The organism is bacterium (assembly GCA_008933615.1).
Taxonomy (GTDB): Bacteria; CLD3; CLD3; order SB21; family SB21; genus SB21.
Genome location: WBUR01000026.1, coordinates 1 through 57,671 on the forward strand (window position 1 = coordinate 1; position 57,671 = coordinate 57,671).

Annotated in this window: 47 protein-coding genes (1 of these 47 running past the window's edge); 14 read left to right on the forward strand and 33 right to left on the reverse strand. The window is 42.9% G+C overall.

Translation table 11 applies throughout. From position 1 onward, the window contains the following. A partial coding sequence (locus F9K33_10640; protein KAB2879030.1) for a ribosome biogenesis GTPase Der occupies positions 1-619 on the forward strand: 619 nt, incomplete at its 5' end. Beyond that, a complete protein-coding gene (locus F9K33_10645; protein ID KAB2879031.1) occupies positions 619-2,373 on the forward strand; it encodes a hypothetical protein in 1,755 nt (584 codons plus the stop codon). The genes F9K33_10640 and F9K33_10645, both read left to right, overlap by 1 nt. 3 nt (positions 2,374-2,376) lie before the next feature. Here F9K33_10645 and pyk read toward each other — a convergent pair whose 3' ends face one another. The 6 genes from pyk to F9K33_10675 all read right to left on the reverse strand — a co-directional run bounded on the left by pyk (position 2,377) and on the right by F9K33_10675 (position 8,094). Continuing rightward, a complete protein-coding gene (gene pyk, locus F9K33_10650) occupies positions 2,377-3,816 on the reverse strand; it encodes a pyruvate kinase (protein ID KAB2879032.1) in 1,440 nt (479 codons plus the stop codon). 30 nt (positions 3,817-3,846) lie between these two features. Further along, positions 3,847-4,362, reverse strand: coding sequence for a tetratricopeptide repeat protein (locus F9K33_10655; GenBank protein ID KAB2879033.1), 516 nt, complete (start codon positions 4,360-4,362; stop codon positions 3,847-3,849). A gap of 156 nt (positions 4,363-4,518) precedes the next feature. Further along, the gene (locus F9K33_10660) at positions 4,519-5,259 is read right to left on the reverse strand and encodes a hypothetical protein (protein KAB2879034.1); all 741 of its coding nucleotides are present in this window, start codon (positions 5,257-5,259) and stop codon (positions 4,519-4,521) included. Between the two features lie 28 nt (positions 5,260-5,287). Next, the gene (locus tag F9K33_10665) at positions 5,288-6,511 is read right to left on the reverse strand and encodes a hypothetical protein (GenBank protein KAB2879035.1); all 1,224 of its coding nucleotides are present in this window, start codon (positions 6,509-6,511) and stop codon (positions 5,288-5,290) included. A gap of 31 nt (positions 6,512-6,542) precedes the next feature. Continuing rightward, the gene (locus tag F9K33_10670) at positions 6,543-7,322 is read right to left on the reverse strand and encodes a c-type cytochrome (protein ID KAB2879036.1); all 780 of its coding nucleotides are present in this window, start codon (positions 7,320-7,322) and stop codon (positions 6,543-6,545) included. Positions 7,323-7,335: 13 nt separating this feature from the next. After that, complete coding sequence (locus F9K33_10675; protein KAB2879037.1) at positions 7,336-8,094, reverse strand: c-type cytochrome; 759 nt, start codon at positions 8,092-8,094, stop codon at positions 7,336-7,338. Positions 8,095-8,341: 247 nt separating this feature from the next. Here F9K33_10675 and F9K33_10680 point away from each other — a divergent pair, with 247 nt between their 5' ends. Next, complete coding sequence (locus F9K33_10680; GenBank protein ID KAB2879038.1) at positions 8,342-8,854, forward strand: rhodanese-like domain-containing protein; 513 nt, start codon at positions 8,342-8,344, stop codon at positions 8,852-8,854. A gap of 52 nt (positions 8,855-8,906) precedes the next feature. Here F9K33_10680 and F9K33_10685 read toward each other — a convergent pair whose 3' ends face one another. The 3 genes from F9K33_10685 to F9K33_10695 all read right to left on the reverse strand — a co-directional run bounded on the left by F9K33_10685 (position 8,907) and on the right by F9K33_10695 (position 10,864). After that, positions 8,907-9,356, reverse strand: coding sequence for a hypothetical protein (locus F9K33_10685; protein KAB2879039.1), 450 nt, complete (start codon positions 9,354-9,356; stop codon positions 8,907-8,909). 142 nt (positions 9,357-9,498) lie between these two features. After that, complete coding sequence (locus F9K33_10690) at positions 9,499-10,356, reverse strand: 3-hydroxybutyryl-CoA dehydrogenase (GenBank protein ID KAB2879040.1); 858 nt, start codon at positions 10,354-10,356, stop codon at positions 9,499-9,501. A gap of 136 nt (positions 10,357-10,492) precedes the next feature. After that, positions 10,493-10,864, reverse strand: a complete 372-nt coding sequence (locus F9K33_10695) for a response regulator (GenBank protein ID KAB2879041.1) — start codon at positions 10,862-10,864, stop codon at positions 10,493-10,495. Positions 10,865-11,352: 488 nt separating this feature from the next. Between F9K33_10695 and F9K33_10700 the strand changes: the two genes are divergently transcribed. From F9K33_10700 to F9K33_10710, 3 genes are read left to right on the forward strand one after another with little or no spacing between them, the layout of a single operon-like run. After that, complete coding sequence (locus F9K33_10700) at positions 11,353-12,636, forward strand: nodulation protein NfeD (GenBank protein ID KAB2879042.1); 1,284 nt, start codon at positions 11,353-11,355, stop codon at positions 12,634-12,636. Between the two features lie 51 nt (positions 12,637-12,687). After that, entirely contained in the window at positions 12,688-13,440 is a 753-nt protein-coding gene (locus F9K33_10705; protein KAB2879043.1) for a slipin family protein, read from the forward strand. Between the two features lie 12 nt (positions 13,441-13,452). After that, complete coding sequence (locus F9K33_10710; GenBank protein ID KAB2879044.1) at positions 13,453-14,088, forward strand: class I SAM-dependent methyltransferase; 636 nt, start codon at positions 13,453-13,455, stop codon at positions 14,086-14,088. A gap of 7 nt (positions 14,089-14,095) precedes the next feature. Here the strand turns inward: F9K33_10710 and F9K33_10715 are convergent, their stop codons facing one another. Genes F9K33_10715 through F9K33_10725 form a run of 3 tightly spaced genes read right to left on the reverse strand, consistent with a single transcriptional unit; the run spans position 14,096 to position 21,389 of the window. After that, on the reverse strand, positions 14,096-14,473 hold the full coding sequence (locus F9K33_10715; GenBank protein ID KAB2879045.1) for a response regulator: 378 nt from the start codon (positions 14,471-14,473) through the stop codon (positions 14,096-14,098). 12 nt (positions 14,474-14,485) lie between these two features. Beyond that, positions 14,486-18,574: a response regulator gene (locus tag F9K33_10720; GenBank protein KAB2879046.1), complete on the reverse strand. Its 4,089-nt coding sequence runs from the start codon at positions 18,572-18,574 to the stop codon at positions 14,486-14,488. A 1-nt stretch (position 18,575) separates the two neighbouring features. After that, a complete protein-coding gene (locus F9K33_10725; GenBank protein KAB2879047.1) occupies positions 18,576-21,389 on the reverse strand; it encodes a response regulator in 2,814 nt (937 codons plus the stop codon). 300 nt (positions 21,390-21,689) lie between these two features. Here F9K33_10725 and F9K33_10730 point away from each other — a divergent pair, with 300 nt between their 5' ends. The 7 genes from F9K33_10730 (at position 21,690) to F9K33_10760 (ending at position 29,640) form a co-directional block, all read left to right on the forward strand. Further along, complete coding sequence (locus F9K33_10730) at positions 21,690-23,420, forward strand: HAMP domain-containing protein (GenBank protein KAB2879048.1); 1,731 nt, start codon at positions 21,690-21,692, stop codon at positions 23,418-23,420. 114 nt (positions 23,421-23,534) lie between these two features. Continuing rightward, complete coding sequence (locus tag F9K33_10735) at positions 23,535-25,571, forward strand: heme lyase CcmF/NrfE family subunit (GenBank protein KAB2879049.1); 2,037 nt, start codon at positions 23,535-23,537, stop codon at positions 25,569-25,571. Continuing rightward, positions 25,459-26,094: a hypothetical protein gene (locus F9K33_10740; protein KAB2879050.1), complete on the forward strand. Its 636-nt coding sequence runs from the start codon at positions 25,459-25,461 to the stop codon at positions 26,092-26,094. Before F9K33_10735 ends, F9K33_10740 begins: the two co-directional genes overlap by 113 nt. Before the next feature lie 20 nt (positions 26,095-26,114). Beyond that, complete coding sequence (locus F9K33_10745) at positions 26,115-26,594, forward strand: zinc ribbon domain-containing protein (GenBank protein ID KAB2879051.1); 480 nt, start codon at positions 26,115-26,117, stop codon at positions 26,592-26,594. Between the two features lie 21 nt (positions 26,595-26,615). Continuing rightward, positions 26,616-27,827 carry a hypothetical protein gene (locus F9K33_10750; GenBank protein KAB2879052.1) on the forward strand — a complete coding sequence of 404 codons (1,212 nt, stop codon included), beginning with the start codon at positions 26,616-26,618 and terminating at the stop codon, positions 27,825-27,827. Positions 27,828-27,885: 58 nt separating this feature from the next. Beyond that, the gene (gene ccmA / locus F9K33_10755; protein ID KAB2879053.1) at positions 27,886-28,581 is read left to right on the forward strand and encodes a heme ABC exporter ATP-binding protein CcmA; all 696 of its coding nucleotides are present in this window, start codon (positions 27,886-27,888) and stop codon (positions 28,579-28,581) included. Between the two features lie 12 nt (positions 28,582-28,593). Beyond that, positions 28,594-29,640 (forward strand): bifunctional phosphoglucose/phosphomannose isomerase, encoded by a 1,047-nt coding sequence (locus tag F9K33_10760; protein ID KAB2879054.1) that lies wholly within the window; start codon positions 28,594-28,596, stop codon positions 29,638-29,640. A gap of 104 nt (positions 29,641-29,744) precedes the next feature. Here the strand turns inward: F9K33_10760 and F9K33_10765 are convergent, their stop codons facing one another. Together F9K33_10765 and F9K33_10770 are read right to left on the reverse strand one after the other, a co-directional pair. Next, the gene (locus tag F9K33_10765; protein ID KAB2879055.1) at positions 29,745-33,323 is read right to left on the reverse strand and encodes a hypothetical protein; all 3,579 of its coding nucleotides are present in this window, start codon (positions 33,321-33,323) and stop codon (positions 29,745-29,747) included. Next, positions 33,324-34,289: a hypothetical protein gene (locus tag F9K33_10770; protein ID KAB2879056.1), complete on the reverse strand. Its 966-nt coding sequence runs from the start codon at positions 34,287-34,289 to the stop codon at positions 33,324-33,326. Between the two features lie 262 nt (positions 34,290-34,551). Between F9K33_10770 and F9K33_10775 the strand changes: the two genes are divergently transcribed. Beyond that, positions 34,552-35,256 carry a peptidylprolyl isomerase gene (locus tag F9K33_10775; protein ID KAB2879079.1) on the forward strand — a complete coding sequence of 235 codons (705 nt, stop codon included), beginning with the start codon at positions 34,552-34,554 and terminating at the stop codon, positions 35,254-35,256. Positions 35,257-35,346: 90 nt separating this feature from the next. Here F9K33_10775 and F9K33_10780 read toward each other — a convergent pair whose 3' ends face one another. From F9K33_10780 to F9K33_10870, 19 genes are all read right to left on the reverse strand, one after another. Next, positions 35,347-35,610: a hypothetical protein gene (locus F9K33_10780; GenBank protein ID KAB2879057.1), complete on the reverse strand. Its 264-nt coding sequence runs from the start codon at positions 35,608-35,610 to the stop codon at positions 35,347-35,349. A gap of 224 nt (positions 35,611-35,834) precedes the next feature. Continuing rightward, entirely contained in the window at positions 35,835-36,263 is a 429-nt protein-coding gene (locus F9K33_10785) for a DUF3052 family protein (protein KAB2879058.1), read from the reverse strand. Positions 36,264-37,469: 1,206 nt separating this feature from the next. Continuing rightward, a complete protein-coding gene (locus F9K33_10790) occupies positions 37,470-38,282 on the reverse strand; it encodes a hypothetical protein (protein KAB2879059.1) in 813 nt (270 codons plus the stop codon). 69 nt (positions 38,283-38,351) lie between these two features. Then, complete coding sequence (locus tag F9K33_10795; protein KAB2879060.1) at positions 38,352-39,077, reverse strand: hypothetical protein; 726 nt, start codon at positions 39,075-39,077, stop codon at positions 38,352-38,354. Between the two features lie 97 nt (positions 39,078-39,174). Further along, positions 39,175-39,885: a class I SAM-dependent methyltransferase gene (locus tag F9K33_10800; GenBank protein ID KAB2879061.1), complete on the reverse strand. Its 711-nt coding sequence runs from the start codon at positions 39,883-39,885 to the stop codon at positions 39,175-39,177. 270 nt (positions 39,886-40,155) lie between these two features. Next, on the reverse strand, positions 40,156-41,736 hold the full coding sequence (locus F9K33_10805) for a serine dehydratase (GenBank protein ID KAB2879062.1): 1,581 nt from the start codon (positions 41,734-41,736) through the stop codon (positions 40,156-40,158). 138 nt (positions 41,737-41,874) lie between these two features. Further along, positions 41,875-42,822: a tRNA (adenosine(37)-N6)-dimethylallyltransferase MiaA gene (gene miaA, locus F9K33_10810; protein KAB2879063.1), complete on the reverse strand. Its 948-nt coding sequence runs from the start codon at positions 42,820-42,822 to the stop codon at positions 41,875-41,877. 105 nt (positions 42,823-42,927) lie between these two features. Next, the gene (gene mutL, locus F9K33_10815; protein KAB2879064.1) at positions 42,928-44,751 is read right to left on the reverse strand and encodes a DNA mismatch repair endonuclease MutL; all 1,824 of its coding nucleotides are present in this window, start codon (positions 44,749-44,751) and stop codon (positions 42,928-42,930) included. Next, positions 44,729-45,679 carry a class I SAM-dependent methyltransferase gene (locus tag F9K33_10820; GenBank protein ID KAB2879065.1) on the reverse strand — a complete coding sequence of 317 codons (951 nt, stop codon included), beginning with the start codon at positions 45,677-45,679 and terminating at the stop codon, positions 44,729-44,731. Before F9K33_10820 ends, mutL begins: the two co-directional genes overlap by 23 nt. Positions 45,680-45,686: 7 nt before the next feature. Beyond that, positions 45,687-46,058, reverse strand: coding sequence for a hypothetical protein (locus F9K33_10825; protein KAB2879066.1), 372 nt, complete (start codon positions 46,056-46,058; stop codon positions 45,687-45,689). A gap of 20 nt (positions 46,059-46,078) precedes the next feature. Beyond that, positions 46,079-46,354, reverse strand: coding sequence for a hypothetical protein (locus tag F9K33_10830; protein ID KAB2879067.1), 276 nt, complete (start codon positions 46,352-46,354; stop codon positions 46,079-46,081). Between the two features lie 36 nt (positions 46,355-46,390). Further along, positions 46,391-47,233, reverse strand: coding sequence for a sulfite exporter TauE/SafE family protein (locus F9K33_10835; protein ID KAB2879068.1), 843 nt, complete (start codon positions 47,231-47,233; stop codon positions 46,391-46,393). A gap of 6 nt (positions 47,234-47,239) precedes the next feature. Further along, the gene (locus F9K33_10840; GenBank protein KAB2879069.1) at positions 47,240-48,991 is read right to left on the reverse strand and encodes a S41 family peptidase; all 1,752 of its coding nucleotides are present in this window, start codon (positions 48,989-48,991) and stop codon (positions 47,240-47,242) included. Between the two features lie 23 nt (positions 48,992-49,014). Continuing rightward, complete coding sequence (locus tag F9K33_10845) at positions 49,015-51,648, reverse strand: peptidoglycan DD-metalloendopeptidase family protein (GenBank protein KAB2879070.1); 2,634 nt, start codon at positions 51,646-51,648, stop codon at positions 49,015-49,017. Between the two features lie 15 nt (positions 51,649-51,663). After that, the gene (locus F9K33_10850) at positions 51,664-53,931 is read right to left on the reverse strand and encodes a hypothetical protein (GenBank protein KAB2879071.1); all 2,268 of its coding nucleotides are present in this window, start codon (positions 53,929-53,931) and stop codon (positions 51,664-51,666) included. Continuing rightward, positions 53,909-54,790 carry a hypothetical protein gene (locus tag F9K33_10855; protein ID KAB2879072.1) on the reverse strand — a complete coding sequence of 294 codons (882 nt, stop codon included), beginning with the start codon at positions 54,788-54,790 and terminating at the stop codon, positions 53,909-53,911. Before F9K33_10855 ends, F9K33_10850 begins: the two co-directional genes overlap by 23 nt. After that, a complete protein-coding gene (locus F9K33_10860) occupies positions 54,791-55,126 on the reverse strand; it encodes a carboxymuconolactone decarboxylase family protein (protein KAB2879073.1) in 336 nt (111 codons plus the stop codon). Between the two features lie 8 nt (positions 55,127-55,134). Beyond that, positions 55,135-57,285: a protein kinase gene (locus tag F9K33_10865; GenBank protein KAB2879074.1), complete on the reverse strand. Its 2,151-nt coding sequence runs from the start codon at positions 57,283-57,285 to the stop codon at positions 55,135-55,137. Positions 57,286-57,290: 5 nt separating this feature from the next. Further along, positions 57,291-57,671: the 3' portion of a (d)CMP kinase gene (locus F9K33_10870; protein ID KAB2879075.1), read on the reverse strand. Its footprint extends 288 nt past the window's final position; the window shows 381 of its 669 coding nt (coding positions 289-669); its start codon lies off the right edge, out of view — the gene reads right to left on this strand; the stop codon is at positions 57,291-57,293.

Consider the following 57,671-nt stretch of genomic DNA (forward strand, 5'->3'; position numbering starts at 1 on the left):
AAAAGCAAAAGTCAAAGAGAATCTCGAATTTTATAGTACACTACGCACCATCAAGTCGATACAGGAATGCGACGTTGCCGTACTATTGATCGATTCTATTGAAGGTTTAGCCATGCAGGATATCCATGTGCTCGAAGAAGCGCGGCAATTAAAGAAGGGACTTGTGATCGCGATCAATAAATGGGACCTCGTGGACAAGTCAAGCACGACATACCTTGATTTTGAAAAATATCTCACCCGCTCGCTTGGATCGACCGGTTACGTGCCTTACATTTTTATTTCGGCTACCGGTAAACAGCGTGTCGTCAAGGTTTTGGAGTTGGCCCACAAGGTGTTTGAAGAGCGAAACCGGACCATTTCCACGTCGGCTTTGAATGCTTTCCTGGAAAAAGCAATTGAGAAGAATCATCCGCCTGCTGTGCAGGGAAAAGATCTCAGAATCAATTATGTCACTCAGGTTAAATCCCGACCGCCTGTATTCGCTTTCTTTTCAAATGCGCCGGAACTCATACCGGCTAATTATCGGCAGTATCTGGAAAAACAAATGCGGGAACAATTCGGATTTGAAGGCGTTCCCCTCTCACTCACTTTTCGCAAAAAAAGTAAGGATCGACATTAATGAGATTTTTGATTGCAATCGTAGTTCTATTTCTGCTATTGGCCAACCCGGTTTTTGCGCAGAAAGATGAAGCCCGAAACTCGTTACACATGATTAACGAAGCGCTCGAAACCGGATCAATTAGTGCAGACGAGGCGATGGATCTGAAAATAAAAATATTGAGGGGTGAGGCGCTTCCGGAGACCTTTCGTTCCGTTATTCCTATTAAATGCGCTTTCGGTATATCAGCTGAAGTGCAGGGTTACTTAAAGACCCGCCCGGAAAAGAGAATCCGCTTAGAAAAACAAGCGATGCAAGCAGTTTATGAGCACGATTTCACAAACAAAAATGCTCAGACGAAAACTTTTCGTATAAATTATGACGTTACAGGTCCTGACGCTGTTCCCCCGGAAAATCTTAATGCGAATAGCCTGCCGGATTGGATCGAGGAAACGGCCATCGCGCTGGAACATTCCTATCGACTGGAAGTTGACACCATGGGTTACCGAGAACCTCTTTCTTTTTCGTCCTTCGGATATTACGAAGTATTTATTCTGGATTTAAACGACACCTATGGATACACGGAAACCGTTACTCAAATTTCTACAACTCCCGACACGTACACTTCAGCTATTTATCTGGAAAATGATTACGTCGAAGGATTTGCCACGCACGGCTATGATGCTTTACGAGTAACGGTCGGCCATGAATTTTTTCATGCTATTCAATTCAGTTATAATTTCCGATTCTCCGACGCCTGGTATTACGAACTTTCATCGACATGGATGGAAGACGTGACCTATGACTATGTAAATGATTATTATGCTTACCTTCCCGGATATTTCAACAGTCCCCATATTTCACTTGACGCAACGGACGGATATTCGGCAGCGCACTGGAATCACATGATCGAAAAAAAATACGGACGAGGTGTCATTAAGAAATCATGGGAATTTATGCCTACGCGAAATGCCATTACGTCCATCGACGATGCGATCAAAGACAACTCCAGTTCAAACTTAACCAAAAACTTCTCTGAATTTACCGTTTGGAATTATTACACCGCCGGACGAGCAGACAGTATCAATTATTTTCCTGAAGCCGTAAACTATCCCAAGATAAAACTTTTAGCCAATCGCCTGATACTAGATACACTAATCCAACGCAGTGTGCCGACGCTGGCCGCAAACTATTACAGCTTCTATGTTTTGGATACAACCCATTGCGAAATTAAGTTTAACGGCGCTCAGTCAAACAATTATTTCGATGTTTATACGATTGAATATAACAAAGCTTCGGGAAAGAACTTTTTCATTAACCACAGCAGTTCATCCGTAATTGCTATTAATAATATTCTGCCGGGAGATACGCTGTTATGCCTGGTAATAAATAAAGTAATCGACAAAAATCTTAACAATAATTACAATTACAATTTGAGCTTGTCCATTAAGCAAACTGCAATCACTCCTGATCCGCTTACTAATTTCCATTTTTATCCGAGTCCATTCGTTCTTAAATCCGGTAGCGATAAAATGAATTTTAAGTTCGTATTGGGCAAAACCTCAAAGATCGAATTCAAGGTATATACGATCTCGGGCAAACTCTTACGAAAGATCAATTATGGAGAATTCGTGGAAGGCCCGTATGACGGAAACAGCGGATTATATTGGGACGGCAGAGATACAGACGGGCATTTGGTTCCAAGCGGTGTATATATTTACCAATTTACGGGAAACGGTTTCAAGAAAACCGGTAAGATCGCGGTTGTAAGGTAAACCTTAAGCCATTTCCTCTACACGCATGCTGTTGGTAGGGCCGCGAGACCCAAATGGAAGGCCGGCGGTAATGACGAATCTATTTCCTTTTTTTAGAAATCCGGATTCGAGAAGAGCTTTCTTAACTTCATTGACGCTGTCATCAATATTGTTTTTCAGATCGGGAAGAATCAACCCCTGAACGCCCCACACCAGATTCAACTGCCTCAAAACTCTTTCACTGTGCGTGACCGCAATAATGGGTATTTTCGGACGATATTTGGCGATGAGCCGTGACATCGCTCCTGTGAGCGTGATACTGACGATTGCATTTACATTCAATATCTCGGCAAGATTACAGGAAACGCCCGCAATACCGTCCTGTAATAGCATTTGTTCGCTCGTAAGACGGCGGCGGCGGACATAATCCACCGGCGTTTCTTTTTCCATCAATTTTATGATGCGTTTCATCACAGTTATCGTTTCTATCGGATAATTTCCGGAAGCAGTTTCCGCAGATAACATAACCGCGTCGGTTCCATCGAGAATCGCATTTGCGACATCGGAGGCCTCTGCTCGCGTCGGACGCGGATTTTGCACCATCGAATCAAGCATCTGTGTTGCGGTGATGACCGGCACGCCGGCTTTATTACACAAGCCGATCAGACGTTTTTGAATTGGCGGAACTTCTTCCGTTTTCATTTCCACACCAAGATCGCCCCGCGCAACCATGATGCCATCGCTTATTGCAATGATGCGGTCAATACATTTTAGCGCCTCTGGCTTCTCGATCTTTGCAATAACCGGAGTATCTTTTTGATTGGATCGAATGATTTCCTTAACGTGCAGAATGTCTTCCGGTTTACGAACAAAAGAAAGCGCTACATAATCCACTTCGTTTTGCAGGCCAAACAGTAAATCTTCCGTATCTTTCTCAGTCAAAGATGGTGCGCTAACATGGACTCCGGGTAAATTGATACCCTTATTATTCTTTATTTTACCGCCGTTAACAACTTCGCATACGACGTCTTCACTTGTTTTCTTGACCACCACGACTTTCAACAGGCCGTCATCAATCAGCAATTCGTCCCCAATCTTAACGTCATGAGACAGAGCGTGGTACGTTGTTGACACGATTTGCTCGTTGCCTTCCACTTCACGGCTTGTGATAGTAAATGTTTTTCCATCAATCAAATCGACTGAGCCGTCCTTAAAAGTACCGACACGAATCTTTGGGCCTTGCAGATCCTGTAAAATGGCGACGTGCCTGCCTGATTTTTTTGCGGCTTCACGTATATTACTTATAACTATTTGGTGAGCGTCGTGGGTTCCGTGAGAGAAATTGAGCCGGGCAATGTCCATGCCTGCTGCGATCATCTTTAATATAGTTTCATAATTACTGGATGCAGGGCCTATCGTGCAGATTATTTTAGCGCGGGTTTCAAAAAAACTACTTTTTGACAAAATAAAAAATTCTTTCTATTTGGGTTGAACTTACTTTAGAGGGATGCTCTTGTTTTTTTCCAGAATCATCTTTTCTAGATCTTCATCGCTTACGCCGAGAAGATCCAGCGCGCCTTTTACTCCGGGAACCAACTCATGACTCGGATATTTTTCCAGGAACTGCTCATAAGCCTGACGCGCTTTTTCTATATCTTTAATCTCATTTTCATAAGTGACCGCAATAATGATAAGGCTTTTTGCTGTCAGCGGATAATCCGGATACGCATCGATTATTCTCTGATGGATATCAATTGCTTTGGTAAAATCCCTTAGATCGGCTCCGTAAATGTCAGCCATTCCCGTCAGAGATTTAATTACGTTCAGAGTATCCGTTGGAAATTTTTCCGCAATTTCGCCTAGCTTTTTAACGGCTTCGGTCAATTTTCCTTTTACGCGAAGACTATCCGACTGCGCGAAGTACTCGTCCACTGTTTCTTTTTTACCGCAACCGGCCCCGCACATAATGAGAAACGATAAAACAAATAAATGAATCCATTGCTTTCTCATGAAAAAACCTCTTTAAAAATAATGTTAGTTCATATTTTTTTCGGTGGTCAATTTACAAATTAAAAATTCGCCATGCAAGATTTTATGCATGCACTAATAAAAAAGTCCCGTAATGGCTTACGGGACTTAAACTAAATAATAATTGAACATAAATTGTTAAAATGAAAAATCAAGATTAACGTGTTCTCCGCTCCCAACTGTTATTTTTTGAATTTTGTTTCCGCCGTTTTCCTGCCACGCCGCAACTTCATAATTGCCCGGAGGAACGCCGCTGATAGTATAACTGCCGTCAATACCGACGGCGGTAAAATACGGATTTTGCAGTACCAGAATAACTCCGCCCATCTGGGAATGAATGTCGCAGAAAACCTTGACAGTACCTAATGTGTTAAATGTCACCGATTTAGATTTTCCTTTGGAATACCGGCCAAGATCAAAAGTTTTAGTTTCAGAAAGCGAAAAGATGTTGTGATAAATTTCATCTTCGTTTGGAAAATCAACGGTCGTACCAAGTAAAACAGGTAAGACATGCGGCACAATGGCTATGTTTTTCTGGCGCATCACCGGCCTGCTTTGCGGTAGAGGATATTTGCCGGGCGCTTTCACGATAAAGACAATGGCTTTCTTATCAACACTGCCGCTCTTACTCAGCCGCGATGTACTTTTTCCGTATAATCCCTTGGTTGACCTGGCTGCAGTTCCTCCGGATTTGCTCACAAACACTTTCCCGGTGATTTTCCCTTCCGCCGGTAAAGCCGGCAGGTTTTCAATTGATTCCGATTCAGCGTATTTAATCAATCCTGAATCCGACATCTTTTGGAAGAACTTGACATCCTCGCCCAAAAGCGTAAATATAAGCGCCGTTGCAAAACTAACTAACATAATTACAATTTTCATGATTTTATTCCTCCGAAATCTCAATCAGTTAAAATGGAACAGACAATTGTGCCGCTGTGAACCGGATGCTCTTAATAGTCGACTTTTTATCAAAAACAGTCCATTGCTCGACCAACTTAAGCGTTGCGTCAGCAGTAATTCTAAATCCCAACCCGGCTTCATATCGTTTCACGTCATAATCCCAACTTTCATTGGCGGCCGTCGCAGGATTTTTGATCTTGCTGAAATTCATCATGTCATACCGCGCTGCGACGTAGAGCTTGGGATGCAGCTTATATTTGGCATCTACATACCAACTCCAATTAGATAATTCTCCTTCATCCACCGACGCGTCCCAGGTGCTTTTAACAAATTCACTGAAAACGATCAGGTATCTGTAGCTTGCCTCTAAGTCCACCCCATAAGCCCTTTGCCGATATTCTCCCTTTCCTTTCCCCTCTTCCAGCAGCCTTTGAGGATCGGCACTTGACAAATAAGGATTGCTTGCGCCTGAAAAACCAAATTTTAATCCCGCAGCAGGTGCAAAACCTAAACGACCTAAAAATTGCTTTCCTTTGTTTTGATTCGCATCAGGATTTGAAATGGACCCTTCAGTAACGGCTATTTGGTACTCCACAAAGGAAATATTTCCAAATAACTCTACTCCAAAATCCCAACGTGCGTCGTAAACAGTTGGCGTTGCCCCGGCTAATACATTAACGGGTAGGTTCCCTTTATGAGCTTTTCTTCTGTTCTTTAAAATAAGTTGTTCCTGATTATTCCACAGATTATTCCAATCCAGGCTGGTTCGATATTGCCGCATGAGCGGTTGACCTATCAGAGGGTTGACATCTGAAAATTCACGTTTACCAAAATTTCCGAAAAGATTGGGAATTTTCCCAATCATAAAATTGATTTTTTCGTTGGGAACATCGAAGATGGTAATAAAGGCGCCCTGAAGCCGGACTTTTTCTGCCGAAGCATCATCAAATAGAACTTCTACATCCGCCCGTAATTTTTCTTTATGCTGAAAGCGGAAATTTAAGAGTGCGCGGATATTATTAAAATTATTATCATTCAGCGTATTGGCGTTGAGATGTGGTTTATTCCCGAAAGTAGTAACGGCATCGACAATACCGCCAATGCCGGTAGTGTTTTCCGAAGTCTCCGTCATTTCGCCAAACTCATCCGGCAGAGACTCATCCTGAGCCCACACACTTTCGCATGCGGCTAAAGCTAAGATCAGAAGAAGGGTTGTCAATGTCTTTTTCATAGTACAAATCCTGATGTATGGCACGTTAATACTATAACGTTTTTAAATATTCGATTAAATCGGTTTTTTCCTGTTCAGTTAAACTAATATCGTAAATGCCCAATGTATTCCATCCCCATGTTGTCATTTGTACCGTCTGAACCGAATCTGCGTAATGATTAACTACATTCCACAAAGTGGCCGCAGAATGGTCTCTGAAATACGGCGCCGTAGCAAATACCCAGCGAAGTGATGGCACGTCAACTTGCGGATTTAATTTTTTTATTTGAATTTTAAACTTTCCTGTAAGCGCTTCCCCTGAATGGCACACGTTGCATTTTCCCTGCCCTTCAAAAACCGTCTTTCCTTTTTGTTGTTGTGTTGTCAGCGAGCCGTCGGAATTTCTCCATGGATTCGCCGGAACCGCCAGCGATAATTGATAGGCGGTTAGGGCGTCCAGTTCTTCCTCTGTCGCCGATCCGTGCAGAACGCTGTCTATGACCACGCGTGTAACTGTTTTAATTTCACTCCCACCCTCACCGAACCACAAATACGGGGGCGTATCAACAACTCCAAACAACGTCGGTGTTGCAATGGAGTCTGTAGAAATTGGCGGTAATAACCACTTCTTGTGGTCCATGTCGCCGCTAGGATGGCACGTTGCACAGCTATACGTTTGACCGGCAATATTGTCAAATTTAGTATCATTGAAAAGTTGCCGGCCTAATGTAATCTGAGGATCTTCACTTATTTTTTCTTTGTCACATGCCATTAGACTTAATAAAGCGACGAAAACGCATCCATTCAAAAAACTGTAGAAAATCTGTTTCATAATATTATTAGAATTAAAAGGTTTTCAAATATTCGATCAGATCGTCAATTTCTTGATCAGTTAAATTAATTATAAAATCATGATCCTGTAACTTATGTTCCGGATCTGCAATGTAAAAATCAATCACGTCGCGAAGCGTTTTAGCTCGGCCATCATGAAAAAAATCCGATTTCGAATACATAGCGATCAGACTTGGTGTTTTGAAAAAACCGCCGGTACCGATATCTTTAACAAAACCGTTAGTACCGGTTGGAGCGGGATGGCACGGAGAACAGAAGCCCTTTGTTTCATAAATTTTTTTTCCTCTTTTTTGTTCCATGGTCAGATCGCCGTCGCTCTGAATCCATGGATTTGATGGAGCAATTAAAGATTTCTGATATGCCACCAAAGCTTCGAGTTCCTCATGGGTCGCCAGACCGCCCATGATCGTATCTGTGTAAAGTTTGGTAATTTCGTAAAGGCCTGTAGTTCTTCCCGACCATAAATAGGGCGGGCCGGTTTGTGCAACGCCCCATAACGTCAGGGTTTTTAACGAATCGGGTTTGCCGTTGGATGAGTCGTGAATTGAAGGGAAATGCCATTTTCGATTATCTGTATGGCCGTCAGGATGGCAAGTTGCGCAACTCTGCTCACCAGAAGAGGAGAACCGCTTATCATGAAATAATTCTCGACCGAGTGCGATCTGGGCGTCTTCGCTGATCTTCTCCTTATCACACGCGGAAAAAATTGCGGAAATTAAAAACAAGGATACGCAAAATACTATTTTTTGCATAAGAAATTAGTGACGAAATGTAACAAGTTTGAATCAAGATATAACGACGACATGTAAGAATATATTCCTTTTTAAATTACATGAATCGTCGAAGGAACTCAAGCACAAAAGATTTACAGATCGGACACGGGCTTCACTAAGTGACGAAATTCACTTGAGATTTACTTGTATTTTGAACCTGCGCTCATTAACATGTAAATAATTTTGGCACATGTACCGATTTTTCTAATTATTTCAAATCATTAAAATGAAATCCTTACTCAAATCATTGATCATTGCATTTTTCCTCAGCGTCACGCTTCATGCCCAAGATACCGGATATCATGTTTTCCTTAAAGCGTTGTATGAAAAATTCAATGTCGATCATATTTCAGCTGATTCGCTATCCAAGCTACTGACATTCGATTCCGTCGTTGTTCTTGACACACGCTCAGAGAACGAATATTTGGTTAGTCACATTCATAACGCCCGTTGGATAGATTTTGACACGTTTGATTTCGCCAAGATGCATGATATTTCCAAGTCATCTCGTATAATTACGTATTGCTCGGTCGGCTATCGAAGTTCCGTCATTGCAGAACGACTAACATCGTTGGGATACCTAAACGTGCAAAACCTTTTTGGCGGAATATTTGAATGGGTTAATCAGGAATACCCGGTCTTTCGTGAAGGAACTGAAACGACAGATATCCATCCGTATAACAACTTCTGGGGAAAATGGCTACGGCACGGAAATAAAGTTTCCAAACCACGGAAATAAAAAAGCCCCTAAAAGGGACTTTTTTATTTCACGTTTTTTTACGTTTTTTTCATTAATTTGCCGCGGTGCTCGTGCTGCTCGAAACGCTAAATGGAACGCCTAATCTCTGCAGGAAGTCAACACCCTGCCCTATTCGAATTTTTTCACCGTCATAGTTGATACTTTGTGCGTTGACGTAAGTCGTTATAAAGAAAATGCAGCGCGTGGACCACCAGTTATTTCCATCAATGTAGATATCCGCAACGTCATCGCCTTGTTCCGATCGCTTATAACTCCATCGAACCACTTTGCCAAACATATCGACGTCACTTTTATCGTTCTTCTTGAAGACAATCCGGATGGGAACCGTTCCGCTTATTTCTCCTTCTTTAGAGAATCCACCGGTGCCAACCGGAGTACATTTAATTTCAATCCGCTCATTGCCTGCTGTGATCGTATGTTTCTCCTGCGCAAACAGATGAGAACTCAAAAGAATGAATATAACCACCACGAAGCTTTTCACGGGATACCTCCTGAAAAATAAATGTTAGGAACACACCTTAATTATTAGTTTCAAAATACACATAAATCGTCTGAAATTCTACAAAAATTTTCAAGTTTTTTGTCAAACTAATTTATGGTTTACCAAATTCAGTTTCCGTGCACTATTTTTTGGAGTATTCATAAAAACCGCGGCCGCTCTTGAACCCGAGGTATCCGGCATTTACCATTTTCTTTAGCAGCGGGCATGGGCGATACTTATCATCGCCAAGACCTTCGTGCATCACATTCATGATGAATAGGCACACGTCCAAACCGATAAAATCAGCTAGCTGGAGCGGCCCCATCGGATGATTCATCCCCAATTTCATAACTGAATCAATCGACTCTTTAGTAGCGACACCTTCCATCAAACAAAAAATGGCTTCATTTATCATCGGCATGAGTACACGATTTGAAATAAAGCCAGGATAATCATTGACTTCTACCGGAGTTTTTTCAAGTTTTTCAGTCAATGATTTTACCGCAGCATAAGTCTCGTCACTAGTTGCCAGTCCACGAATAATCTCCACCAATTTCATCACTGGCACCGGGTTCATAAAATGCATGCCGATTATCCTGTCGGCACGTTTAGTAACCCCGGCAATTTGCGTAATAGATATGGAAGACGTATTGGTAGCCAATATCACCTCCGGCCTGCAAGCCGAGTCCAGAGTCTTGAACAACTGTGTTTTAATTTCAAAATTCTCGGTTGCAGCTTCGATGACCAGATCGCTGGAGCCTGCGTCCTTGATCTCCGTAGAAAGTCCAATCCGTGAAAGCGCTGCCTGCTTTAAATCCTCCGTTAAAGTCCCTTTAGTAACCTGCCTGGTAAGGTTCTTCTCAATAGTTGCTTTGGCTTTGTCCAGGAAAACCTGACTGATATCGATAAGTTTCACTTGGTACCCGTATTGGGCAAAGACATGGGCGATACCATTTCCCATGGTTCCGGCGCCGATGACGGCTACTTGTTTAATTTCCATTTGACTTCTCCGATTTATTTTCTGTCATCTGTATTTAGAATTGCGTGGCAATGTACTTTTTTTGAATTTGAATAACAATAAAAAAAGCCTGTGCATATTAGCACAGGCTTCGTTTAAAGGACATAAACACGGTCAACTAGACCGTGGCCATCTGACTCTTGTCAAGGACCTTGTGAATTTCCGTCTTCAGTTCAGTCATGTCGGACGATTTGACTACATACGCTTCGGCCGCCCAACTCATGAAATCATTCTTGTAGTGTGAATAAGCAGAATTAATTATCACAGGAATATCCATACGATGATCCAGCATTTTTGTAAGAAATTCCATACCGTCACCTTCGGGCATCATGATATCCAACACGATCAGATCCGGCTGATCCTCTCTCAGTTTCGATATCGCTTCCCGGCCATTGGATAAACAGGTCACATCATGACCCATACCTTCCAATTCAGTACGATACAAAAGTCTTAAGCTTGGCTCATCTTCTATAACATAGATTTTAGCCATCTCAGACTCCTTCCTTCTTTGTAAACAAAATATAAATAACGGTCGTGACTGCGCAGAATTGAACAAGAGTAGAAGAACCTTATATTTTAACTGCACCAGATCATATAAAGTTCCAATTATATAGACTTCATAACAACTTTTTCACCTAAATGATTCAAAAACCATGATAGTCTCACGTGATGAAACCAACATCGCTTATTATTTCAACATACCGTGACCTGATCAAAGTCATAGTTTTTTATTTCCAAAAAACTTACATTTCTAATGGGCAGAATAACCTTCACTTGAATCTGCACTTGAATGTTCTGGTATAACAGTTTAGATTACTATGCATATCCGGTTCGATAATATTTATGAACGAAAACCGTGATGCCCATGTATGTTAGAGAAAGTCCTGTGTTTTTTCTTCATTCTCAATCTCAGGTGCAAATTAAATATCCAACCTGTAAACAAGATACTATTATCATAAAACGAATCTGCATAACATTATGAAAACACTCGTCACTTTATTCATCCTGCTTCTTGCGCAACCTTCTCTTGGGCAGAATAAAATATATCGCATGTCGATCGACGGCGTTATCAATCCGGCATCGGCTGAATTTATTAATAAAACGATCGCAAAAGCCAATGAGGACCGTGCCATGTGTTTGGTTATTGAATTAGACACACCGGGCGGACTAATGAAATCGATGAATCTTATCGTAAAAGATATTCTTGCATCTGAAGTGCCCGTGATCGTTTATGTGTCACCGGGAGGTTCTCATTGCGCATCGGCAGGCGTTTTCATTATGATGGCGGCTCATATATCCGCCATGGCTCCAGGAACTAATATCGGAGCGGCCCACCCGGTCAATCTCGGCGAAGGTAAGACAGACAGTTTATCTCAGGTGATGATGGAAAAAGTGACCAACGACGCTGTGTCCTATATTCGCAGTATCGCAGAAAAGAATAAACGTAATCCGGACTGGGCTGAAGAGGCCGTTCGTAAAAGTGTGTCTATCACGGAAACACAGGCCCTGGAAATAAACGTGATCGATATGGTGGCGAAATCATTCGACAGCCTGCTCGTCCAAATTGATTCTATGATAGTAGAAACGGTCGTGGGGAAAAAGACGATAGTTACTAACGGCGCTCAAATCGAAAAGATAGAACGTAGCTGGCGATTTGGACTTCTCGATATATTAACCGACCCTAATATCGCATATATCCTGATGATGCTGGGCATGTATGGCCTTTTCTTTGAGTTTTATAATCCCGGATCAATTTTTCCGGGCGTGGTTGGAGGCATTTGCATCATTCTTGCGTTTTATTCCTTTCAGACATTACCTATCAATTATGCAGGTTTGGCGTTGATCCTGTTTGGCCTCATCCTATTTTTACTTGAAATCAAAGTCACGAGTTATGGCGCTTTGTCTATAGGCGGCGTCATTTCGCTTTTTCTAGGCTCCATAATGCTAATTGATTCTCCAGAAGATATGGTTCGAATTTCCTGGGGCGTGATTATTCCCGTCGTTCTGATCACTTTGTTGTTTTTTCTGTTCGTAGTAGGTTTTGGAATCAAGGCGCAAGGCCGCAGAGTCACTACCGGCATGGAAGGCATGATCGGCGAAACTGGAATCGTCATTGATGGAATTATTGCCGGCAAAACAGGAAAAATTCGTGTACATGGAGAGATATGGAATGCAGAAAGCGATCAAGTAATCGAGACGGAAACCCGCGTTAAAGTGGTAGGCATTGATAACCTGACCCTAAAAGTGGTTAAATTGTTCTAAATTAGTTATATTGTTTTACGAAGAATGGTGAAATAAACATAAGGAGCCGTTATGAATTTTCAATTTATATTCCCCTTCCTGGTATTTATTGCTATTTTCTTTTTAGCGAGCGCCATAAAAGTATTGCGCGAATATGAGCGTGGCGTGGTTTTCCGCCTAGGACGATTGATTGGCCTCAAAGGACCGGGTCTGATCATACTTATTCCCATCGTTGATAAAATGGTTAAGGTCAGCTTGCGTACCGTCGTCATGGACGTGCCCCCGCAGGACGTCATTACGCGGGATAACGTTTCCGTTCAGGTCAACGCCGTTATCTATTTTCGTGTTGTCGCTGCGGATAAAGCCATCGTCGATGTCGAAAATTATCTTACGGCAACTTCGCAATTGTCGCAGACCACGCTGCGGAGCGTCTTGGGAGAATGCGAGCTTGACGATCTTTTAGCGGAGCGCGAAAAGATCAATAAACAACTTCAGCAGATCATTGATAACCAGACGGAACCTTGGGGGATTAAAGTGTCGGCAGTAGAGGTTAAACATATCGATTTACCCCAGGAAATGAAACGCGCGATGGCAAAGCAGGCTGAAGCGGAACGCGAGCGACGCGCTAAAGTTATCGCGGCAGACGGTGAATATCAGGCGGCTACTAAGTTATTTGAAGCCTCGGAAATTATCAGTAAATCCCCCGCGGCATTACAACTTCGTTATTTGCAAACGCTGTCTGAAATAGCAACTGAAAACAATTCCACGACGATCTTCCCTATTCCGATCGACTTTATTAAAGCATTTATGCCGAAGGAAAAATAAATACTTGAGTATATGTCTATGTTGAACCCATGGACAGAGATCCCGATCGAAGACTATGAAAAGCATATGTCAGATCGCAACGTTTATCAGTTACAGACGTTGAGCGCTATTCTTAAATCCAAACTAAACAAATACAAACCCTCTTCTCTTGCAGTGTTAGGCGTAGGTTCTGGTAACGGATTGGAACACGTCGATCAACGTGCAACGCCTGAAATCTACGGAATTGACATTAATGAATCTTACTTAAGGATATGTGAGAACAGGTATCAAAAGGTTTTGCCTGGCTTGCATTTGCACAGATGTGACATCCAGAATGATGAGATTCCAATTCCAAGAGTTCAAATGATAGCCTGTAATTTGATATTTGAATATGTCCATGCGGGGATTGTGATTGACAAGATTTGTAAGAAGGTAACGGCCGAAGGGGTGATCACTGTTGTAATTCAGAATAGCAACGGCATAAGCAGTATAAGCAAAACGGGTATCCAAAGCCTAAACAGCCTAGCTTCCATATTCAAAGAAGTATTAATTGATGATCTGATTTCTAAGTTTGACCGTGTTGGCTTTCAAAAAGCTGAACAAGAAGCAATGGAATTACCCAATGGAAAAAATTTTACAATCGCTGACTTTAAAAACATTGTTTTCTGAGATCGAGTTATTTTTTTTCAAATAAAAATGATTTTACCAAACCTCTGAATTGACTGGTGTCAAGGGGCTTGCTCACGTAAGCGTTACATCCCGCATTGAGCACGCGTTCCTCGTCCCCTTTCATCGCATGCGCGGTGAGGCCGATGATCGGGATGTGTTTAACTGATTCCGTGTTTTTCAGAGTTCGTGCAACCTCATATCCATCCATTTTCGGAAGTTGAATATCTAATATGATCAGATCCGGTTTTAGTTCTTCCGCAAGATCGATCGCGTCCTCACCGTTACTTGCTTCAATGAAGTCGTAGTCCTGATTTTTTAATGTCAGCTTGACAAGCCGCATATTGACCTCGTTGTCTTCCACCAATAGGATCTTTTTTGATTCCATGATTTTTCCCTTCTATCCGATTACACGCTTTATTTCGTACAAAAGATCGTCGGTACTGTATGATGCTTTCTGCATGAGGCAGCGAACTTGTCCGCTGAGAATATCTTTTTCTTTTCTCGTTAGTTCTTTAGCGGTGAGTATGATGATCGGAATTTCCTTCAGATTAGGATCCTGCCGCATCACGTCCACCACTTCGAAGCCGCTCATCTGAGGCATCATCAGATCCAAAATCAACAGATCGGGCTTGCTGTTAGTAATTTTCCGCAGTGCTTCTACGCCATTTTTAGCGCGATCAACGTCAAATCCCTCTTTCTCAAGAAATGTTCCTGTCAAAATTAACGCCTTCTCATCGTCATCTACGACTAATATTTGAGATACATTTTTCTTACGCTTTTTCGACTTTTTTAGCTTGTTAATTTTCTCGATCAGCAAGTCGCGATCAAGCGGCTTAATAAAATAATCATCCGCATGCAGGCTGTATGCCAAGTCTTTATTGTCAGTTACGGAAACGATAAATACTGGAATTCCCCGCGTCACAGGATCGGATTTTAATTCCTGCAATACTTCCCACCCGTCCTTACCCGGCAGCATGATATCCAGCGTAATCGCCAAGGGCCGTACTTTTCTGGTCTCGGCGAGCGCGTCAATACCGTTATTTATGTGAATTGTCCTGTATCCTTCCAATTCCAGAAAGCGTTTGATCAGGTTCGCCGACTGCAAGTCATCTTCGATAATTAATATGATATTACTGTCAAACACATCTCCTTTTTCGATCGTATGTTTAAGAACTGTTTCATCGCCGTTGGGACGTTGTGGAATGATGAAAATGAATTTGCTTCCTTTGTTCAATTCACTTTCAACCCATATTTTCCCGCCGTGCATTTCAATCAGTCTGCGGCACAAAGCAAGGCCAAGGCCCGTTCCCTGATCTTCCCGTGTACTACTCCCGTCGACCTGGCGAAATTCGTCGAAAATTACATCGTGAAATTCCTTCGGAATACCTCGGCCGTTATCCTTTACAGCTAATTGAAAAACCGGTTGCCGGCCGTTATGAAGAATAATGGATTCTATTCCGATCACGGTGCCTGGAGAAGAAAACTTGATCGCGTTACTTAGCAAATTGATAATGACTTGTTTAATTTTATTCGGGTCGGCAAAAATTTTCATTTCTCCATCGACCCGTATTTCCAGCGTCTGGCTCTTCTTATCCAATAACGGCGCGACGGTACGTTTGATTGTGTCGAGTAACTGCGGTACTTCAAAATACTCCTGATTTAATTCCATTTTGCCCGCCTCGATCTTAGACAGGTCTAGAATATCATTAATCAGCTGTAAAAGATGTTTACCGCTGTGGTGAATGTCCTGCAAACTTTGCATTTGATCCGGCGTCACGCTTTCTTTCATTTCATCCTGAAGCAATTCAGAAAAACCGATGATCGCATTCAGCGGTGTGCGAAGTTCGTGACTCATATTGGCGAGAAATTCTGACTTTAGCCTGTCCGTTTCTATGATTTTAGAGTTCATTTCGCGAAGCGATTTCGTGCGTTCCTCCACTTTTATTTCGAGAATTTCATTTTGCTTCTGAACCGCAGTTACCCTGGAGCGGTAATACCCTACGACCGCCCAACCGATCAACAATACAACCGATACCCTGAACCACCAGGTATTCCAAAAAGCAGGAGTGATCACGATCGTAACGGCAGCGCCGGTTTCATTCCATAACCCGTCGTTATTCGTGCCTTTGAATCTAAACGTGTACGTCCCGCCGTCCAGATTGGTATAGTTCGCATAACGGCGTGAACCGGAGTATATCCAGTCATTGTCGAAGCCCTCCATTTTATAAGCGTATTGATTTTTCTCCGGCCTAGTAAAATCAAGAGCGGCAAATTCAAAAGAAAAAACATTTTCCTTATAAGACAATTTAATTTCTTTGATTTCAGAAACGGAGGTCTCCAGTTTTTGAATTCGGTCAAATTTCTTAAATGCAGTCAGAACCATGGGCGGTATATGCGAGTTGTCTTTCACCTCTTCCGGAAGAAATACATTAAAACCATTCACTCCGCCGAAAAACAGTTCACCTTTGCGGTCTTTATAATAAGCGCCGCCGTTAAATTCGTCGCTTTGCAAACCGTCATGCAGATCGTAGTTGCGTATTTCCAGATTGTCTGAAGCAAGGTCGTACCGAATACGGGATAACCCCTTATTAGTGCTGATCCACAGGAAACCCTGATTATCTTCAAGTACAGCATACACGACCTCGTTAGGTAATCCTGCTTCCCGTGAATAATGTGCGAAAGTACCTTTCTCCCGGTCTAATTTATTTAACCCGCCGTTCTGAGTTCCAATCCAAAAATTTCCGCTTTTGTCTTCGCACATACTGAGGATGCCGTTGGAACTGATCGAGTTCGGATCCTTAGTATCGTTTTTATAAACTGTAAATTTCCCTGTTTTACGGTCAAACCTATTAAGACCTCCGCCAAAAGTGCCAACCCATATAATACCGTCGCGATCTTCAAATAATGAATAAATATCGTTACTACTGATGCTATTTGGATTCAATGGATCATTCATATAGGATTCAAATGCTTCAGACACCGGATCAAGCTTGTTAAGCCCACCGGCGCGCGTACCAATCCAAATAATACCGTCCCGACTCTTCAAAAGAACTTTGACGCGGTTATCGCTTAAGCTTTTCTGATTTGCGGGATCCTTGCGGTATCTGGAAAAGATTCCAGTAGTAAGATTCATCTTATTTAGTCCGCCGCCATTGGTTCCGATCCAAAGCGATCCATTATCGTCCTGCAGAATGGACCAAACGCGGTCTTCGCTGATGCTCTGGCTATTCCTCGAATCGTTACGGTAAAATGAAAAGGTGTTGTTTTTCCTGTCGAAACGATTCAATCCCCCGCCATTGGTTCCGATCCAAAGAATGCCGTCATGATCTTCAAAAAAACACCATACTTCGCTCACGTTAAGACTGTTGGGGTTGTATGGCTCCGTTTTAAAATGTCCAAATTTTTTCGGCTTTCGGTCAAACTTACTTAATCCTCCGCCTGTCCCGATCCACAATGTTCCGGATTTGTCTTCGAGGAGACTGTAGACGCGGTTTTCACTAAGACTATTTAGGTTAATCGGATCTTGATGATAACTAACGAACTTATTTCGCGATGGATCACGCGGGTCAAAACAATTAAGCCCTCCGCCGTCCGTGCCTATCCAGAGTATGCCAAGTCGATCTTCAAAGATCGTCTGAACGCGATCAAACGACAAGCTTGCAGGGTTTTTATCGTCATTCTTAAATGAAATAAAACTGCCGGTCTCTTCAGAAAGCAATTTATTAAGCCCGCCCGCTGTACCGACCCAAATGGTCTTATTTTTGTCCTGATATATTGCGTTTACAAAATCATTACTTAAACTATTTGCAAAATTTGCTTGATGTGTATAATGCAGAATAGTTCTGCGATTCCGTTGGTTTGTAAGTTTATACAACCCGGATCCCTGCGTACCAAACCAGATTTGTCCGATCCGGTCCTCAAAGATCGTGGAAACGTAGGCCTGTTCGATGCCGTTCTCCCCTGCCAAACGTTGAAATTTACCCGTTCGGCGGTCAAAAGTACAAGCGCCCATCCCGGTGCCGATCCAAAAAGTTCCGCCCTTATCTTCGTACACCGACCGCACGTCATTACTTATTAGACTGGCCGGGTCGTTTTCATCGTGCATATATGAAACAAATTTTTCTGTAAACCGGTCAAATCTATTTAAACCGCCGCCTTGGGTGCCTATCCATATCGTACCGGACACATCTTCAAATAAGGAAGTAATCCAGTTGCTTGATATCGTGAAAGTGTCCAGAGAACTGCGTTTATACACGATAAAATTATATCCGTCATACCGATTCAATCCGTCTTGTGTGCCAAACCACATGAATCCGCGGCTGTCCTGAATGATGCAATTGATACTACTTTGTGAAAGTCCCTGTTCAATCGTTATTCTTTCAAAGTCGATTTCAAGTTCTTGCGCCGGGCATACCGACCCGAAGCCAAAGCTCGCAATAACCGGTAAAATGGATCGGAGTAACCGTTTTTGGATGGTCAATTTCATATTAGCCCACTACTCTTTTAATTTCATACAGCAGGTCATGAATACTGTACGATGCTTTCTGCATAAATTTCTTAACCTGACCGCTCATGTGTTCACGGTCTTCCGGAGTTAATTCCTTCGCTGTCAGAACAATCACGGGAATATCCTTAAGTTCGTTTTCATTACGCATGATCTCCATCATTTCAAAGCCGCTCATATTCGGCATCAGAAGATCGAGGATGACCAGATCCGGCCTATCCATCCGGATCATATCAAGCGCCTTTCTCCCGTCCCGGGCATTCATCACTATAAATCCCTCTTTCTCCAAAAAAGAGGTTGTCAAGAAAAGAGCATTGTCGTCATCGTCCACGACCATAATGCGGTCGATTTGATTTTTAGCGCCGTTACGTTTCTTTAATGCTCCGATACGGTTCAACATTTGTATTCGATCCAGGGGCTTGACAAAATAATCATCGGCGTGCAGACTATACGCCTTGTCTTTTTTGTCCATAACGGATACAATAAATACGGGAATAGCCTGGGTGACGCTGTCGGACTTCAATTCCTGCAAAACGTCCCAGCCGTCTTTGCCGGGGAGCATGATGTCTAAAGTGATGGCGAGCGGCCTTATTTTTTTTGCTTCGGTCAGAACTTCGTTACCGTTCCGTACATTCACCACGCGATACCCTTCGAGTTCTAAAAATCTTTTCATCAAATTTGCCGATTGAAGGTCGTCTTCGACGACCAGAATGAAATCACTGGAATACGACCCTCCCTGATGAAGATTTCCAATAACTTCTTCCATTTTCAATTGACTCTGCGGAATACGAACTTTGAAAGCGCTCCCTTGTCCGTATGTGCTTTCGACCCAAATCCTGCCGCCGTGCATTTCGACGAGTCTGCGGCAAAGTGCAAGGCCGAGGCCTGTGCCCTGATCTTCACGCGTTGTGCTCCCATCGACCTGACGAAATTCATCAAAAATAATCTTTTGGTCCTCTTCACGTATGCCTCGGCCATGATCGGCCACGACAATCTCAAACGCATTGCCTTTTTTTTCCTCATGATAAGATGACGTCACGCAAATATCGGTTTGACTGGGCGAAAACTTAATGGCATTACTTACCAAGTTCAACATCACCTGCCTTATTTTCTTGGGATCGGCAAATATCACAGGGAAGTCCTTCGGAATTTCGATTTTCAATTTCTGCGCTTTCTTGTCGAGTAAAGGCGTTACCGTTCTTTGAACGGAATATATAAGATCCGTGAATATGAAATTCTCAAGATGCAGTTCCATTTTGCCCGCTTCGATTTTTGAGAGATCCAGAATGTCATTGATCAACTGAAGCAGATGTTTTCCGCTTTGGTGAATATCAATGAGACATTCGCGTTTGTTTTTGACTTCTTCCTCTTGTGTTTCATCAAGCAATAATTCTGAAAAGCCGATGATTGCATTCAGCGGTGTGCGGAGCTCGTGACTCATATTGGCAAGAAATTCAGATTTTAGGCGATCGGCCTCGACAATTTTCATGTTCATTTCACGAAGTTTGAACGTTCGCTGTTCGACTTCCTTTTCCAAAGTCTCATAGAATTTAGCGTTTTCAATTGCCATCGCGGCCTGCGAAGCAAATGACGTAAGAATTTTAAGATCGTTCTCTTTAAAAACATCCGATTCATGTGGATTTTCAAGAGAGATAGTGCCGATCAATTTATCTTTGACCTGCAATACAGCCGTCATCGCCGACCGTATCTTCATCGGTGCAGATTGCTCCTCCTTAAGCCAAAATTTTTTGTATAAGGGCAAACTCAAATCAGAAATGATAAAATTTTTTCTTTGGGATACTGCAACACCCGAAAAGCCTTTACCCACGGGCAAAACGAATCCTTTCAAAACTTCCGGATCGTATCCCCGAAACGCTTTAACTACAAGATTTTTATTTTCTTCATCCAAAAGAAGAACGGTGCCCATTTTTGCTTTTGGAATGGCCGTAATGGCTGAATCAATAACCTTTTGCAGAACCGTCTGCAGATCAAGAGATTGGATTAGATCAAAATTAACCCTATTAAGCATTTCAAGTTCACGGGAATGTTTGCGGACGCTCTCATACAACATGGCGTTCTCGATGGCCAATGAAGCCGGTGAAGCCAAAGACGCCAAAAGTTTGAGATCATGTTCTGTAAAGGCATGAGTGACTGTGCCGTTTTCCAAAGATATCGTTCCGACGAATCTATCTCTTATCTTCAAAACGCTGGTCACTGCGGATTTAATACGCGGTCGATTTGAAGCAAAGGACTTGATCGTTCTCAATCTTGCGTCTTCTTTGTCGAGATCGTGAATAAGAAAATTCTTTCCTTGCGATACGGCCTCGCCCCCATATCCTTCTCCGAGTTTGATATGAAAATTTGCCGGTAGGTCATCATATCCTTTTTGAGCCCTGACCTCTAAATAACGTTTCTCTTCATTCAAAATAAGTACACAGCCTTTTTCAGCCGCCGGTATCGCCTTGATGGCCAGTTCAATTATTTTTTCCAATACCTTTTCCAGTTCGATTTCCCGTATGAGGGTTTCATGAATAGCGTTAAGAAGGTCGAATTGCTGTGATTTCTTTGTGACTTCGTGTTTTTTGATCAGTGATTGCAGGTTAATTATCAGTAAAAAAACACCGGCGGCCACACAAAACATCCATATGCCCAATCTTACGGTCAGCGATTGGAGGTTTAACAAAGCCGGTTCAGGCAATTGAAATGGCAAGAGGAAAACCAACGACGGAACCGCTATGGCCACAATAAGAAAAACGGCGACAACGACCCTGAATTGCCAGTTATCAATCAGCTTCATAAACGATTAGTTGTTGGTACAAATTATCAATAAAAGAAATGAAGAACAGATTAGATTATAAATCACAAAACACAAGGATGTGTCAGATTAAAGAAAAAACAGGTATAATGGCAAGAACCTTATATCCAATATAAGATTATCTATGCGTTTTTCAAATAAATATTTCTGAATAATATCATATCCGAACCGTGCCCAGTTCTATCCAAGCAAATGCTTTGTGCAATCATTTTAAACTTGTGTTTTTTGTCATTAAAATGTATGTTTTTTCCGATTTAATCCCCAACTAAACATAAGATATTTATGACCCTCAAATTCAGAGACAAGCTCATACTACTTGTTCTGGTTATATTGATCATAGCCGGAACATCTTATTTCTTCGTATCCGTGCAGTTGGCTAAGCGCATTGAAAGCGACATTGTCGACCGGCTTTCCCGCAGCAATGTTACCTACGAAGAATTTAACAACAGCTATTTCAATCAGCTTATTCTGCAATCCCGCAGCGTGTCCGACAACCCGAAATTCGCCGCTCAGCTCAGCACCGGCGATAAAGCCACGGTACAACAGGGTCTTGATGAAACCAACAGGATTAATGGTTTTAATTCGGATATCTTTGTTGCGCTAAGTCCCTCCGGAGAGGTGTTGGCGTACGTAGGAACTGAGATGAAGTCGAATATAAATCTGTCACAGCGACCTGAAATCAGCGGCGCCCTCAGCGGAATTGACAACGGCGGTTTTTGGGAGGAAAACGGAAAATTGATTCGCGTGGCCGCATCGCCGACCATAGCCAACGATCAGGTTCTTGGCGCTATCGCATTGGGCTATGAGGTCTCCGATACGGTAGCTGCTGTCATTTCAAAAGTAACAACCAGCCATATCGCATTCCTTGTCAGCAACAAAATTGTTGCAACCAATATGTATGATAAACGACAAGAATTATTTGACCAATTCCAGCAGCATAAATCCGAACTGGATCACGCGATGATCAAAAAAACATCCAGTTCTGCATTTAAATTTATGGTCGGCGAAGAAAAATATTTGGGGGTAGCTTCCCCGGTATTTGCATCGCCGGGTACCGAAGGCGAAGATAAGAAAGTTATCGCAACTTACGTGTTCTTTAATTCTCTCGACAAAGCGCTCGAACCGCTGGTTGATTCGCGGAAACTGATGCTCATAATCGGATTGGGCGTTGCTGCTATTGCATTATTTATCGGCATCGTTATTTCACATGGCGTAGCGCGCCCCGTGGCCTTACTTGCGAATGCGACCCGGGAAATTGCAGCCGGGAACTTAGATTTCGAAGTAAAAGTAAAAAGCAAGGATGAGATCGGGCTTCTGGCTTCGTCATTTAATGAAATGACCAAAGGACTGAAACAAAAGAAACGCGTCGAAGGACTCTTCGGGAAATATTTATCGCCTGACGTGGCAAAAAAAGTATTGGCGGAACAATCCATCGACGGCATTTTGAAGGGCGAAAAAGCCATGCTGAGCGTTTTGTTTACAGATATTCGCGGTTTCACGCCAATGTCGCGCGGCATGGACCCTCAGGCGCTGATCAATTTACTCAATTCCCATTTCGACGAAAGCATCGATATTATCGATCGTTACGGAGGCACGTTAGACAAATTCATCGGCGATGCGATCCTGGCTTTTTTTGGCGCGCCGGTTCACTATGACGATTTTTTTATGCGTGCAATTAATGCCGCCGTGCAAATGCAACGCGCAGTCGAAAAATTTAATTTCCAGCGTAAAATCGAAGGAAAAGATCCCATTCATATCGGTATCGGCATTAATTCCGGCGATGTCATTGTCGGAAATATCGGTTCAAATAAGCGGCTGGAATATACGGTCATTGGCGAAACGGTGAATATTGCCAATCGTCTTTGCAGTGTTGCAAAGAAGGGACAAATCATCATCAGCCAGTCGACGTATGATCTTCTGCCGAACAAAGAAATCGCTTCCGCCATTGAACAGGTCGTTTTGAAGGGCGTAACGGAACCGGTCACGGTGTATGAGATCTTATGGAAAGGTTGATATTACAAATTTGTTACAATATTTCATTGATAAAACATGATGAATATCATTTTTTTTACCTGCAAAAATAGTTATATAGCGCTATACTTAACCGTATAAAATGAAAGGAATTTCATGGAATTTATAGATAAATATGCCGGACCTATCGGTAATTTCGCCCTTATTTTGGCTATCGTAATGGCCGGATTTGCGGTGATTACCTCGATCTGGGGCATAAAACAAAAACGAGGCGATCTGATACGCGTCGCTCAACGCTCTGTTTATATGGTATTCGGAAGCGTGGTGTTTGCATCACTCTGCCTTATCTATTTACTCGTAACGAGCAATATGAATATCGAATACGTTGCCTCGTACACCAACCATGATCTGCCATACTTTTTTAAATTTACATTCTGGGCAGGACAGGCAGGCTCATTACTTTTGTGGTCTCTGCTGCTTGCCGGTTACAGTTTTGCCGTTACGTATAGGTACCGTAACACCCATGGGGAATTGATTCCTTATGTTATCATGACCACGATGGCCACTCAAATATTTTTTCTGTCCCTTAATTTGTGGTCTGCAAATCCGTTCAGCGAATTGGTAACCGTTCATGCGGACGGTTCGACAACTCCATTTTTTCCCGTTGACGGACGCGGACTAAATCCGCTGCTTCAGCATCCTGCGATGATCATTCACCCGCCTACTCTGTTTTTTGGTTATGTCGGCTTTGTCATTCCGTTTGCATTTGCTATTGCCGCCCTATTGAGCGGACAATTAGACGACCAATGGATTAAGTTATCAAGACGTTGGACTCTTTTCGCATGGCTATTCCAAAGCGCCGGCATTATGATGGGCGGCTGGTGGGCTTATGAAGAACTCGGTTGGGGCGGTTATTGGGCTTGGGATCCAGTTGAAAACGCATCTCTGATGCCGTGGCTGACCGGAACGGCATTTCTTCATTCCGTGATGATCCAGGAAAAGAAAAATATGTTCAAAGTTTGGAATGTAACGCTTATCATCGCGACCTATCTGCTATGCCTTTTCGGAACTTTCCTAACCCGCTCCGGCGTGGTTTCATCCGTCCACGCTTTCGCTGAGGGATCCATCGGCATATTCTTCATGACGTTCATTATCATTGTCCTGGCATTCTCGGTTGCCTTAGTCATATACAGACTCCCCCAGTTGAAGAGCGAAGGCAAACTCGATTCCGCATTGTCACGCGAAAGCAGTTTCTTATTCAACAATCTTGTACTATTAATTTCCTGTTTTGCCGTTCTATGGGGAACCATATTTCCTGTGATTTCGGAAGCAGTTACCGGAGAAAAGATTGTTGTTGGAGCTCCTTTTTTCAATAAGGTAAATGTTCCGATTGCATTATTCTTACTTTTTCTTACCGGCGCCGGTCCTCTTTTTGCATGGCGAAAAACTTCGCTCGCAAGTTTGAAAAAAGCATTTCTCTATCCGGGTCTCATCGCGTTAGCCGGCGGTATTGCAGTCTTTATCTTTCTCACCCAGCATCTTTACGGACTCATTTCATTTACGTTGTCCATTTTTGTTACGGCCGTCATTGTAATTGAATTCATGAAAGGTACGGCAGCGCGAATGCATTCAACCAAAGAAAATTTTCTCGTCGCGCTTAAAAATTTGACCTGGAAAAATAAACCCCGTTACGGAGGCTATATTGTTCACTTCGCCATGGTGATCATTTTCGTCGGTATTACCGGGGTTATTTTCAACTTCGAAACCAAAACGGAATTGGGCGAAGGGCAATCCTTTCAGGTAAAAGACTATACCTTGAAATGTGACAAAATCGGTTTTGAATCCAACGCTAACTATGAATCTTCTTTCAGTGTTCTCGGCGTTTACAGAGACGGACGCAAAGTTCATGAGTTAAAACCGGAATACCGAATGTATAAAGCCAGCCAACAGCCCACTACCGAAGTGGCTTTGTATAAAACGATTCAGGAAGATCTGTATGTGGTATTTACCGGGCTGGATAAGACGGAAAAAAAAGCCGTGTTGCAGATATACGTGAACCCTCTGGTCTCATGGATCTGGTTTGGAACGGAAATATTGGTATTCGGAACGATCATTTGTTTATTGCCCGCCTATACTGAAGACCGCAAGGAAGTCAAAGTTCGCAGAAAGGAAAATATCGGTGAAAAAATATAGTCGGACAAGGTTTTTTATCTTAGTTGGATTTGCTTTTATAGGCTCTGTGGGATTCGCATATGCCCAAGGATCGGCGCATTCATCCAAACTTAGCGGCGAACAGGCGGTTTTATTTTCCGAGATTTCCGAAGAACTGATGTGTCAGTGCGGTTGCAATCTTGTTCTGGGACAATGCGGACATGTCAATTGCCCGTCAGCTGTTCCCATGCGCGAGAAGATCGAGGAGATGATTCTCGCTCAAAAAACCAGAACTGAAATAATGGGTTATTTCCTGAATGAATATACTTTTCGCGGGAAAGGGCCATTTGGCAAGGTGATTTTGTCACAACCAGGAACCAAAGGATTTGACCTCATGGCGTGGGTCTTACCTTTCATCCTATTTGCAGTATTCTCGGTGGTTCTGTTCGTTGTAGTTAAGCACGCAACACGCGCCAGCAAGGCTTTGGAACATGATGCCCCGGCGCCGACGCCCTCGTCGGATGTTGACCGGCGCATCGAAGAAGATTTAAAAAAATTGGAATAACGATTTGGAGTAAGGACCGTATGTTAAGTTTTATTATCATATCAATCGGATTGATCGCGCTTGCGTTCGTTCTGAAACCACTTATCGCAAAAGAGTATATTGCACTTGACCACCGTGATGAAAAAACAGTCAAGTTGGACGCGCTGATAGCAAAAAAAAATAAGATATACATGGATATCAAGGATCTTGATTTTGAATTTGGTATCGGAAAAATGGCTGAAGACGACTATCGATCATTACGCAAACAATCCATGGCTGAAGTGGCAGATGTGATCCGCCAGATCGATATCGGCGGCGGCGAATCGTCTGAAGGTAATGGAAAAATCACCGATGAGTATATCGAAAAATTGATTGCTGCAAAGCGAAAGAAGAAAATTGCGCCGGACGAAATTGTAATAGAATCGCATCCTGAAATACTCACCTGTTCGCAATGCGGGCAAGTAAATAACATAGAGGCCAAATTTTGTTCCGAATGCGGAACAAAACTGGTTAAGGATTAATTTAAACAAACGGATGATATCATGATACGTCGAGTCAACATACTTACTGCAGTCTTTCTTATTTTTGCTTTGTATAGTCATGAAGCCGATGCGCAAAGCGGCGCCTCGATCATCGGCAAAGTCTACGATAAAACGATCAATAAAAAAGTCAGCGCGGACTGGGTTGTGCTAGTAAAAACAGGGCAAGGCCTCGAAACCGTAAAACAATTCGATCGGGTTTCCGATTATGAATTCTCAAATATACCTGTTCTGCCCAATGCACCCTATCTCCTGCGCGCTTCTTATAAAGGCGTCGTATATACGCAAAACCTTATGATCCAAGAGAACAAGAGGTATAATGTCGATTTAGTTGTGTATGAAGCAACCGATCGATGGCAAAATATTTCCGTGCGTATTCCGCACATGGTTGTTCTTCGTAACGGGGATCAGCTTGAAATTCAACAAACCTTTGAAATCAATAATTCAGGTCAAACAGCTTACGTACTTTCGGATGTTAATAAACCTACATTCCGATTTAAACTGCCGGAACGAACTCAATTCCAGAATGCGCAGACGTCTCACAACCAGAGTATGCCGGTTACCGCTACGGCTTTTGCGTATGAGGACGGTATGGGAATTAATCAGCCGCTGCGGCCAGGCCTGACCCAGATACAGATCACGTACACAGCGGACTATTCCGCGAATACATTTGAATTAAATTCCCAATGGTATTACGATATTGATGAATGCAATGTGTTCATTTCCCCTAAGGATATTGAACTTGTATCCGATAAATTAACCCATGTTCACGATGAACGCATGGAGGCAAATAACTTTTCAATTTACGCTGCTTCCGGAATTAAGGCTAATGAAGTCATTGCCATGAAATTGTCCGGCGGCGGTACTCGCCAGACAGAACAAAATAACGAGTCGATCGCAGCATCCGATAATATGGTTCAGAAAAAGGCTTTTGTCTGGATATTTCTTATGTTGAGCATATTATCATTCGCATTGTTTTTCGGGTTGAACCGGAAAGCCGCCGCGAAACCGTATCAACCAGCGACAGGCCAGAAGAAACAAAACAAACAGCAACGAAACGAATTGTTAAAAAAACGGGACGCGCTGGCTCAGCAGATCGCACAACTGGACGACACTTTCGATGAAAAAGAAATGGATTCCCCTACATATCAGAAACGCCGCGATAGCCTGAAATCGCAATTACGAAAGGCGGCGGAAGATATTCATGCTCTCTAGTGATTAAGCTAAGATGGCTGAGCTATAAATTACACTCAATGACTGCATCATTTTCATTATGATCGATATCGTTAATATCACTAAACTCTACGGACGATTCCGCGCCCTCGATAACCTCGATCTGAAGATAAGCGCAAACGATTTCGTTGCTATTCTCGGTCGGAACGGAGCCGGAAAAACGACTTTGCTGAAAATTATCGCTACTCTTCTGAAGCCCACCGGCGGTGAAGTACACATCAACGGACATAATATCCGCAAAGATTCCTTTGTGATCTTACAGCAGATGGGCATGGTTTCTCATCAAACATACATATACAGCGATCTGACCGCCAAAGAAAATCTATCATTTTATGCTAAATTCTATGATGTAGAAAACCCTGCCGCGCGCATACAAAACCTGTTAGAAAAAGTAGGACTTGCTCATAGATCCGATGAATCGGTTCGCCGTTTTTCACGCGGCATGCAACAAAGATTGTCGATCGCCCGAGCGCTCCTTCATAATCCGAAGATATTATTGCTCGATGAACCCTACACCGGTCTCGATCAAAAAGCCTGTGAGTTTCTCGATACAATTCTGCTCGACTATCATCAAGCCGGCAATTGTATTCTCGTCGTGACCCACGACATAGAACGGATTGCCGGTATTGCCAAACGCGCAGTCGTATTTGACAAAGGAAAAGTCGCGTGGGATCAAACGATTATTAATTTGGCCCCACAGAATTTTCTGCAACGTGTCAAACCTTTCATGTCCTAATCCGAACGTATTATGAATAAGCCCCTAATTGAAAAATATGACAAACAAAATTACCTGAAGGTGTTGCTGTCCTTTCACGAACAGTTACTTTCAGCAGAAAATAATATTTCGAACTATTATTCCCAATTGACCGGTTTGAAAAGCTCTACGACCGACGTTCGCAATATCGTTATCTGCGGCATGGGCGGATCTGCGATAGCTGGAGATTTTGTCAAACAGATTTTTGCCGGCAGTCTTTCCATTCCCATTATAGTTAACCGCGATTATAGCCTGTCGTCGTATGTCAACGAACAGACGCTGGTCATCCTGTCAAGCTATTCCGGCAATACGGAAGAAACCATTTCCGCTTTTCATGATGCGGCAACGCGAAACGCAAAAATGATCACAATTTCAACGGGCGGAGATATTGAAGTATTATCGAAAAGAAACACTGTCCCCCACATTCTCATTCCAAAAGGATTTCAACCGCGGCAGGCGATCGGATTTTCATTGGTTACGCTATTCAGGATTATGGAACATTTGTTTCAAGATTTCCACGACGCTCATCTGATTAGCAGGAACATCGGATGGATAAAAGAAAAACAAAAACTGTGGACTTCTCCTGTAGATAATGAGCTCTGGAATCTGGCGGAACAGTTGTGCGCTCACCCGGTTATAATATATTCATCAGAAAAAATGTTTCCTGCCGCGCTTCGATTCAAAGGTCAGATTTGCGAGAATGCCAAATTGCTCGCATTCGCCAACACCATTCCTGAAATGAATCACAACGAGATCGTCGGCTGGGATGGAATTCAATCCAACGCGCCGTTTTCAGTCCTGTTGATTCGAGATGCGGACGACCATTCGCAAATTCAAAAACGATTTGATATACTTAAAAACATCCTGTCAAAAAAAACGGCGTTATACGAAATTTACTCGGAAGGATCCGATTCCTTCAGCAAATTTATGTCGCTAATATACTGGGGTGATTGGCTGAGCTACTTTATGGCAATAGTGCGTAAAACCGATCCGACACCGGTTGACATCATTACGCATTTCAAAAACGAGTTATCCAAATAACGATTTACAAGCACCGAGAACACCAGGAACACAAAGAATTAACTCTTTCCCGCACATTTTTAGCGATTTCTTTTTGTGATCTTTGGTAAGTAACATTATATATCTCAGAAAAACGCTCTGAACTCAGCGCTCCCCAGGTGAATCACATCTTGCTTTGGCTCCTTCCTCCCTGAATAATTCAACGATGCCGACACGTGATTATTGATCCTATAATCCATCGTTAACAGCCAGCTTGAGTTCCATCCTTTTTTTAACCCATTCAGCATTTCAAACGGAACAAAAATATCTTTTGAAAGAAAGACTCTTGATACATCGAATGACAGCGCCGCCCGGCCTTTATTTTTGAATGAATAGATCAATTCAGGCGCATAGGAAAGGCTGCGCGCGGTCAGGCGTGAAAACCCGTCCTTCGAGTAAATCAGAATCCCTTTATTGATCCATTCAATCTCGTATATCGGCGTATAGGTGATTTGCGGAATCCATTTTATTTTATAGAAATCAAAATCTCTGTTAAATCCTGTAACCGAAATGGTCGAGCGTTTCAGGTTTGTTTCGTATTCTAATTCGCTCTCAAAGGCCGTTTTTTCAAACGGCTGCGTGCGAATACGCAGGTTCTCAAGTTCTCTGCGCCTGCGTTCATTTCCATCGGTCAGTAATCCAGATATGTTCTTTTGCAGTTCATACCTCAATCTGACCGAAACGCGGCGTTCGTTGTCCGACGATAAGACGTCCTGCCTGAAAAAGAGTGAACCGCGCAACGTATTACCGCTGTTCTGATACTTTCGCAGGTTGATAAAATAAACAGATAGATCCGGTTCTTTCTGATTTTCTTCGATTCTGAAAATTGTCTCAGTCGACATTTTTTTTAACAAACCTGTGAAACCCTTTTCCGTTTTCTCTCTGACCGTATCTACACTTTCCTTATTCCTGTACAGTCTTGAAAACTCAAATCGGACACGGACACCGAATTTTATTTCCACGATGGGCGTGAATCCGTCTACGCGTACCGTACTTTGGATCCAGTCGCCTTGTCCCTGCGGCACCTGAATAAAACTGTCCGGCGCGGACTGAATAAAGTTACCCGTATTCGCCTGTACCGGAACAAATATAAGCTTGCGATCCTGCAAACTTTGTTCGGACACCTGATAATTTATACTGGTAGTCATGGCGCGATTCCACCGGTGGTAATCTACAGTTGAATTGATCAGATGTGAGGTGTTATCCAGGTTTTCCACCGTGCGAAACTTACCATGATATTCCTTTAGGCGCCGGACGTATTCGACGGTAGAATTGATATTATTCCAATCAAGCATGTTCCAGTAATACCTTTGAGTCGTTGCTGTTGAAACACGTCCGTCAAGCGAATCCACCAGTGAGTTCCGGTTTTCGTCTAGACGTGTCTCCAGCATAATACCGAACTGCATCTTGTTAAACCCGTTAAAATCAATGCGCGGACGGTAAGTGAAATACGCAGTACCAAAACCGGAATCTGCGGAGGCAAAGCGATTGCGCACGTTTTCGTCTTCATAATCAAATCCCGGTTTCAATTTCCACAGTTGATAACTGCTGAGAAAAATCTGCCGCGCCACATCGCTATGATACGTATCGGACGAATTCCGAATATCCGAATTTATTTTTTCAATGGAATAATTTATCTGCGGCAATTTATGAAAGGAGGCCTGCACACCGCCGCCATATCGGACAGACTTGAATACATTATTTCCCCGTTTAAGATCTCCGTAGAATCCTGCAAATTGCAGTTCTCCCACCGGCCTGTACGCCGATTGAATTTCCTTGAGATTCTCTTCGACGCCCAGGGAACTTAAAGGAGCTCCGTATGTGCCCTGAATATTCCATGAACGATTAAACTCCGGATCATTGATGCGATCGATTTCTTTAAACGTGCTGTCAATATGACGAATACGGGCGTTCAGGTCAAATTCACCCAGTTTCTTCCCATGCCATCCAATTTTTTGTTTTTGAATATTTGCCTTCAGGTGATACGCTTTCCCATTGATATCCTCAGGTGAAAATGAATTTTTATCAAATGTCGAAAAGGCAACTTCGCTGCCAAATACCATGTTCTTCATTGGCCGCGTTTCGAGAAAGAAACTTGCCAATTGCGTACGCGTCGGCAGAGGCAATGCAACCAAAGGTAAAAAGCTGCCGTTGTTTTTTCCGGCATAAATGAATTCGCCTAAAATGTTGCCGCGAACATAATCGCCATTGCCTGCGCCAAAATCCGTAAAACGCACATTGTAGTCACCGGAGCTGTCGGCGCCAACGTATAAGAAAATGCTGTCATTCGCCGTTAAGTCAAATACCTTGATGTACGCACCTCGCCCGAAATCAACGCGTCTCGCCCCGTCAACATACACCGTTGTTCCCTGCGAGTTGATTTGGTCATCGTCAATTTGAGATAACGAATCGATCGTTTTGTCGGAGAGAAATAAATTTATTGGATTATTTTTGTCGTCCGATTCATTGATAAAAACTCCGCCGAATGAAACCTGTTGATCGAACCAATTAGTTCTAATACCGCTAGCAAAAGTGTTGCGCTTAAAAACATCATCGGCATATTCAAAGTCAACCGTAACGCGCGATTCCGGTGTGATCAGCCGTCTGCGTGTAAATGTTATCTGCCCCGAGTTGTAGTCAATAACAAAATCGTTATCCTCCCCGCGCCTAAGCTGAACACCGTTTAACCAAACCTTTTCCGTTCCGGCGATTACAAGAATATTCGTTTCACCGTTCGAACCCGACAATGCATACGGCCCTTGATTGCCTTCAATGATCGCAAGAGTATTAGACGAAAATTTACCTTTGGTGGATGCATACGCTATGTCGGCTGTAACCGCGTCAGTTCGCACAGCGCCCCTTACGCCCTGCAGTTTTCTTGAATATTCACCAAACTCCGTTCCGCTCAGACTCACCTCAAAATCGCCAAACGTAGCGATGTAATTATCGGCTTTATTAACTTCAACAAATATTTTATCTATCTCCTGCAGTTTTTCCGTGTTGCCTTCCGGCTGAATCGGAATATTTTCATCGGTTAGCGACGCTTCCATTGTCACGTCGTCACTGATTCTGCCGGATATCTGCACATTCAGGCCTGAATTTAGGGTGAAGTCCTGGTTGGAGCCAACGGTAAACCCACGAGTGATGCTCCCCGTTCCTACCATTTGCGATGATTCAAACACATTATCCTGCGAAGGAACAGAAGATTGAAAACCGTTCTCCTTGATACTTACCCTCCCGGAATCATCGACGGTCCATTTTTGTATTTGACGATGGGCGTATTCCGTGCGCAAGTTAAAAGGCAGGATGTTGTATTGAATCGTAATTTTTAGGTCTTCAGTCAGGATCGATGAAAAATGAATTTCACCGCGGCGGTACCGTATGGAATAGTCGGAGCCTCGGTACAAACGCATCATGCCCGCGTTGACCGTTTCACTCTCGACGGCAATCAGTTCGTCCGGAAGTTGGTAAACGGTGTCCACACCCGCACCATAAAAGGAATACGTGCGGGTCCAGAGGCTGATTGAATTCGGATTTTCAAAATGCCGGCTGATCGTGGAATCGATGATCAGCCTTGTAAACACTGTGTCGGGTCCGTCTTGTGCAGATGCAGAATAAAACTGGCATAACATCATAAGCAGAGCCGCAGGTATACAGCGCTTCATTTAATCGCCGCTTTCAAGGATATTGAAAACAATGATCGAAGCTGCTTTGCCGTCGAGAACATATAATTTGTTGTGTGAATAATCAACAGAGACGGGGCTCTCAAAAGTAAACGACATGAGCGATGTCATAACTTTTCCAGCAGAATCAAAAACCACGATTGTCCGCAATTCCTTTTCAGCTATGTAAATACGGTCCTTATGATCGATTGTGATGTCCGCCGGTTTTTTCAAAACATTCGCGCCGATGTCGCGGATATAATTACCGTAATAATCGAACACGATAACCCGATTTTCATCAATCACGTAAACAAACCTGCTTGTGACAAACACTTTTCCCGGACTTCTTAGGGTGCCCCTGCCCTCAGAAAACCCGCCAAAGGCAGTTTCTTTTTTTCCGAACCGATTGATTTTGACGATCTGATCGTTTTCGCTGTCTGAATAAAATAAATCTCCCTGGGACGAGACCGCAAGACCCGAAGGAAATCCAAGCGGTTCCGTGGATGTCCTGGATGCGTCAATACTGAGTTCCGTCAGTTTCGATTCGCCAAATGATGAAATATATTCTAATTTTTTGCTGTACCGCTGTATACGCTGATTATTTAGATCGGCTACGTAAATATTCAGGCCATCGACGGCAAAAATATCTACCGGGGAGTCAAACTGGTTATTCTTCCAGCCGAATCCGCCGACATGGTTGATATACTTGCCTTTCGTATCTAATTTGACAATACGGTTATGTCCTGTATCCGCAATATAAATATCGCCCATCATACTTACGGACATTGACTGCGGATTTTCCAATTGGCTAATGCCCTCGCCGCTTAGGTCTATCACCGTTTGAACTTCAAACGTCAGCCTCGTTTTTTCCTGTGACGATAGAATGATAGCGGGTATAATGAAAGGCAGAAAACAAAAATAGAAAAATTTATTTTTGAAATTTATGGTCGAAACGAGTATATTTTTCACGTTTAACAATTTCCGTTTGCAGTCATTGTAGGATAGATTCACTTTCTTTATACAAGGATATATCACTAAAGAACAGTCTTTTACTTATTTCCCACGAAACACGAAATACACTAAAAAAATATGAAGTCCTAAATTTTCGTGTCATTCCGTGTATTTCGTGGGCTGATATTTAGCTACGTCATTAGGTTATTCACTTCAAATAAACATACTAAAGGAGGCTCCATTGTTCAAGTCAAATTTGACGCCGCAGTCACGGATGATCATGCAAGTGATGCTTGCACTGCTCTTGCTTGGCCTGTTCACACTCAGCGCCTGCGCGCAGGCAAAAAAGGAAAAGAAAAAAGTGCAAGGCGAAGTGGCCGTACTGGAAACGCAATTCGGTAAGATTATTTTGCAGTTATATGATGCTGACGCGCCGAAACATACCGCCAATTTCAGAAAACTGATTCGCGAAAAATTTTACGACAGCACCACGTTCCACCGTGTGATACCCAACTTCATGATCCAGGGCGGCGACCCCAATTCCAAAGATAATGATCCGAATAACGACGGCATTGGCGGGCCGGGCTACACGACTCCTGCGGAGATCAAACGTATCCACAAACGCGGGGCATTAGCCGCGGCGAGGCAGGGCGACCAGGTCAATCCGCAAAAAGCGTCCAGCGGCAGTCAGTTCTATATCGTCCACAACGGGCCTTTGACACCTGAACAACTTAACCGAATGGAATCGCAGATGAAAATGCAGGGCAAACCCGATTTTGCATTTACGGAAGAACAAAGAACCGTTTATACCACTATCGGCGGCACACCTTTTTTGGATGGCGAATACACGGTATTCGGCGAAGTAATATCCGGAATGGATGTCGTGGACAAAATTGCCCAGGTTCAGCGTGGGCCGCGTGACCGGCCTCTTGAGAATGTTTTGATACTCAAGACAAGTATTGAGACGATGGAGATTGAAGAGTAGAACCAACTTCGGCCTCGACCACCGCACGCTTGTTTGTTGAATAGTATTTTTGGCCTTGGAAAAACGCCGAGAATGAACCGGAGTTCGCACTTAATTATCAGCAGAAAACGTGAAGAAAACTTTGTGTGGGCGACAAATCTGAATATTGGAACTGTTTTCTGCCACTAGACGGGCGAACTCTGGTTCCGGCGTTTTTCCATAGCCATCGTGCTTTTCTTTGTTTCTTTCTTTTGCACGAGCAAAAGAAAGAAAATGGTTTTCAAATATACACACATTATATATTATAATCTCATAATCTTGTGTCCGCTTTCTTTTTAAAAAAGAAAGCTCCAAAGAAAATTTCGGCTGTGACAAAAATGCCTAAACCCTCGTTCGCAGAACGGTTGCGAAAAACGATTATCAATCTTGACGATCCGTTAAATCAGAACGTTTATGAAAGCCGTTTTTCGCAGAAACATAAAACGAACTCGGGTTTTACAGGCATTTTTATCAAGGCCGGAAATACCAAAGCATGAACTCCTAAGCATATTTGAAAACATTATGACATATTAAAACAACCTCTTTAACAGGAAGGGGATTTAGGGAGTGGTTCCCCTATCCTTCACCGGTATTACCAACTTCAATCCCGACCACTGTTCATCCACCGCGCAGACCTTCACATCGACCAACCCGATCTTCAGAGCAACCGCGCGAATGATATCCTCGGTAATATCCGTCGGCATTTTCGCCGATTTCTTATACCAGGAAACCCAGATCATGCCATCGGGCTGCAGTTTTTTTTTCAGAGCCGGTAACTCTTTCTTTAGTACCGCCGCCTCGACAACAAAATAATGGATCAGGTCTTTTTTGCTTTTGGTTTCCTTCACGAACTCCACCGTCGGTGGCAGGTCGGAAAAGAGATTCAAATAATGTGACGGGGCGCCGATGAGACGAACTTTAAAACGGTCCTTATAGCCCAGCTTCTTAGCTAAGGGTGTGCCGGAATATCCGACATTGGGTTTGCTCATATGGTCTTTCTGATAAGATCCTCTGTCGCTATCTCGCTCTTCCCCCCAACCCCCTTCACGGCGATCCGTGCGTAGGTCTTGCGGGTCATATTCTTTTCTCCTGCTTCTTGATGTGATTCTAGCTAAACGGCCAGAGAAGAGTCTCTGTTTTAAATGTTAACAGATCGTTTAGTGGTGTTGTCTTATTGAAAAGCGCTTGACATCATCAGCACTAAGGATGATATTCGTTGAATCCTTCAAAGATCGAAAAAAAATGTAACCATTTGTACGACCGACGTACACGGTGTCAATATTAGTTCTAAAATTTCCATTTGATGTTTCAACGGAAACATCGGTTCTTGAACTGCCAGAAAGAAGTTTTTTTGCCTGTTGATTGTTTGAAATAGCACCAATTATAAAAAAAACAATTACCCAATAAACACTAAGAATCCAATGCATCTGAAGTTGAACATAACGAATTAGTCGTGTAAGTAAAAACTTCGAAATCGTCTTTGCACAAAAAAGAGATACAAGAAACATGGGGATAGTAAGAGATGGCCACACTTTAAAGAACGGAGCTGGCGGATCAGCAAATAAAGGCTCCACCGTCTTCCATACGTAGTAGCTGATCAAAATGAGAATCATAAACGACATTGTAAATATCGAGTGAAAGAAAATACAAACAAGATGTGACCTAGGAAAAAAACGACGCTTTCTTGGATTTAGGATAAAGCTGAGATAGAATCCCCCTGTCCTGAATGCGTTCTTAACCCCGGCATCTTTAAGGTATGGACGCGAACTTGATTTAGTTGTGAATCTATACAACACAATAAAAGCTAGAATGAGAATTCCATAGGTATGGGGCAGAAATGAAAGCAACAGTTCGCTTGTGTCGAGATACTGATAAATCGCAATGCCGAATGCGGTATAAAAAAAATGATAGCTAGAGTAACTCCAAAAAATAAGAAATATATAGTACGCAGGAGTATATTTGAGAAGTGATTGCATTGTACACTTATTAAATCGAAGAGTTAATTAATTCTTTTCCCTTATTTCAAATGCATCCATTGTTTCTTATTTAACGCAGCTGTCTTATGACACTGCGAGATCTCAGTAATTGCTTGCGTAATTGCTATTATACCGCCGGAAACAATGCATCCTATGAGGCCTTGCTTACTGCGATCAATTTGAACAAATACTAGGTGCGCTTTTGACCGTTTGACATAATCAATGTTTATCGAAGAACAGAACTCTTATTGCATTTCGATTTATCGCGAAGCTTCGTCCTCCTGCAATGGAATCGTGACGAAAATAAAAGAGATCATTAATAACCGCCACTAACTGTACTGATAAGTTCGAATCACTGTTACAAATGGATTCTGTCTGAGTAGTAAGATTGGAATCGGCCTTTCCACCAACAACTGGGATAATTGCCTGTCGAATTTCCTTATCAAGAATCACTTCAACAGAAATTGGTTTACCTCCTCCAACATTAGCCGGAATTGTTTTGTATATTGAACTACCAAACCCCAATAAATACCCGGTTATTAAGAATACGATAAAAATAATTATTGGTGCCTCGTCGATTGGTTCATCCTTCCATTTGGCCTTTACAAATTCCATAATTTTTCCATTCATCAGTAAATATAAGAAAACACCTCCCAACAGAATTAATTTCCATTGCCCTTGCATGTTAATTTCAATGTCAAGACGTACGGCAATACCATGTAATACATAAATTGACATCCCCAAAAGGAAGACATAATTAAAAAATACTAAAAATTTCCACCCAATTCCTTGTGCGTGCATAACTCGTCGGATCGAATGAAATGTGAATTCAACGATTAGTGCCGTGCTTCCAAAGACAGTAAGACACCAAATCCCGGCAAAAATATAATTTAACTGAAGTAATTCAAACGAATAGAAACCGAATTGACTGAAATGTAAATTCAAGACTATGAGGCCAATAACATAACAGACTGAAGTAACACTTAATAGTGCTTTAGCAGTGCTTTCGACTCTTGAATATAGTGAATTCATGCATCGAATCCTTGTATTGACATCAAATATTCATAACTCTAGGCGGCTACACGATATCCTCGCCATTGCTTATGGGCCGGTGTTAGCTTTTGTTTTTATTATTTTTCCAACTTGTAGTATATCAACAATATGGTTAGCAGTCGATATAAATTTTGCCTTGTCAACCGCTTTGGGAAACACTTGAGGCTCCTTAGTAAACAAGTAAATAATCCCAATGACTTCACTATTAGATTTAAAAGGAGCTGCAAAATATGATCGAGCACTAAATGTATGTTTTTCTATTTCATCCTTCGAAAACCCAAACTCATTTACCATTCTGAAATTGTATTCATCTACCGTGGCAAAATTTACAGATTCAATATTTTCTGTTCTCATACATCTTCCAATAATCCCTTTGTATCCATGCAAAATCCTACCACTTTTTTCTTTTGAAGAGACAAACTCCTGATGGAGCATTCCAATTTGGAAATAAGGAAAAATTTGTAGCAAACCAAACACTTGAATTCTATCCTCTTTGCTAATAGTGACATTAACTTTTAAGTGGATTGTAGCCAGAACAAGGGTTTTGTCACATCCACGTAAATCTTCAATAACGGTTTTTAGACAATTTAATAAACCATTAGAAACCTCTTCAGGCATTTTATCTACTGCATCCATAATTTTCCTTGTTTCTGAGGGATAGCTTTTTTCAACTATCATTTCGCCAAAAACAAATTCAAAAAGAGTGAAAATCAAAGCACATCCGCCAGGAATCATTGCATAATAATATAGTCTCTCTTCTAACAATACTGACATAATATAAACTGCAATGAAGCCTAATATCAAAAACGTAGCACGATAAATCATGCGATAAGTCTTTATTTCAATAGACCTGAACAAATGATGTATAGTGTTACTTGTTGGCATAGAATAGGTGTATAAGTTCAATGTCATAAGGGGGTTTTTTTTGGCTTTCAGAAGACGCGACGATATCTTTTGAAATCTTTTCTATATTTTTGGGGAGAGTCAAAATTTTTTGTTTGATACTATTTCCTAGAAATCCAACATGTTCAATCATCTCAATTATTTGCTCCGTTTTTATCAGGATGGATGGTACTTTCACAATATTATTCTCTTTATTAATGAACCTAGTTTCATTGATTTCAATACCTATTTTGTCTCTTAAGGCTTTTCCCCAAGAATAACTTGGGGTTGTAAATAGAAGCATGCCTTCCTTTCTCAATACTCGATATGCCTCTGACAAAAACTCAAGACCCAAAAAAGGGTCACATAAGAATGAAGTAACTAAGTTAAAAGTGTTGTCCATAAAAGGCATATCGATTGCATCGGCATGGATTCTCAATAGAGATTCTTCTCTAGGAGTTAACTCTAACATTAATTTACTACTATCTAACTGAATAATCCTTTTTGACTCAATTGATAAATACTCAATGGTTCTTCCTTTTCCAGCACCAACTTCAAGCACTGATCCCTCTTTTGGAATTATATTTTCAAACCCTTTGAAACCAAGTTTTTGCGAATCGTCAAAATTGCGTGATGTGATATGGATCTCATCATAATATTCGTTCGCAATTCTGTCATATGGTGAAATAATTTTATTCATACCATCAGTTTTTTCTTAAATTGTATTGCAAAATGGCAAATATCCTATCAAATTGAACAAATAGACACTACTGTGCGGTGACAGAGCTCCATATTTATTTCCAAAAATATCCATATCAGATTCCATATTTCAAAAAGAACTATTGAAATATTCTACGATAAGAAAGAACTACGATAAGACGCTTAAATGTACTCTGTGAAAAGGCGTTTGTCAATGACTTTGGTCATGTTTTGCGGGAATTCTGGTGGGTTGTAACATCAGGCCAGGATGTCAACAGATCTTATAAAATGTCTTGTTCATTTTCTCTTCCAGCGCTTTTGACGTTTTGGTGGTCGAAAGCCCGCCAAGCGAAGTGCACCGGAGCGTATTGGGTATCGCATTACCAACCTCATTCATCGCCTGTATGACTTCATCCAGCGGAACTACATGATCATAATCGGCCAGCGCCATATTAGCGCAGGAAAGCGCGTTCGTTGCAGCCATGACGTTTCTTCCAAGGCACGGCGCTTCCACACGGTTGGCCACCGGATCGCAGATCATACCGAAGGAATTCTGAAGCGCAACCGATGCCGCGGATATTGATTGTTCAAGAGTGCCATGGACGAGGGACACAATCGCAGCAGCAGCCATCCCTGACCCTGAACCGCATTCCGCCATACATCCGCCTACTTCCGCGGCAAATGTGGCGTGCGCGGAGATAAATACACCGATCAAGCCTGCTACGAGCATAGCTTTCACGATCTCATCTTCCGTTTTTCTCAGGCCCTTGGCCGTACCGATGATCGCTCCGGGAACAACCCCGCAGGATCCGGCCGTCGGCGCGGCAACGATGACGCCCATGGAACTTTTGACTTCCAGGACGGCCGATACGTACATGATGATCAGATTATTGATATCCCCGCCGATCAGCTTATGATCTTCAAATTGTTTTTTGAAATTCACCGACTGCGCGCCCAGAATTCGCGCTTCATACTTCGTTCCTCTCAGTCCTGTATCGACTGCGTCCTGCATGATCTGAACGATCTGCCTCATCTTACGAAAGACTTCATCTGCGGAAATTCCTCCCCGCGCGCTTTCATAGTGTGCGGCCAGCTCCCACAACGGGAGACGCTTGTCCTTATTGTAGGCCAGCATTTCTTCGCATGTAATGAAAGGTACGGCCAGATCTTTCCTTGACAGTATCGGCAGAACCGGATGGATCCGCTTCATCGCCGAAAAACCCTCAGATGCTTTTATTAATTCACAGAGATCAGCATCCGGAAATTTCTGCGCTTTTATTTCAACAAATGGTGTTTCGCCTTCATACAGGTTTATTTCGTCGACGGGGAAGCCCTGCTCAAGAATAAATTTTTTGATATCTGCAAGATCACTCGTTGATTTGACGTAGATAACCGTCTCAAAAAAATCTCCCGCCATGGAAACCTTGCTGCCGTCAATGGCTACAACCTCGATCATCCCTCCGCCGGTTGATATAGCGGTGATCCTGCGTGTTTCTTCGGCATTCGTTAGCGTAAGCTGATACGTATTCGGATGATCGGCTTTGATATCGGTAATTTCAATTTCAACACGGATCCCGGCGGCTTCAAGCGCGCTTTCAGATTTCGCCAGGCGCGCGTCGTCGGCTTCCCATCCGAGAAAACCTCCGAAAAGACCCATGTCCGATCCCTGGCTTTTGTGGGTGGTCGCAAGAGAGCCATTCGGATCGAATTCGATGAGAATACGGTCCAGTTTCTGATCTGCTAGGTCGCGGCATATCCGGCCGATTCGAAGCGAAGCGGCGCAGTGCGAACTTGAAGGGCCTCTCATCACCGGACCCATGACGTCATTGAAAATACTCGGGTATTGGCTCATACAAAAAAACCTAATGTTAGTGTTTTTTGATTTTGCAATAGTCTCAGCTAAAAGTCTAATCTATTTATAGATCAGTTGCATACGCCCGGTACTGCAAACGGAAATAGAAAATGTTATAACACATAGACTGAAAATTAGTCACTGACTTTCTAAAGACCGGAAAAACACAATCACTTCGTCAACCAGTTCCACGACTGTATATTTCGTCACATCAAGCCACCGCACACGTTGATCCCGACGAAACCATGTCAGCTGGCGTTTCGCATAGTTGCGGGAACCTTGTTTGAAGAGTTCGATCATCCGGTCGTAACTGATCTCGCCCCGAAGATGTGCGACGATCTCACGGTATCCGAGGCTTTCCATCGAGGTTAATGACGGTGAATACCCCCTTTCCAGGAGGCGCTTTGTTTCTTCAATAACGCCCTGCCGGATCATGTAATCCACGCGCGCTTCGATACGGCGATAGAGTTCCTCCCGCTCGCATGTAAGCCCGATTATCACCGGCGTGAAATTTATTTCAACAACTTGTTCCGCATGTTTCTCGGATATCCTTTTGCCCGTGATTTCAAACACTTCCAATGCGCGCTCAATCCTCTTTGCATCGTTGGGATGAATTTTAGACGCGGCCAACGGATCAACTATTTCCAATTCATGATAAACCGATTGCAAACCAAGCCGTGCGATTCGCTCCCTAATTTCCAGTCGAACCGATTCGTTCTTCTCACCTTCACCTATAAATCCGTCGATCAGCGCTCGAATGTAAAGGCCAGACCCGCCTACAACAACCACTTCTTTGTTGCGCGCCCAAATCTCTTCGATTACTACCCGTCCGTCTGCGCCATATTGCCCGGCATTGTAATATTGATCGGGATCGATGTGATCGATAAAATGGTGTGGAATAGAACCGCGTTCCTCTAAGGTAGGCTTCGCAGTACAAATATCCATAAATCGGAATATTTGCCTCGAATCGGCGGAAATGATTTCAGCATTGATTGCTTTTGCAACGGCAACCGATAGGGATGTTTTTCCGATAGCGGTCGGTCCGACGATGACCGGTATTTTTCGTTTATTTTCTGGAATAGGCATATGGCGCGCCCGACATTTTGACTGTATAAAAGCAAGTCAATGTAAACCTGTCTAACAATATTAATATAAATAGATAATATTATTACGATGAGATAAAATTAGAAGCTAAATACGCATAAAACGTTTGTCCAACTCCTCTAATGACAGTTGTATGATGATCGGCCTCCCGTGAGGGCAGACATACGGGAATTTACATGCGAAGAGTTGATCGATCAGACTGTTCATCTCCTCAACCGTCAAAGGATCGCCGGATTTGATAGCGGATTTGCAGGAAAATGATTTTGCCAAATTATCCCTCGGATCCAGGTCGTTATAACTGTTAATTTTATACTCGTTGATCATCTCGGTGAGAATTTTTTGTTCATTTCCAAGCCGCACATCTGCAGGTACGGCCTCTACCACTACCGTTCGTTTGCCGAACTTCTTGATTACAAAACCCAGTTTTTCCACCAATGGCAGAAATTCCTCTAAAATAGAAAAATCCTCAGCAGAAAACTCCAGCGTTTGCGGGAAAAGCAATTGCTGAGAAAAAATCGGATTCTTTTCAAAAGCATCCAAAGCTCTTTCATATAAAATACGTTCGTGCGCAACATGCTGGTCGATGATCGCGAGGCCGCTCTTAATCTGCGAAATAATATACCTATTATGCAGCTGCCAGACCAAACTGCTCAAATTCACAGTCTGTTTAGGCTGAGTAAGCTGTGTTTGAATTGCTTTCTTTTCTTCTTCCGGCGATTCAAAAAAACGGGCAACGTCGTCCTCGTTTTGTGAACCGCTGTCTGAACTCTGACCCGAATTCTGCATCCCGGAGCCCAATGGCATCCGCAGATTTTCTTTTTGCGTATGTAATTCCAGAGACAGGTTAGACTGTTCCGAATCATTTTCATTGGACGACGATCTTGTAAGCGAGGGAATCATAGAGTCCGTGCTCATAGAGTCACGTACCGCGTGAAACATAGTCCTATAGAGCAATTGCTCATCTTTGAATTTCACTTCTGCCTTTGTTGGATGAACATTCACGTCAAAATCTTCCGGGTTACTTTCCAAAAACAAAACGAAAAATGGCTTATCCCCTTTCGGGATCGAATGTCCGTAGGCTGAAAATACTGCAAAATTAACGGTCCTGTTAACGATCGGCCGCCCGTTAAGAAACAGATACTGTTCCCCTTTCGTTTTGTAGGAAAAAGACGGCTTGCTCAAATACCCTTTGACATGCGTTCCAAACTGTTCCACATCCAGCGGCAATGTATACGACATGGTATCTTTTCCGATAACTTTTTCAAGCCGCGCCGGAAGATTGGCCTTGCGGAGCTGAAATATTTTTTCATCTTCATGAATCAGCGTAAATTCAACGCCCGGATAAGCCATGGCGAATTTCTTAATTACCGACGTAATGTGACGAAATTCGGTGTTGTTCGTTTTCAGGAAATTCCTTCGCGCGGGAACGTTATAAAACAGGTTTTTAACGGTAATCGTAGTCCCCTGCAAAGAAGCTTCTTTAGTCACTTCTGATATATTTCCGGCATGCATTCTGACGATTGTACCGACTTCCTCACTTTTTGTTTTAGTTTTCATTTCCACATCGGAAACGGAACTAATGCTCGCCAGAGCTTCACCACGGAAACCAAAACTTTTGACGCGCTGGAGATCCTCCCACGAACTGATTTTACTCGTTGCATGCCTTTCAAAGCACAACACGGCGTCATCTGAATTCATCCCGCTTCCGTTATCAATGACCTGAATCAGCCCCTTGCCTCCGGACTTAACGGTTATTACGATCTCGTCAGAGCCTGCATCGATGGAATTTTCAATGAGTTCCTTTACGACGGAGGCCGGCCGTTCAACCACTTCGCCTGCCGCAATCTTGTTGGCCACATTCTCAGACAATATTTTAATGGTAGGCATATCAGGCTTTGATTTTGCGGACATAATACATTACAGATGAACCTCTTTTATTGTTCAGTCCAACAATCCACGAAATAAGAATAAGTAACTTCATTCGCAATAGAAAGAATGGAATCGTGTACCATGGCACATTTTCCATAATTTTTTTTTCGCTCATCAGGCAATTGAATACAGTATCCAGAGGCATTTGATGTTGCTTCACGATTTCCATACCGGCTTTATGTAAAATTGATTTTAACGTATCGGGTGTAAAATGCAGTAAGTGACGCGGCACATCCAACGCAACCCAATCCTTTTTGTACGCGCCTGCATCAAATGACGATACATTCGGCAAGGCAATTATGAGCAAACCGTCAGCTGCGAGCAGAGTGCGAACTCTGTCCAGCGCTTCCAAAGGACTGTGAACATGCTCCAACACATGCCACATAGTTATAACGTCAAACCGGCTGATTGAAAATTCCATGTCTTTGTGATCGATAAATCCGGTTTCAATTTCCAGGTGATACGTTTTCCTTGCAAATTCCGATGCTTCTTGCGACGGCTCCAATCCACATGTCGCCCATCCGTTTGACTGCATTTCAGACAAGAATTCACCCGTTCCGCAGCCAATGTCCAATATTGAACTGCCTGCCCTGAAGTGTTCAATTTTCTTTCGCTTCCAGCGAACGGAATATTTTCTGATGGCGGTATATAAACGGCCAAATAGTGAAAAATCACTTCCCGAACTCAAAAACGGCGTATACTGACCGGCCTCATAATATATGCCAATGGTTGATTTTGTCGGCCTCGGATTCAAATAACTTAACTGACAATATTTACAGCGAACTAAATTATACGAACCGAACTTATCTGTAAATGTATATATCGATATATTTTCTGCAAAAGCGCAATTCGGACAGACGGTGTTTTCAAATGCCACCAGTAAGGCAGCCGTATATTGTTCATCGATCATTCGTTACTCACTTACTTAAAATAATATTAAGGAAAATAATAAGCCCGACGGTGACGGCAGTGAAAAAAATATAATTTGCAGTTTTCGCCCCGCTGAATGAAGTACTCTCAATGATCACTTCCTGCTTGTTAAATTTATAGTCAATAGGTTCAGACTTCTTTTTTTCCCAACAGCGTGCATAGATGAAATTGTCGTCCACCGTTATAACTTCCATTCTGTAAAATCCGAATGTTTTTCCGTCAATATGTGTGATGCGAACATTCTCTGCTTTTGACACGTCTTTATAAGTGTGATCGTTGTATATGACCGTTTTGTTTACCTGGCCGCAGCCGGCAATAAATAAAACGAACAAGCCCATAAGCGTAAGACCTAATCTCATAGTATATCCTTTAATGTTACTTAATGACCGGGATGAATTAGCCACGTTCCACCGATTAGTAAAACCAATAATGTGACAATAAGAAAAGCCATCGTAAATGCTCGCTGCCGGATACTAAAAACAAGAAAAGCCAGCAGGCCTGTTAACGGAGTAAGCAGCAGACTGACTATACCGATCATAAGATATACGTAACCGTTGCGCCACTCCCATACATGCGCCCCGTCGCTTGGCAGAACGGCATATACCGTAAGGCCCAGTACAAGAAAAGACAAACTCAAAACCGATCCTGTCCGCATTAATATTCTGTAATTTTGGCTGATGTCCTGCATAGCTCAATTAAATACTTTCATGATCATGCGAAATGACGTATAGAGTAAAACGACCAATAAAACCATAATGAGAAACTTGGAGTTCACTTTCATTGCAATTTTAGATCCTAAATAGGAACCGCCAATAATGCCAATGATCAAACCGGAGGTCATCACTACGTCAAATTGGTCATACATAAAATAAACGATCGCCCCGGCAAGCCCTGTAAAACCAATCATAAAACTGCTCGTTGCCGATGCGACTTTTATCGGAACACCTCCGATCAGGTGCATCATCGGAACTTGTATTACGCCGCCGCCGACGCCGAGCATGCCGGATATAGCGCCGGCAAATGTTGACAGCCCAATGTTCAAAGGAACGCGTCGTACTGTAAACCCCTGCACTTGATTGGATTTTTCAGATCGATATTTTCCGGTTATGCCAAAAAAACGGCCATCTTGTACATCCGTTCGTGATTCATAAACACCATCTTCAGCGTTTTTTTTCAAATTACGAATTAACATGATCGCGGCAAATATCATCAGCGCGGTAAATAACATCATCAGAATATTGGGGTCAAGGAAAACTCCGATGTAACTTCCACCAAACGATCCGACGATAGTCGTCGACACAAGAATTAAACCTAATTTAAAATGTACCAGTTCCTTCTTTGCAAAAACGGATACGGACATGATGGATGTGGCGACAAGCGAAATCAGGCTGGCGCTGATGGCGTTTTTTATGTCCACGCCGAGTAATATGGTTAATGCCGGAACCATAATGATCCCCCCGCCCAGGCCCACCATCGAACCGAGCGTCCCTGCGACGGCGCCAATCAGGATATAATATAAAATCGGATCGTGCATATTTATTTACTTCCCTGCGAGCACCTGTCGATATTTATCCTGATTTTTTAACAATGCGACCGCCGCCAGATACGGTTTGTCGTATTTGAAGCTGGTCAGAATACGCGCCCTATTGCCAAAATACCGCGATACAATTTCTTGTTCCAAAGTCATTGCAATAAAAGTTTTGCTGTTCTGAAAATCTTTTTGTTTCTCTGCGGTAAGCTCACCACGCAGGACGTCAATTTTGTCCATGGCCGTTGCGCCGTAATTATTCTTCTTTGCCAGCCGTTCAATTTCTTCCATTTGCTTTTCCGCTGCCGAAATATAATTGAAATTTCTAGTCTGCAAGTATTTTTCAAAATCGATTATTAAGTTTTCATCCACGGCAAAATCGGAATCTATTCGAGCGTGATGGGCTACGAAGTTCGTAGCGTAATCAAAGATCAGGCCGCGTTTTAATACCTCCCTGAAGTATACCGTATATTCGTGCGAGGCAATCTCAATATCCGGCGTAATGCCTCCATTCGCGTACACGCTTCGGCCTTTTGCAGTTTTGAAAACCTGCTTCTCATTTGACCTATCAGCCTGGGTTTTACTCGAATCAGAGCCTGTATCTCCGGAACCGAATGTGTCAAAAATGTCTCTTTCGCCGTCATCGCCGCGTTCCATTTTCCTTGTTCTGCGTGACGAGTAATCTTCCTTCTGAATACTGCGCCCGCTGGGCGTGTAATATTTTGCCGTTGTAATTTTAATGACGGCGTCTCTTTCCTGGAGCGGATATACGGTTTGAACCAATCCTTTTCCAAAGGTCGTTGATCCGATCACCACGCCGCGATCCAAATCCTGTAAAGCGCCACCTACAATTTCCGACGCGCTTGCGCTGCCGCCGTCAACCAATACCACTAAAGGCATATCCGGGAACATGGGATCGTTAATTGCATTGTAATTGCGTGATGCGTCGGCAATCCGCCCTTTGGTATAAGTTATAGTCTCACCTTTTTTGACGAACTGATTGGTTACATCGATAGCCGCATCAAGCAGACCACCGGGATTCCCACGCAGATCCAATATTAAAGATTGCATGCCGCTGTTTTTAAGATCTTTTAGAGCTCGAACAAAATCAAAATTCGCAGTTTTTGAAAATTTTGTAATTTTGATATATCCGATACTGCCGTTCATCATCCCCGTATACGAAATATTTTCAACCGCTATCATCTCTCTTACTAATTCAAAATCCATACGATGATCCTGTCCTTCACGCAGTACCGTCAGCCGTACTTTGGTTCCCGGCTCACCTTTAACGAAGTTGGACATCTCCTGAAGTGAAATATCATGCGCAGTAAGGCCGTTGACCCCGACGATGCGGTCACCGGGTAAAATTCCTACGCGCTGAGCCGGAGAGCCATCCATCGTGGTGATCACGGTAATAAATCCGTCTTTTATACCAACTGAAATTCCTACTCCGCCATATTTCCCCATCATGAGCGCGTCCAAATCCCCGCTTTCATCGCCTTCATAGTAAACGGTATACGGATCCAATGTCGCCAGGAGCCCGTCGATGCCGGTCCGCATGAAATCTTTTGGAGGAATTTCATCGACGTATTTTTCAGTGATTGTTTTATAAACATCGCCAAACAGGCGGATTCCGCGTTTTACTTCATAATAATAATCATCGCCAACCAGCGATTCAGCGAACCACCCTCCGAAAAATGAAAAGGAGAGCAAAAGCACCATGAGAACGCCGATCGTTCGTTTGTGTAACCATGGATTTTTCAATCTATCACCCCTTTGGTTATTATTTATTGAGATAATCCTAAGCCCGAATGTTTATTTTCCCACTGGCCGATGAATCGAACGGCATCAAAGGCAATAGTGCCCCTTGTTTGGCCAGTCACATTATCCAGCGCTATGTAAACGTTGTCGTTGGCATCAAATTCGTACGTACCAAGCGTCACCCATTCATCGGTAAATTTATTTTGATTGACTTTAACTTCCTGGACGCCCGCTTTTGAATAAATGCGATATTTGGCCATACCGGTGGCGAATTTTTTCGGATTGTGAACCTGTACTTTATATACGCCGGATCTGGGAAGTTTTGGTTTCCATGTTGCCTCCGTTGTCTTGGTGTTTTTCATAACGCCAACGTAACGATAACTGTGGTAATATCCGCGATAATCTCTGTACGTGTTGGGAATGTCTCCTTCATCGACTACAACGATATGCTCAGGCTGATATACATTGTCCGACCGAAAGGCAGATCCGTCACGAATACTCTGGACAACAGTCGAATCGTTTTCGAAAATCGGTTCCGGCGGCGTGCACTGATCGTCAATGCGTAATTCCCAGTGAATATGCGGCGCGCTGGATCGTCCGGTAGTTCCGCATCCTCCGATCTCCTGGCCTTGCTTTACCTTTTCTCCGATATCAACCGATATGGTGGCCAGATGTGATACTAACGTAGTATATTTATGCCCGCCGTACATATAATCAATTTTCACCATACGCCCGTATCCCCGCACATATCCCGCAAATGTAACAATTCCATCTGTAGATGCGCGAACCGGAATGCCGTAATCGCTGTCGCCGCCGTCTTGCCCTTCCTGATAATTCAAATCCAGCGCGTAACGAATTCCACGAATATGGTGTCCTCGGTTGTAATAACTTCCGCCCCCACCGGCCGACCATAAACCGTCAAATGGAAATTTGTATTTCGGGAAATCGTCAACAATAACTTTAATAACCATCGGATCCGACCATCGTCCGCGGTCGTCCATAGCTTTGAAAAAGATGTAGTGCGTCCCTGCCACCAGTTGTTTCGGCGAGGTTGTGAACGCCGCTTGATTGCTTAATTCCCCATTGATGCTCGAGGACCAACTGTACCGCGTTACCGTCCGTCCGTTGGATGCATTCACTTTTCCAACCAGCCGAATCGTCTTATATTTACGGATGCGGATTTCGCCGGCAAAAGCTTCCTCTTTTATTAGGTCCCATGTTTGATGCTTGGAACCGTAGCGCACGCGTTTACTGAGAACTACGGCGCTGGAATAAGCCGAATCAATGCCAACGGCAAAATCCAAAGAGGTGTCTACTTTATATTTTTTGATATCGGTAATTTTGCTGAAATTTAATGCTAGCAGCGAGTCCGCCCTGTTTTCCCATTTGCTGGCATACGTCGTATCGTGATCTAATCCGAAATCCTCTTCTTCCATAAAAGTATATAAATTACCTAATGGGGATACAGATTCCGACACAGAGGGCTTATGAAAAACGTTCTTAAAATTGATTTCGGCCATATTCCATGTGATTCCGCCATTGTCTGATTTTTTTATTTCACCGTCCGAATTGCTACACACCGTTTTTTGCGCGCCAACAGCATGATAATCAAAAGTAAGATTGTCGATTTCAGAAATTTTTGCCCAGCTGCGCCCTTTATCCTGCGATCGGATCAGATTTGAATTAAACGGCAGGCCTTCACCGTATCCATCGTAATATAACTTATCGACCGCCGTTATACCCGATTCACTTATTGAAATATCATCAAGAAAGGTTTCACTGATTTTGCTTTCTTTCTCATAATCGATTTTACTTGATGTATACGATACAAAACCATTGTTGGAGTAAATGACATCGGAGTGCGCCGTTTCAGGAGCCTCTGGATCATACGTTTTAGCCAGAACATAGATCTCGTTTTGGTTGGCATGAATTGCCATGCCTTCAACGATCTGACCGGTGTCAGGTTTGAACTCATTCGCAATGATCCATATCTGCCCTCCATCATTGCTCCGCAATATTGAACATACGGATGGATTTGATTTAAGGTTGGCAACAATATAACTGCTCTCTTGCGTAAACAATATGTCATGAAATTTCCCGGCGTAACCGATATCGTATTCAAACCAATTTGCCCCGCCGTCCGCAGATCGAAATATTTTATCTTCACCAAATATTTCTTCTGCTATCAACCACCCGTTTCTTACATCCGTAAAAATTATTTTTTTAATCAATATTTCCGGATGGATAAAACTCATTGCTTTCCATGTGTTCCCGTCTTCCGTAGCAAGAATATAATCCTTATCGTTAAAATCTTGCCGGATAGCGATCCAGCAGTGCTGATTGTCCAGTGCATAAACGGCTCTCACTTCCGGAGCTTCGTCCCCGGATTGAATCACCGTTTGTAACTCCCAGGTCGCTCCGCCGTCATAGGTCTTGGCGATCATAGATTTATACACATTCTTACGCTGAGCATTTCTTGTAGAATCTTTGTAAACCATACCGCCCGTCTTGACGTCGCCAACAGCCCAACCGACAAGAGAATCAGCAAAGCTAAAATGAATGGTCTTCATGCTGTGTTTTGGGTTTTCCTGTGCGGCCAACTGCATGATCATAGAAGTAACTAAAAGACCTCTTAACACAATGCTATTAAATAAACTCAATTCACCCTCACCTGTTTAATTCGACCGTTGTACCAACCAATTCAGAAGCGCTGTCTTTTGCGCTATTAATTCCAAATCCATTGAGCGAACACTCCACTTGTTTGCTTCCTCCAAGTTCATTTGTGCCTGTTCGTATTTCGCTAAACGTACATAGGAATCTGCCATCATGACTGACCGCGCAAAGGCGACGGCCGTGTCCGTAACAGTGGTACTTGGATTTTCAATTAAGGTTACTACGTCTGCAAAAGCAGAGCGTTGGAAACATAACCGCGCCAGCCAGAATTGGCCGGCCCAGAAATTTGGTTTTTTTTCAAGCATCGTTCTTAATACCATTTCCTGCTTATTCGGGTTTAACGTCCCGGCAAGTTCTTTCAACGGATCGTTCAGTCCGTGACTTACAAAGTCCATTCGAAGAATTGCCGACATGTACACATAAGGAATATTTTTATAGTTTTTTTTCACCTGCTGATACGCAATCATTGCAGAATCTAAATTATCCATACTCAGTAAGATGTCACCCTCCAATAATCGAAGCATCGCCTTGACGGGATAGTTAATACTTTCATCTGCAAGTAACGAATCAAGTGAGTGCAATGCGGAATGAAGTTGTCCAGCATAAAAATCACTTCTAATGTGGGCAATTTGAATTCTGTAATTTTCCTTGTCCGTGTCAAGCGCCTTTTGATACAAAACCGCAGCGTCTGAAAAATGCTCATTCGAATATGCTGCGCCGGCTGCTTCGAGAATATCGGCAACATAGTGCGGGCATTTTTTTTGGAATAACGAAGGCCTAATTAGTAACCCGGCAAGTTGGATATCGTCATCGCGAATGGCCATACCGTCCAGAAATCGCATCCAGCGGCCGGCTAGTTCAGTTTTCGGTATACCGTATACGATTTCCACGTCCTCATCATAATAGGCTTTTTTGAACTTCGTAACGCCAAACGAATCGATTAAGAAACGAGTAAATGATCCTGACACAATGTAACTCATACCTGAAGCGTTTTTTAAAAATCCGCTGCCGCCGATTAGAGAAAGAACGTCCGGCAATTTATTTTGTTGTTTTAATGCCGCTGCCCATTCATGCGGCGTAAAATAATTCTCGTTCCACTCTGCCGCTACCGCCAGTCCTTCCAAAAATCCTATGCGTGTTGTACTGTATACGTCATGGCCGAAGTCATTTGCAAGAACATGGGTCATCTCGTGTTTTAAAACGCCGTCGATATCTTCATAGTTAATATGGATCTCGTCATTGATGATCTTTGCAAAATTGGTTACTCCGGCGCCCATTAACTTCTTCTTTTGATATTCATCTATGTATACGTAAATAGTAACCATACGGTTCGTCTTGAGACCCAAAAAATGACTGACCTGCTGATAATAAAACTCAGCCAAAACCTGTACCCACTTCATTTCCTGTGTGTCGATAGTTTTATCGAAAAATATGGATATTTGATCCGACTTTAGTTCCGCGCCCAATTCCGACTTAAGTTCATCATACCCAGCGTCAAAACCAATTTTAAATCGCATGCCGTAAATGCTGAATAACAACAATAGAATCGCCGCTAACGCTATTAGACGGTTTCGCGATAGAGCTGGCCATTGTTTCCATATCAAAGAGGAGACAATGAACAAAACCGCAAAACATAAACTCCACAAACGGTGAATCCACAAAGTGAAAGTGACAGGAATCCATTCATCATACAGCGGCCCCGGAAAATAGCCCCAAAAAACACTATAAACATAGATCGGCACATGCCATTGTAACCAAAAAATATTCAGTATGGCGGAAAGAATGATAACAGACACAGCGGCTATCCAAACGCCTTTTCCGAACAATACGGCGAGGAGATGCCCGACGCTCCAGCCGACCAACGACGCGCTTACAGGCAATAACAAAAATAATTGTAACCCTCTTGTCAAAGAACACGTTTCACAAAAAAATAAAAAAAATAATACAATGATAAGCGGCGTTATAAGACTAAGACAAATTATGCACAGTGTGTATTTAAAAATATAGAGATTACTCTTTCGTATTTCAATAACAATCTCTTCCGTTCTGCCTGTAATTCCTGAAATCTGGACGCGTTCGACTGCGATTGAAATTCCCATTGCCGTCAGAAAAACAATTACCCCAAACGTCTCATTAAATTCGTAGTCAAAGTCACGAAACAACGGAATAAACATCAACCCGGCGGCAACCACTGCAGGAAGCGCGCTTAAAACTAACAACACCTTGGATTTACGCAATAGGACCAGGCTATTTAGAAGTATCGGTCTCATTAATATCGTGCAGCCTCATGGTTTCAATAAAATTTATTATATTAAACAAACGTTTATCGGATAATTTGGACGGCGCGTAAACTATAATAGAGTTGCTTCGAATACCTCTTTTTACAGATAGACGGTACTCCACCGGATATTTGGTTTCAAATTTTGTCATCGTCTCAAGATTCCATATATGATTATTTTCCATAATCTGCCATAAGTCTATGTATTGGTTTTCCGTTAATCGAAATGGCCGCTGATTATATAAGGCTGTAATGGCATTGCCGGATTTGATAATTCGTATCTGTACCGAATCAATAGCGTTGGTAAGACGATCGTATTTTTTAAGACTAATTTCCGAATTAATTTCCATGACGGGAATGGACGGAAAATGCAAATCAAATTGATCAAGGCAAAACGTTGCCAATTCCTGCATATACACATTCTCGGATACGCCCATAACAGAAAAAGAATGTTCTCGAAGGCTGTCTTTCACTGTAAACTGATAGGCATTGCCGTCGGTTCGCCGGCCAATCAAATTTTCCTGTTCCCATATATTTGCCTTCTTGATCAGCGATGCAAATTCTGCGAACGCTTTCTTTTCAACCTGGACCGTATCCAACATCTGTCTTCGCACAACGCCGTTTTCACGATAGTCCGGAATGGACGAGTTTTCTTGAATCCGCTGAATATAAATCAGGCCGATTTGATCGGAATACGGATCACGACAAATGTTCAGGGATACTTTGAAGGGTTTCGCAGGATTATTGATGATAAGATTCAGATGAAACGACGGGTCACCGATCGTTTCATCCGGGCCGCATGAATTGATAAGCAGTAAACTACATGAATAAATTAAAAAAACATTTTTCAATCAACGCTGCTCCAATACGTCATTAACCCAGCTTAACGCCGCCATCATGGAAGGAAATCCTATAGTGGTCAAAGATAGAATGACCGCTTGCCGTATTTCAACGGCTGACGCGCCTGCCTCTAATGACTTACGTGTATGGGAATGAACGGCCCCTTCGTGTTTAAGTCCGATGGAAATGCCCAATTTGATCAGCGCCCGTGTTTTGGGATTCAAGGGGCCTACTTTTTTTGCCTCGTTAGAGAGATTCGTATAATGCTCGGCTACCTCAGGATAATTTTTCAAGAATTTGGAATAATGTGAAGGTAATTTAGGTGACCGCGTTTTTTTCTTTTTCATAAATCCTCCTATTCAAATTTATAATCGATTTTTGTAGCCTGTTGCGCTTTGACTCGGACGGTAATTTCATAATACTTTCGAAATTTGGAATGCACCAGCCTCACTTTATAAAATCCCGGCTTCACTTCTTTGAGCGCCGGGGTGATTTGTCCGTATTCTCTAACAGTATTCAAATAAATATCAGCACCGGGCGGGTCGGTCGTCAGTTCTAAAAAACCGTTAGGGTATGAAAACACAACCGCGCTCTCGGTAGTGTCGTCCTTTGCTACTTTTACAGTCTGAGTTTTCTTTTCATTTTTATAAACGGCTTTAATTTTATGCGAACTTGCTAATAAACCGTCAATTTGCAATGGCGTTTTCCCTTCGGCTTGTTCCTGCTCGTCCAAATACACATCGGCGCCTGACGGGTTTGATTTGATAAGAAGCGATCCATACGTCGGCTTCAACGAGTCAATGAGTTCTAGAGTCTCCTCAGCAGTGACAGTGATATTCTTAGCCCATTCTTCGTATCCGTCCGCGTGAATCAATATTTTCTTTTCACCAACATCCAGGCTGTACTTATTTTCTTTGTAATTCCGGTTTAGCCTTTTTCCGTCCACGAGAATATACGCGTTTTCAGGATAGACTTTTTCGAGAGAAACAAATCCGCGCATTCTATCGAGAGTGAGATCCGTGCGGGTCAATCTGCTTTTCCTCAGCGAAACGTCTCTGCGTTTAATGAGATGATCTTCTTTCGAAAAAATAAAAGTATATTTCCCCGCAGGAAATATCAAACTGTCAATCGGCGTATAACCTAGAAATTTGCCGTAACTGGTTTCAACCTTAACCATTGCTGGAACTGAAACAATGGAAACGTAGGATGTATCCACGCCGCTTGGAATTTCAACCGGCAGTAATTTCAAATGTGCATCAATGTTTTTGGTTTCGCCCTTTCCAAAAATAATTGCCGTCTCATACGGCTGGTAATTCTCGCGTGTCGCGTATACCCGGTGTTCCCCGACGCTGATACTGTCAATCTCCAAAATGGGACCGGACATATTGTATTGCTGATCATCGATGAGTACCGCCGCATCAGGAACGTTTAGTTTCATCCTCAAAGAGGCCGGCTTCTCATCGCTCAACGCTTTGGCTAGTTTGGACTCTCCGTTAGATTGTGTAAAAATCATGGAGAGGCACACGATCGTGGCAATCACAGCCCAGAAAAAAGAAATCATTGAAAAGATGCGGTTGCCGAACCACTCGTAAAATTTTCCGAAAAGCGATTGTAAAATAATTTGTTCGCCGGTGCGAAACAATAATTTGGTTCTGGAGAAGGCAACCGTACGATTTGCTTTGATATGCTTAAGGACTTCTTCCAATTCCCCTATATTTTGGAACCGGTCGTCCGGGTTTTTGGCCAGGCTCTTCAATATCACATCGTTCAGGCCGTCTTGTAATCCTGGATTTACAATGGAAGGCGGTATCGGATTTTCGTTGACAACCCGGTATAATATTTCTGTAAGATTCTTTCCGGGAAATGCCTTTTCGCTTGTAAGAAATTCGTAAAATACCGTCCCAAGAGAAAAAATATCGGACCGGTGATCCACAGATTTTCCGGTTATCTGTTCCGGCGACATGTAGCCCGGCGTACCGAGGATCGTCCCCATGACGGTCGTTGTCGACGCCACGGCTTTTGCAATACCAAAATCAGTTATCTTCGGGTGTCCGTCCTGCGTGACTATGATGTTGCCCGGTTTGATATCCCGGTGAATAATCCCGTGCTTATGGGCATAACTCAAACCGTCACAAATTTGAATGATAATATCTAATTTTTGCGCAGGCGTGTATTCAACCGATTTCTGGATAATTTCTTCGAGAGTTTTACCATTCACAAATTCCATTGCAATATACGAAATTCCCTGATCCTCTTCCGCGTCGTATATAGCTACGATATTCGGATGCATGAGCTTTCCGGCCAGTTTTGACTCGTAGATAAAACGTTCCTGAAATTGCTTGGCCTGCTCTTCGCTGAGTCCGGAATGGATGTTTAATGCCTTAATCGCTATAGCGCGGTCGATTCTCGGGTCAACGGCCTTGTACACAATTGCCATCGCTCCTTGCCCAAGTACATCCTCTATTTGATAACGTCCGAGGCTTGATATTTTAGTTTCTGTGGTCATGAAAATTAGTCCTGTATCAATCGAATAATATAATCTACCTGCTCTTCCGGTGTCATATTTGAATTATCAATTACCATCGCATCGGCAGGTTTGACAAGCGGGCTTTCATCGCGGTTTTCATCAAAAGAATCGCGGGCATTAATTTCTTCCGCCATTTTGTTAAAGGGAATGATTACATTATTTGCTTCCAGTTCCTTCTGACGTCGGCGGGCCCGCGTTTCAATATCTGCCGTCAAAAAAAATTTCTTATCTGCATCCGGGAAAATTACCGTGCCGGCATCGCGCCCGTCGATCACATATCCGCCCGGTTTGCCGATAGCTTGTTGCTGCTTTACTAGAAATTGCCGCACCTCTCTGATGCTGGATATGGCGCTGACGTGTTTTGT

Bases quoted from the DNA above. Each gene is read 5' to 3' on its own strand.
- F9K33_10795 (KAB2879060.1), bottom strand. From the start codon at position 39,077: ATGTCAGTATTGTTAGAAGAGAGACTATATTATTATGCAATGATTCCT.
- F9K33_10745 (KAB2879051.1), top strand. From the start codon at position 26,115: ATGTTAAGTTTTATTATCATATCAATCGGATTGATCGCGCTTGCGTTC.
- F9K33_10675 (KAB2879037.1), bottom strand. From the start codon at position 8,094: ATGCAAAAAATAGTATTTTGCGTATCCTTGTTTTTAATTTCCGCAATT.
- F9K33_10690 (KAB2879040.1), bottom strand. From the start codon at position 10,356: ATGGAAATTAAACAAGTAGCCGTCATCGGCGCCGGAACCATGGGAAAT.
- F9K33_10700 (KAB2879042.1), top strand. From the start codon at position 11,353: ATGAAAACACTCGTCACTTTATTCATCCTGCTTCTTGCGCAACCTTCT.
- F9K33_10730 (KAB2879048.1), top strand. From the start codon at position 21,690: ATGACCCTCAAATTCAGAGACAAGCTCATACTACTTGTTCTGGTTATA.
- miaA (KAB2879063.1), bottom strand. From the start codon at position 42,822: ATGCCTATTCCAGAAAATAAACGAAAAATACCGGTCATCGTCGGACCG.
- F9K33_10805 (KAB2879062.1), bottom strand. From the start codon at position 41,736: ATGAGCCAATACCCGAGTATTTTCAATGACGTCATGGGTCCGGTGATG.
- F9K33_10670 (KAB2879036.1), bottom strand. From the start codon at position 7,322: ATGAAACAGATTTTCTACAGTTTTTTGAATGGATGCGTTTTCGTCGCT.
- F9K33_10695 (KAB2879041.1), bottom strand. From the start codon at position 10,864: ATGGCTAAAATCTATGTTATAGAAGATGAGCCAAGCTTAAGACTTTTG.
- F9K33_10715 (KAB2879045.1), bottom strand. From the start codon at position 14,473: ATGGAATCAAAAAAGATCCTATTGGTGGAAGACAACGAGGTCAATATG.
- F9K33_10785 (KAB2879058.1), bottom strand. From the start codon at position 36,263: ATGAGCAAACCCAATGTCGGATATTCCGGCACACCCTTAGCTAAGAAG.
- F9K33_10735 (KAB2879049.1), top strand. From the start codon at position 23,535: ATGGAATTTATAGATAAATATGCCGGACCTATCGGTAATTTCGCCCTT.
- F9K33_10705 (KAB2879043.1), top strand. From the start codon at position 12,688: ATGAATTTTCAATTTATATTCCCCTTCCTGGTATTTATTGCTATTTTC.
- F9K33_10800 (KAB2879061.1), bottom strand. From the start codon at position 39,885: ATGAATAAAATTATTTCACCATATGACAGAATTGCGAACGAATATTAT.
- F9K33_10850 (KAB2879071.1), bottom strand. From the start codon at position 53,931: ATGAGACCGATACTTCTAAATAGCCTGGTCCTATTGCGTAAATCCAAG.
- F9K33_10710 (KAB2879044.1), top strand. From the start codon at position 13,453: ATGTCTATGTTGAACCCATGGACAGAGATCCCGATCGAAGACTATGAA.
- F9K33_10825 (KAB2879066.1), bottom strand. From the start codon at position 46,058: ATGAGATTAGGTCTTACGCTTATGGGCTTGTTCGTTTTATTTATTGCC.
- mutL (KAB2879064.1), bottom strand. From the start codon at position 44,751: ATGTCCGCAAAATCAAAGCCTGATATGCCTACCATTAAAATATTGTCT.
- F9K33_10830 (KAB2879067.1), bottom strand. From the start codon at position 46,354: ATGCGGACAGGATCGGTTTTGAGTTTGTCTTTTCTTGTACTGGGCCTT.
- F9K33_10720 (KAB2879046.1), bottom strand. From the start codon at position 18,574: ATGAAATTGACCATCCAAAAACGGTTACTCCGATCCATTTTACCGGTT.
- F9K33_10760 (KAB2879054.1), top strand. From the start codon at position 28,594: ATGAATAAGCCCCTAATTGAAAAATATGACAAACAAAATTACCTGAAG.
- F9K33_10750 (KAB2879052.1), top strand. From the start codon at position 26,616: ATGATACGTCGAGTCAACATACTTACTGCAGTCTTTCTTATTTTTGCT.
- F9K33_10835 (KAB2879068.1), bottom strand. From the start codon at position 47,233: ATGCACGATCCGATTTTATATTATATCCTGATTGGCGCCGTCGCAGGG.
- F9K33_10775 (KAB2879079.1), top strand. From the start codon at position 34,552: ATGCAAGTGATGCTTGCACTGCTCTTGCTTGGCCTGTTCACACTCAGC.
- F9K33_10790 (KAB2879059.1), bottom strand. From the start codon at position 38,282: ATGAATTCACTATATTCAAGAGTCGAAAGCACTGCTAAAGCACTATTA.
- F9K33_10860 (KAB2879073.1), bottom strand. From the start codon at position 55,126: ATGAAAAAGAAAAAAACGCGGTCACCTAAATTACCTTCACATTATTCC.
- F9K33_10665 (KAB2879035.1), bottom strand. From the start codon at position 6,511: ATGAAAAAGACATTGACAACCCTTCTTCTGATCTTAGCTTTAGCCGCA.
- F9K33_10660 (KAB2879034.1), bottom strand. From the start codon at position 5,259: ATGAAAATTGTAATTATGTTAGTTAGTTTTGCAACGGCGCTTATATTT.
- F9K33_10820 (KAB2879065.1), bottom strand. From the start codon at position 45,679: ATGATCGATGAACAATATACGGCTGCCTTACTGGTGGCATTTGAAAAC.
- F9K33_10655 (KAB2879033.1), bottom strand. From the start codon at position 4,362: ATGAGAAAGCAATGGATTCATTTATTTGTTTTATCGTTTCTCATTATG.
- F9K33_10765 (KAB2879055.1), bottom strand. From the start codon at position 33,323: ATGAAGCGCTGTATACCTGCGGCTCTGCTTATGATGTTATGCCAGTTT.
- F9K33_10680 (KAB2879038.1), top strand. From the start codon at position 8,342: ATGAAATCCTTACTCAAATCATTGATCATTGCATTTTTCCTCAGCGTC.
- ccmA (KAB2879053.1), top strand. From the start codon at position 27,886: ATGATCGATATCGTTAATATCACTAAACTCTACGGACGATTCCGCGCC.
- F9K33_10645 (KAB2879031.1), top strand. From the start codon at position 619: ATGAGATTTTTGATTGCAATCGTAGTTCTATTTCTGCTATTGGCCAAC.
- F9K33_10725 (KAB2879047.1), bottom strand. From the start codon at position 21,389: ATGAAGCTGATTGATAACTGGCAATTCAGGGTCGTTGTCGCCGTTTTT.
- F9K33_10865 (KAB2879074.1), bottom strand. From the start codon at position 57,285: ATGACCACAGAAACTAAAATATCAAGCCTCGGACGTTATCAAATAGAG.